Consider the following 54269-nt stretch of genomic DNA (forward strand, 5'->3'; position numbering starts at 1 on the left):
GTCGAGTCGATGGCGTTGATCCTTCAGGGGTCGCTGCTGGTGCGGCACGGGACGCCGGCGGTGGCCGACGCGTTCTGCGCCTCGCGGCTGGGCGGCGACTGGGGTGTCGCGTTCGGGACACTTCCGTCCGGAGTGGACACCAAGGCGATCATCGCCCGCGCCGAGGTCTGAGCGGCTGAGAGCGGAGAGGTCCGTGAGGGCCTCCTTCCCTACCCTGACGGTAGGGAAGGAGGCCCTCACGGACTGGGGAAGGGGCCCTTCACACGCCACTGATATGGCTGCTGGTGCCTGTGGGGCGAACGTGGCGGTCATCAAGTCCGTGAAGGCCTCCTTGAGGGACTCTGGGTCCCTCAAGGAGGCCTTCACGGACCGGGCTTGGCATCAACCCGCAGCCGGAGCCTTCACTACTCGCCGAGGTTCCGGACTCTCGGTGCCCGCATGACCACGTGCTGCACCGGTCCGGTCGGTTCGGCCGGTCGGACCGGCGCCGAGCACTGCGAACAGCCGCAGGATTGCGGAATTCGGGTGCATCCATACGCTCGCTCGTCGGCTACGTTCGCAGGTCATGGTCGATCGCCGAAGATGCCTGTTCCTGGTCCCCGTGGTGCTGCTCGCCTCCGGTTGCGCGACGGCCGAGCCGACGCCGATCTTCGCCGCGGCGAGTTCGAACCCTCCCGCCGGGAGCGGGCCGATGATGGAGGCGGCGGCTCCGTCCGGCACGCCGTTCGTCGCGGCGGACGGGCGGGAGCTGAAGGCCTGCTCCGACGGGGAGTGCGAGGTCCTGGTGAAGACCGGTGACCAGATCCCCAACGACGGCGGCGCCGGTCCGCTTTCGGTCGCGGTCCAGGCCGGAAAAGTGGGTCTGGCCCCCGCATCCGGCGGGATGGGCGGGGCGGTGTCCGGACCCGCGGGGATGGTCCATCAGATCAACCGTCAGGTGATCGCCGTCGTCGCGGTGCAGGGTGGCGAGGGGATCATCCGGCTCAGCAAGAGGTGACGGGCTCTTCGAGCGCGCGACGAAGGGCGGCCGCACGCTCGGCATCGTGATGCTCGACGACGGTCAGGTAGTGCCGAACCAGGGCCTGCCGAGACCGTTCGAGTTCCGTCAAGCCGACCGACGTCGCCCGGCCGGCACTCAACGCCGCCAGCGCATGGGCGGGCAAGCGGTCGACCTCACGGCCATGCCAGGGATTCAAGCCGTACCGCAGGCACAACAAGGTGATGATCTGGTCGCGAAGCTCGTCGAGCATCATGACGGCTTGCCACGATCGCCCGCGGGCGATCGCCGAGCGGGCGTGGATCGCATAGAGCCAGGCCATACCGATCGTCTGCGCACTGCTGGGACCTGGCGAACTCGTCGGCTCGTTGGCCCGGCCGAAGACGAGCCGGAAGCCGTCCTCGGTGGCGCGGAACTGATCGCGGGGCCAGAACGACAGGTCCACCTGCAGCGACGAGTCGAGCAGGAACACCCGATAGCGCACGCCCTCGCGCGAGATCACGTCGAGAGTGTCGGCGACCCCGAACCTGTCGTCGAGCAATCGAGTCCACCGCGCGACGACCGCGGGCTCGTCCACGTCGTCGGCGAGCTGGAGGACGAGATCGAGGTCCGACCAGCGATCCTCGACGCCGCGAGCGGTCGATCCGACAAGAGCGGCGCCGACGATGTCCACGTCACGGCGGGCCGCGGCGATGAGTTCGTCACGCACTCGGGCGCGTTCCTCGACGTCGAACACCAGTCCTCCTGTACCTACTAGTATGTACGGCATGCATGCGATGCAGTACGAAATCACCCTCCCAGCCGACTACGACATGGGCATCATCCGCGAGCGCGTCGCCACGCGCGGGCATTTGCTGGACGACTTCGACGGCCTCGGGCTGAAGGTCTACGGGATCCGTGAACGCGGCGTCGACGGCTCGACGCTGAACCAGTACTCGCCGTTCTACCTGTGGCACGACGAGGCCGGGATGAACGCGTTCTTGTTCGGCGGCCCGTTCAGCGGCATCGTCGAATCGTTCGGGCGTCCCGCCGTGCAGCACTGGACGGTGCTCGGCTTCGAGGAGGGGGCCGCGTTCGGCGATCCTCCGGTCGCGGCGGGAAAGCACGTCGTGACGATCCCCGCGGAGACCGACCCGGTCGCCTTCCTCGGCGAGGCTCTCGACGGGCTTCGCGAGCATCTACGCCAGGACGGCGCCCATTCGGGCGCGCTGGCCGTCGATCCGCGGACCTGGCAGGTGGTCCGCTACAGCCTGTGGGCCGGCGAGGCTCCGGAGTCGGACGAAGTCCGGTACCGGATCCTCCACCTGTCCTCGCCGCAGCTGGCCGAGCTGCGGCGAGGACGGCAGTGGGATCAGCCGAGCAGTGCGGCGAACAACGCGCCCGGATCGGCTTCGGGCGGACCGGCGGGCCACTGATCCCGGTACGGGTACCAGAGCCCGTCCTTGCCCAGCCGCACCTGCACCCCGGTCCCGTGGACGCTGCAGTGGTTGCGTTCGACGTCCAGGCTCTGGCCGGGATCGTCCACCACCTCGGTGAACGCGGCCCGCGCGCGGCCCATCGCCTGCGACGGCGGTGTCCACGCGGTCTCCAGCACCTCGAGCCCGGCCCGGCCGCCGTTCCGCCAGGCGAGCACGGCGCGGTCGAAGTCCTCACCGTTCTCGGCCGGACGCAGCCTGTCGGCGACCTCCGGACGAGTGGCGGCGAGGCGGACGGCGTCCTGTTTGCGGGTGAGCTTCGGCTGTGACGTCAGCAGCGCACCAGCCGCCTGTCCCGCGTTGGCGACCAGCAGGGCGAAGGTCTCCGACGGGATATCGGGCGCGCCGGGCACGGTCGGGCCACCAGCGGGAACGAACGCGCCGAGGTCCGGCAATGGTCCTGGCTCGTCGGCGTAGGCCCGCTCGGCCGGGACGCCGTCGTCTCCCGTGCGCACGAACCGGGGCGCGTTGCGGCGCTGGAGCTCGTCGAGCAGTTCCCGCTCCCCCTTGCCGCGCATCAGCAGCAGCACGAAGGGATCCGCGTCGAGCAGCCACGATGCCTGGAACGACAGCGCCGCGGCATGGCGGCACGGCAGCTCCCAGCCGGGGCAGTCGCAGTCCGGTTCCAGGTCGCCGATGCCGGGCAGCAGATGCACCCCGGCGTCGTCGGCGGCCTCGACGAGGTCGTGCGGCATGTCCCGGTCCAGCAGCGCGGCGAGATGCCCGGCACGGGAGGCGACCCGATCGAGGAACCGGTCCCATTCGTCCTCGGTCAGTTCCGCGAGGCGGACCTCGGTGCGGTACTGGCCTTCCTGGTCGTCGACCACGGCGGCGATCCGGCCGGGGCTGACCGTGATCGGGCCGACCCGGCCCCCCGCGGCGTACTTACGGCCCTGTTTGAGCTGCCGCAGGTCCAGCGCGGTGTCCTCCATCGCGTTGATCCACGCGCGGCCCCACCACGAGCGGGCGAACTGGCCGTGGCCGCCCTGCCGCCCGAAGGCGGGGAAGCCGCGGACGCGATCGTCGGGCGTACTCATCGGCGACTCCTCAGCTCGACCAGATCGGCCAGTTCCGCGTCGGTCAGTTCGGTCAGGGCGGCCTCGCCGCCGGCGAGCACCGCGTCGGCGAGCGCGCGTTTCTCCCGCAGCATCGCCGCGATCCGGTCCTCGACCGTGCCCTCGGCGATGAGCCGGTGCACCTGCACCGGCCTGGTCTGCCCGATCCGGTACGCGCGGTCGGTCGCCTGATCCTCCACCGCGGGATTCCACCAGCGGTCGTAGTGCACGACGTGATCGGCGCGGGTGAGGTTGAGCCCGGTCCCCGCCGCCTTGAGCGACAGCAGGAACACCGGCACCTCACCGGCCTGGAACCGGCGCACGAGATCCTCGCGTTTGGGCACCGGCGTGCCGCCGTGCAGCAGCTGCGTGCCGATCCCGCGCTGCGCGAGATGACGTTCCAGCAGCCGCGCCATCGCCACGTACTGCGTGAACACCAGCACCGCGCCGTCCTCGGCGAGGATCGTGCCCAGCAGCTCGTCGAGCAGTTCGAGCTTGCCCGACCGGCCGTCCAGCACCGCGTCCGACGGTTCCTTGAGGTACTGCGCGGGGTGGTTGCAGATCTGCTTGAGCCCGGTGAGCAGCTTGACGATCCGGCCGCGGCGCGCGATGCCCTCGCTGCCGGCGATGTCGGCCATCAGTTCGCGCACCGTGGCCTCGTACAGGGCCGCCTGCTCGGCCGTGAGCGTCACCGGCCGGTCGGTCTCGGTCTTGGCAGGCAGTTCCGGCGCGATCCCCGGATCCGATTTGCGGCGACGCAACAGGAACGGGCGGACGAGCCGGGACAGTCGTTCCGCGGCGTCGGGGTCCTTTCCGGACTCGACCGGTTTCGCCCACACACGACGGAAATCGGCCATGGTGCCGAGCAGCCCCGGCGTCGTCCAGTCCAGGATCGCCCACAGCTCGGAGAGGTTGTTCTCGACCGGTGTGCCCGTCAGCGCCACCCGCGCCGACGACGTCAGCGTCCGCAACGCCTTCGCCGTGCCGGAGCGGTGATTCTTGACGTGCTGGGCCTCGTCGGCGACCAGCAATCCCCACTGGACACCGCCAAGGGGTTCCGGGTCGACGCGCAGGGTGCCGTAGGTCGTGAGCACGAAGCCGTTCCCGAGTTCGTCGAGCGAGCGTTCGGTGCCGTGGAACCGGCGCACCGGGACGCCGGGGGCGAACCGGGTGATCTCGCGTTCCCAGTTCCCCAGCAGAGAGGCCGGGCAGACGACCAGGGTCGGGCCGTCCGCGCGATGCAGGTGGAGCGAGATCAGCGTGATCGTCTTGCCGAGCCCCATGTCGTCGGCGAGACAGCCGCCGAGCCCGATCGACGTCATCGCGGTGAGCCACTGCAGGCCGCGCATCTGGTAGTCCCGCAGGGTCGCGGCCAGGCCTCGCGGCGGTGCCTGCGGTTCGGGCGGGGCGAGCAGCCGCTCCCGCAACGCGGCGAGCCAGCCGTCGGTGAGGACGTCCACGCGTTCACCGTCGACCTCGGCCGTCCCGCTCAAGGCGGCGCCGAGCGCGTCGATCGGTGTCAGCGGTTTCAGGGCACGGTCCCGTGCCTTCGCCGCCAGCGCCGGATCGACCAGCACCCACTGATCACGCAGCCGCACGACGGGACGGTGCGCCTCGGCCAGCGCGTCCATCTCGGCCGCGGTGAGCGGCGCGCCACCGAGCGCGAGCTGCCAGTCGAACTGCAGCAGCGTGCCCCCGGCGAAGAAGGACGGCAGGTCGTCCGGCGGCGCCGCACCGCCGCCGACGACGGCCTTCGCGCTCAGATCGCGGACGAGACCGGCGGGCCAGTGCACCTCGATACCCGCCGTGGCCAGCAGGGGCGCGGCCGTGGTGAGCAGCTCGGTGATGTCGGTGTCGCCGAGCACGACCTCATCGGGCACCGCGGCGCCGAGCAGAGGTTCCAGCGGTGGCCACAGTTGTGCGGCGCGGCGCAGAGCCAACATGACGTCGATCCGCGCTCGCGGGCCGAACCGGTCGTCACCCGACCAGAGCGCGGCGGCATCGATCAGGACGCCGGGGTCGGCGAGGCTGTGCACCTGGACGACCCCGCTGAAGCGGCCGCTCGTGAAGTCGTCGCCCGGTGCCTCGATCCGCACCGAGACCCGGACCCCGGAGTCCAGCCCGGCCGCGACCTCGGCCGCCCAGTCCCGCAGCTGCGGAAGGCGGTGCGAGGGTGCGGCGGCGAACGCCTTGACGCCCGCCGCCTGCGCGGCCGCGGGCGTGCGGGGAAGGGTGTCGGCCACGGCGTCGAGGAACGCGCGCAGCAACGGATATCGCGCGGGGAGCAGGTTTCCCTCGCCCGGGATCGCTCGTGCCCGGGCCGGCATCGCTTCGGACAGCTCGCGCAGCCAGGCGGCGTCGGCGGGTTCCAGCGGGCCCGCGCGCCAGGCGTCCACATCGGACTCCGTGAGCCCGGGAAGCAGCCTGCCCGCCTCGGCGAGCTTCAACGCCGCCGTGGCCGCCGTGCTCCAAAAGCGCGCGGAGGGATCGTCGCTCTCACGAAGCCGCAGCAGCGCGGGGAGCGCCTCGGCCATCGGGAGCCGTACGCACGGCACCGTGACGATCTCGGGGAGGGCGACTGTCACCTCCCCGGCCCCCGGCGTGCTCCCGTCGGCGTTCCAGAAGACGAATCCGCTGGTCCGAGGGGGATTCTTCGGTTCGAAAACAACACTGCCGAAACCGTCGTGAGACGCCACTCAACCCCAATCTCTGTACGGTGTACAGTTCAGGATAACACAACTCTGTACACCGTAGAGAGAACGTGATGACAGACGCGGACCACACCGGCACGGGCGATCCACGGCGGACCATCGAACTGCTCTGGGGTGTGCGCGAGAAACCCCGTCGCGGCCCCAAACCGAAGCTCACCGTCGACGAGATCGTCACCACCGCGATCGAACTGGCCGACACCGAGGGCATCACCGCGCTGTCGGTGCGCCGGGGCGCGGAGAGGCTCGGCGTCTCCCCCATGACGATCTACACCTACATCCCCGGCCGCGCCGAACTGCTCGACCTGATGATCGACCGGGTCCACGGCGAACTGACCGATCCGCCGGAGAGCCACGACTGGCGGGTCACGATGACGATCCTCGCCGAAGACGCCTGGGAGCTGTACCACCGGCATCCGTGGATGCTCCAGCTCACCACCGGCCGTCTCCCCCTCGGCCCGCACACCTTCGCCAAACACGAACGCGAACTCAAGGCCGTCGACGCGATCGGGCTCACCGACCTGGAGATGGACGCCGTGGTGGCGATGGTCAACGGATTCGTCCAGGGCATCGCGCGCGGTTCGGTCGAATCGGCGAGTCTCGTGCGGCGATCCGGGCTGACCGACATGGAGTGGTGGACGGCCAGCGCGCCCGTACTGGCGGAGATCCCCGAAGCCGACGCCGGGCTTTTCCCGCTCGCGGCGCGAATCGGGCAGGCGGCTGGGGAGACGCACGGTGCGGCGAGCGCGCCGCTGCACACCTTCCGGTTCGGGCTGGCGCGGATCCTGGACGGGGTCGAGCAGCTGGTGAACGGCGGCTCCGGCACCTCGGGGTGAGGGTACCTACGGCGGGTGGGTCGGGATCGCAGGTCCGTGAGGGGCCCCTTCCCTACCCTGAGAGTAGGGAAGGAGGCCCTCACGGCATGCCCTGCTGAGCTCGACCCGGGCCGAGGCTGCGGGGCGGGAGCACCACCTTGAGCCTCGGCTCAGCCGAGGAAACTCGACCTTCACCCCTTCCCGAGTACATGAAGGACCCCATCCTTGCGCCCAGGTACAGGAAGGACCCCTTCATGTACCTCAAACCAGGCATCACGCAAGAAGCGCCGCAGGTACCTGACTGGCGACCCCGCACTCACGACCCTGAGCGCAAGAAGCTTACTTGCCGCGTCGTCGCAATGACCGGTACAGCAGCCACAGCCCCAGCGCGACCGGGGTCAGGACCGCGGTGAACAGGATTCCCGCGAACATCCCGTAGCCGTGCGGATCGGAGGACACGCCGGCGGCGCTGAGCACCGCGCGGCCGACGAGCAGCACGATCACCGCGGCGACGCAGGCGAACGCGCCGAGCACGAAGCGTCGGAGCACCGTCCGCGATGTACTTTCCTGAGTGCCCATGTTCACAACGTCACTTCGGGTCGGGAGTACAGACGGTCAGGAACGACTTTCCGTTCTCACGTTGGACGTCGGCCGCGTCCAACCAGCCGCTCCGGCCGAACAGATAGCTCCCGGATGGTTTCTGAGCCGACTCGCGCAGCACCTGGGCGACGTCGGCCTTGGCGCCGTTCGCTTTCGGGCCGTCGACGGCGACGCTGACCGAGCCCGCCTTGGTCCAGTCGTACCCCGCGGGCAGCGGCGTCCGCACCTGGAGCGGGCCACCGGTGTCCGGGACAGATTCCCCGGCGGTTTTCAGCAGGTCCAGGTGCTCGACCCGCACTCCCGGCCGCGGCGCGGCCCACACCTGTTCCGTGCTCGCCTGGGTGCCGGAGTCGAACGTCAGCCTCAGGCCGGTGACCCCCTCGCACGGGGTGCCCGTCCACAGTTTCAGGACGCCGTCCTCCACGCGGAACCCGGCCTCCGGCGGCAGTGACGGCGCGAACTGTGCCTTGGTGTCGCACGCCGCGGTCACCGCCAGCACGAGCATGGCGGCGCAGGCGACGCGCGAACCCCTAGTGATATCCGCCATCGGTGAGTCCCGCGTCTTCCTCGGTTTCATTGCCGCCGGTGACCTTCTCCCACGCGTAGGAGGCGAGGAAGCCGGCATAGCCTTCGCGCGCCCATTGCTGGGAGTGACGCTCCTCGTGGTGCAGCAACCGGTCCAAGTCGAGCGAACCCCGGGACGCGCCGTTGTCGCCCTCGTACCAGGCGTGACCCGACTTCGCGACCTCTCGGAGTTGCTGCGCCGGATCCTTCGGGTCGTCGATGTTCAGCATGAACGTGTCACCCCAGGCGGTTCCGCCTTGCTGACTGAACTGGTCCTGGATGAGGTTCCCGCCGAGGCCCATCATCATGCCGTTCGGAGTGGTCGCCAGCCGTCCGCCGTTGCCGTGCACGAAGCCCACGTCGTCGTCGTAGCTCCAGGAGTTCTCCCGTTGCCGATCGGTGATCCGCCGCAGTTCCTCGGATCCGTACGGGGTCGGCGCGAAGTCGGTCTTCTCGCCTTCGGTGCCGTAGTCGGTGCCCGCGTTCATGATGTAGGTCATCCGGACCGCCTTGGCGGCGTCGTCCCCGCTGATGTCGGTCGGCATCAGGAAGTACGACTTGAAGGTCCCGTCGCCGTCCTCGTCCTCGCGGATCTCTTCCATGCCGTCGAGGACCTTGAAGTCCTCGGGCGTGATGTCGTGTTCGTCGGCGATCTTCTTGATGGTGTCGATCGAGACGCCCCGGCGTACGGCGTTCTCGAGCCACTGCCGGTAGTGGCCGGACGCGGGCGGCCCGCTCAGCAGACCTGCTTCGCGCAGGGACTGCTCCATCTCGACCACTTTGGCGTCGATCTCCCCGCCCTTTTTGGCGCCGGCCAGGGTGGTCGCTCCGTGGTCACTGATCTCGCCGTCCTGCGCGAGCCGCATCACCCTGGCGAGGGCGGCGTCGATGTTGTTCGCCGCCGTGAGGATCGCCTTGGTTTCCTGCTCCAGCTGCTTCTTGATGGTTTCGCGGTGCCGTCGGGCTTCGGCGTACTCTTCGGCCTCGAACCGGGACTTCGGCGGCGGGTCGGCGGGTTTGTCGTCCACCATCGCGCCGTCGGCGGCGATCCGGAACTGGTAGGTGGCGGCGAGGGAGTCGTTGTTGGCGACCCTGGTCTTGAGCGCGGCCACCTCGTCCGACGCGTTCTGCAGGGCGTTTTCGACGGCGGAGAGTCCCGCGATCAGGATCTCGGCCTTGTTCCGCGTATCGCCCAGCGAACCGCATGCGCGCTCACCGGCGGGGCCGTGCCAATCGGGCAGTTTCCTGGCGTCGTCGAGTTCGTCCTGCAAGCCGATGAGTTTGTCCCGCCGCCCACTCAGGTTGGTGGCCGTCGCCTCGAGCGCATCTGCGTCCCATTTGCGGACGTCGTCGTAGCCGACCGTCATCTCCCGAAAGCCTCCTCCGCGGACTTCTCGTTCTCGGAGTACGTGTTCGCGGCCGTCGTGATCGATTCGCCCCAGCGGTCGATCTCGCCGGCCCATCCCTTCGCGCGCTCGGTGAACGTCGACGCCAGCGTGGGCGCGTTCTTCGCGGCCTCGCCGCCCGGCAATGCCGTCGCGATCGCGTCCAGGCCGCTGCCCGGTTCCACGGCTCTGGCCTGGTCCGCGGCGGATCCCGCCGCCTTGGCCGCGGTCCGCAGCTGACCGATCTCGACCTCGTATCCGCTCACAGCCCGTGGCCCCCAACCCTGGATAGGTAGTGGGACTCTACTTGAGCTCGGAAGCCTCCACAGGCAATTCGCGCGAAGGAGTAGCCGCTTCGTCGACGACCGGAGGCCGGGCGAGCTCGGCCAGCTGACGGACGACGTCGTCGTACCGCGTCTGATCCGCGGCGGCACGGGCCTGTGCGCGTTCCAGTTCCTCGGCCAGCGCCGTCGCCCGGGCTTCGGCGAGGCTGCGGGCCGTGTGCTCCTGAGCGAGCTCGGCGCGGACGCGGTCCAGATCTCCACGCAAAGCAGCGGATTCCTCGCGTGCGGCAGCACAGTCCTTTTCGGACACCGTCGCCCTGGCCTTCGCCTCGTCGAGCCGGTCCAGCAAGGATTCGAGTTCGGCCACCGCCCGCGCCAGCGCCGTGTCCCGCTCGCCGAGCTCGGCCGTCAGCCGGGTTTTCTCCGCCCGGACGGCCGCGAAGTCCTGGCGCAGCGTCCGGAGATCGGAGACCAGCGCGTCACGGGCGCGTTCGGCCGCCACGGTCGCGGCTTCCGCGGCGCCCCGGGCGCGTTCGTGGGCGGCGACCTCGGTCCACGAACGCTGGCGGGTCTCCTCCGCGTCCTTCAGTGCCTGTTCGGCGGCGCGTTCCGCTTTGGCCTTGGCCATCTTGTCGTCCCGGGACGCGGCCAGCGCGGTCGCGCGCGCCGTGTCGGCCTTCGCCGCCGCCTGCTGCGCGTCTTCGGCCTCGCGGCGGGCCGTGGCCGCGTCGGTTTCGGCTTCGGTGACCCGCCCCAGGGCTGCCTCAGCGGCGTTGTCGAACCGCGAGCGCATCGCGTCCAGCAGTTCCACGAGCGACGCCGCGGCAGGGGTGAACTCGTCGGCGATCCGGCGGACCTCGAGCAGCGGGTCGGCCACGCTCGCCACCGCGGCCGCCCGCCGGGCACGCGACGCGGCGTCGGCGTGCGTCTTACTGCAGTAGGCGGAGGGCCTGCCGCCCTTGCGTTTCCCTTCGGCGTCCACCGCGGGCGGGGGCAGAGGATTCTCGCAGCCTTCCAGCGCGCACAGCCGGACCTCGTCGGCGTCCGTATCGATCACCGCAGCAGGGTAGCGCTGCCCCGCCGGGCGGGAAGCGAGGCAACGCCGGGAAAACCGTTGGTCCCGCCGATTAGGGTCGACCACATGCGTGTCTTGTTCACCTTCGTCGGCGGCAACGGTCACTTTCGGCCGCTCCTGCCGATCGCCCGCGCGCTCGCCGACGCGGGCCACACGATCGCGTTCACCGGCGAGCCTTTGATGGTCCCGATCGTCGAGGCGGCCGGTTTCACCGCGTTCCCGTCGGGCCCGAACTTCGGCAGCGACGGCTCCCGCCGCCCGTTGCTCCCCGTCGACAGGGACCGTGAGGACGCCGACCTGCGCGACGGTTTCGTCCGCCGCGCCGCACCCCTGCGTGCAGCCGACGTCCTGGCGCTCAGCGCGGACTGGGCACCGGATCTGCTCGTCTGCGACGAAGCCGATCACGGTGCGATGATCGCCGCGGAGAAGCTCGGTCTCCCGCACGCGACCGTCCTGATCATGGCGGCGGGCGTCCTCATCCGCCCCGATCTGGTCGACGACGCGCTCAACGAGGTCCGGGCCGCCCACGGGCTTTCCCCGCAGCGGAACCTCGAAATGGCCTATCGCCATCTCGTGCTCTCACCGTTCCCCGCGAGCTTCCGCGATCCCCGGTTCCCGCTCCCCCCGACCGCACAGCCCTTCCACAGTCCCGTTCCCGGTCGTGGTCCGGCGCCGGACTGGCACGTCGAGGGCCGCCCGGCGCTCTACTTCACCCTCGGCACGATCTTCAACACCGAATCCGGTGACCTGTTCGCCCGGGCGCTGGCCGGGCTGCGGGAGGTCGAGGCGACGTGTGTGGTGACTGTCGGGAACCTCATCGATCCCGCCGAATTCGGCCGCCAGCCGGAGCACATCCACCTCGCGAAGTACCTGCCGCAGGACGACGTCCTCCCGTACTGCGACGCGGCGCTCACCCACGGCGGCTCGGGCAGCCTGCTGGGCGCGATCACCCACGGGCTCCCGATGGTGGTGCTGCCGATGGGCGCCGACCAGCCCCACAACGCCGACCGTGTCACCGAACTCGGGCTCGGCACGGTCCTCGACGTCATCGCCGCGACGCCGGCGGACATCCGAGACGCCGTGACCACGGTGCTGCGGGAACCGTCCTATCGGGACACGGCCACGCGGTTGCGGGACGAGGTCACCGCGTACCCGCCGCCGGAGAAGGTCGTTCCGCTGCTGGAAGGGCTGCTCCGGTGACCACCGACCTCGGCGCCGCGATCACCCGGGCGTTCCGTGATGAGTCGGGACAGGTGATCGCCACCCTGATCCGGGTCACCGGCGACTGGGATCTGGCCGAGGAATGTGTCCAGGAGGCGTTCGCGCTCGCGTTGCGCACCTGGCCCCGCGACGGTGTCCCGGCGAAACCCGGCGCCTGGCTGACCACGGCGGCGCGTAACCGGGCCACGGACCGGATCCGGCGAGAGGCGGTCGGCGCGGAGAAACTGCGGGAAGCCGCCGAACTGAACGAACCTTCGGAGCCGGAACGGGACGAGAGCGGTGTCCACGACGACAGACTCCGGCTGATCTTCACCTGCTGCCACCCCGCGCTGCCGATGGAGGGCCAGGTCGCGCTCGCGTTGCGGACCCTGGCCGGGCTCACCACCGCCGAGATCGCCCGCGCCTTCCTCGTCTCCGAGACGACGATGTCGCAGCGCCTGGTCCGGGTGAAACGGAAGATCCGCACCGCGGGCATCCCGTACCGGGTCCCGCCCGCGGAGCTGCTGCCCGAACGGACGGCCGCGGTGCTGGGGATGCTGTACCTGCTGTTCAACGAGGGCTACTCGGCCAGCGCCGGCACCGATCTGCTGCGGCCCGACCTGTCCGCGGAGGCGATCCGGCTCGCCCGGCTCCTCGCCGGTCTGATGCCCGGCGAGCCGGAAGTCCTCGGCCTGCTGGCCTTGCTGCTCCTGCACGATGCCCGCCGGGCCACGCGGGTCGACGATGACGGCACCCTCGTCTCGCTCGAAGACCAGGACCGCGGCCGCTGGAACTCGGCAGAGATCGCCGAGGGCACCGAATTGCTGGAAACCGCGCTCCGCCGCGGCATCCCGGGGCAGTATCAGATCCAGGCCGCCATCGCCGCCTGTCACGCGACGGCGGCTAGCGCTTCCGACACCGACTGGGCGCAGATCGCGGGCCTCTACCGGGAGCTGACGCGGTTCGTGCCCTCGCCGGTCGTCGAGCTGAACCGGGCGGTGGCCGTCGCGATGGCCGAAGGGCCGGAGGCCGGCCTCGAATTGGTCGAGAAGCTCACCGGCAGTCTCCCTGGTTACCACCTGCTTCCCGCGACCCGTGCGGATCTGCTCCGGCGTCTCGACCGGTTCGGGGAGGCCGCCGTCGCCTACCGCGAGGCGCTCGCGCTCGCCGCCACCGACGCCGAGCGCGCCTACCTCTCGGGGAAACTCGCCGAAATCTCCTGACTCCGGGTGTCTGTCCCCGTCGTCGCCGTTCGTCGGTGAGGTGACAAGTCCCGAAAGAGGAAGGGGCCACCTCATGGCCGTTCTCGACGTCCCCGGCGCCCGGCTCCACCACACCGTCACCGGCAGCGGCCCCGCGCTGCTGTGCATTCCCGGTGGCGCCGCGGATTCCGCCATGTTCGCGCCGATCGCCGTCCTGCTCGCGGAGCACTACACGGTGATCACCTACGACCCGCGGGGAATCTCCCGCAGCACCCTCGACGACCCCGGCGAGGAGCAGCGGATCGAGGTCCACACCGACGACGCGCTGCGCCTGCTCGACAGCGTGAGCGAGGAACCGGCGGTGATCTTCGCGTCCAGCGGCGGTTGCATGCAGGCGTTCGAGCTCGTCACCCGCCATCCCGGTCGGGTGCGGACGCTCGTGGCGCACGAACCGCCGCTGACGAGCCTGCTGGCCGAGCAGCCAGGCGTCACTCCCGACGAGCTGCTGCACATCCACCGCGAGCACGGCATCGAGGCGGCGATGGGGAAGTTCATGGCCGATGCCGGTTTCGAGGTGGGCGGAGAGGTTCTCCCGCCGGAGATGCGGAAGAACATGGAGTTCTTCGTCGTGCACCTGATGAAGATGGTCGGAGACTTCACCCCGGACTACGCGGCGCTGAAGGCGTCGGGGACCCGGATCGTCGTCGGTGTCGGCAAGGAATCGGCCGGGCAGCCCGCACACGAGGCCGCGGTGCTCGCCGCCGGCCGTCTCGGGGTGGAACCGGCCTACTTCCCCGGTGACCACGGTGGTTTCGCCGCCGAGGCCGCCGCGTTCGCTCCGCTGCTCCGGGAAGCTCTCGACGCCTGACCGGATGTCAGGAAAGGGTCGTTCAAGACGTTTTTCGTCCTGAACGACCCTTTCCTGACATGCCTCAGGCGCGGACGTGCACGATCAGCCCGCCGACCAGAGCACCGAAGCCACCGATCGCGGCCAAGGTCCGGACCAGGTTCCAGCGTTCCCAGACACCCTCGAATTTGGCCCGCAACGCCTCGAAGTCGGTGTTGTCGCCGTCGAAACCGGCTTCGAGCGCGTTGTTCAGCGGCACGTTGACCGCCATGGTGACGATCAGCATCACCAGCAGCAGGACGAATCCCGCGATGATCCATGGCAGCGCGGACCGCAGTTCCGACCGGAAGTGCAGCACCGCCGCCACCGCGGCGAGCAGCGGCGCACCGCCGAAACTCAACGCGAACCAGCCGTTGAGGATCGCGACGTTGATCTCCCGCATCCCGGTCACGTACGTCCGGGCGTCGGCCCGCGCCAGCCCCGGCATGACCGAGCACGTGTAGGCGTAGAACAAGCCCGCGATCAACCCCGCCGTGATGACGGCCGCGATCAGGACGATCTCGCTCAGCGTCGCCATTCCTGTCGCCTCCCTTCCGATTCCCGCTCGTCTCATCGATTCCAGATCCCGGTGGCCGCGGCTTTCGCTGCGTAGTCGGAGAAGTCCCTCGCGGGCCTGCCCAGCACCTTCTCGACATCACCGGTGAGTGACTCGTTGCGGCCGTCGAGGACTCGGGTGAACAGGTCGGTCAGGCCCTCGATCTCCTCCTCCGGCACGCCCTGTTCGGCCGCTCCCGCGGCGAACTCCGCGGCGGAAACCGGAATGTACTGGACCTCTCGCCCCGAAGCCTTGCCGATTTCCGCCGCCGCGTCCGCGAAACCCAGCAACCGGGGCCCGGTCAGCTCGTACACCTGGCCGCTGTGCCCGTCGTTGGTCAGCGCCGCCACGACGACGTCGACGATGTCCTCGACGTCGATGAACGGTTCGGTCACCTGGCCCGCCGGGAGCACGATCTCGCCGGCGAGCACCGGTTCCAGCAGGAAGTGCTCGCTGAAGTTCTGTGCGAACCAGCTGGACCGCACGACCGTCCACTCGGCACCGGAGTCGCGCACACCCTGTTCGCTGACCACGGCTTCCTCTTCGCCGCGGCCGGACAGCAGGACCAGCCGCCGGACGCCGTGGTCCACGGCCAGCTTCGAGAAGTCGCGAATCGCCTCGGCGGCACCTGGGAAGGCGAGGTCGGGGTAGTAGGTGAGGTACGCCGCGCCGATTCCGGTGACCGCGGCGGTCCAGGTCGATCGGTCGTCCCAGTCGAAGGTCGGCCGCGAGGCCTTCCGGACCTCGGTCCCCCGCTCGGTCAGCTGCTGCGCGACGCGGCTCCCGGTCTTGCCGGTAGCGCCGAGGACCAGGACCGTCTCGTTGTTCTTCGTCTCTGTCATGCCCTTAGTCAAGCGGCTCAGGATGAGACGGAACATAGTTCAAAGGCTCTATTCCATGTTTCATCGTCTACACTTCTCGGCATGGATCCCCTTGCCGGTCTGCTCGACGGTCCTCGTGCGCGCGGCGCTTTCCTGCTGAAGTCGGTCATGACCCCGCCGTGGTCGCTGCGCGTCGAGGACGAGGCGCCGCTGACGGTGATGGCGCAGGTTCGCGGCGAGTCCTGGGTCGTTCCCGATCACGGCGACGCCGTCCGCCTCGGCACCGGCGACATCGCCATCGCCCGTGGCCCGGACCCGTATCTCGTCGCGGACGACCCGGCGACGCCGCCGCAGGCGATGATCCTGCCGGGACAGGAATGCCTGACCCCGGGCGGACAGCACCTCACCGGGCTGTCCGATCTCGGCGTCCGCACCTGGGGCAGCGACCCGGACGGTCCTGTCGTGCTGCTCACCGGCACCTATCCGCTGGAAGGCGAGATCAGCAAACGGCTCCTCAACGCGCTGCCGTCCTTGCTGGTCGTGCGGGACGAGGAATGGGACAACCCGCTCGTGCCGCTGCTCGCCGGGGAGATCGTCAAGGACACGCCCGGTCAGGAAGCCGTCCTGGACCGGGTGCTCGATCTGCTCCTGGTCGCCGCGCTGCGGACCTGGTTCGACCGGCCCGGCGCCGAAGCGCCCGCCTGGTACCGCGCGCACAGCGATCCCGTCGTCGGGCGTGCGCTGAAACTGTTGCAGCACAAGCCTTCCGAACCGTGGACAGTGGCGAGTCTCGCCGCCGACACCGGGGTGTCGCGGGCCGCGTTCGCCCGCCGGTTCACCGCCGCCGTGGGCGAACCGCCGATGACCTACCTCGCGAGCTGGCGGATCGCGCTCGCCGCCGATCTCCTGCGCCAGCACCCCGACGTCACGATCGGCGCGGTCGCCCGGCAGGTCGGCTATGGCAGTTCGTTCGCGCTCAGCACCGCGTTCAAACGCGAACACGGGGTGAGCCCGCAGAGTTACCGCACCGGGGCCGCGTAGCGTTCGACCAGTTCCGCGCCGATCCGCGCGAGTTCCTCCTGGACCGACGGCGGGCCCAGCACTTCGATCATCGAGCCCCAGCCCGCGAGCTGCTGGGCGATCATCCACGCCACCGGCGCCGACACCGTCACCCGCACGCGCCCGTCGTCGAGCGTCTCCTCGACGCGGGCCTGCCGTCCGAAGTGGTCCTGGAGTATCGGCAGATGCCGCTCGGCGATGAGCACGATCGCGTCCAGCCCTGAACGCCGTTCCTCGACCCGGTCGACGATTTGCTCCCATGCCTGGGAAAGCTCGAAGTCGTCCGGCCGCGCGGCGGGCAGGTCGCTGACCTCGGCGTCGGAGATGCGGTCGACGCGGAAGGTGCGCTGGCCCTTCTCGGTGCCGGCGATGAGGTACCAGATGTCGTCCTTGTCCACGAGCCCCCACGGATCGACGACCCGCTCGACTGGCTCCGCACCTTTTTTCGCGTAGCCGAACCGGACTTTGCGGCGCCGGACGATCCCGGCCTGCAGCACGGTGAGCAGTTCGGGCCGTTCCTTCTCGCGCTCACCCCACCGAGACGGGTCGATGACGACCGCGTCCGCGGCCGCCTGCGCGTCGGCGCGGAAGGTGTCAGGCAGGGCCCGGACCAGCTTCCGCAGCGCGGATTTGACCTCGGGCGAGATCGACGCGGCCGGACCGGCGAGCAGGAACAACGCCTGCGCCTCCGACGCGGACAGTCCACTGAGGTCGGTCCGCGCGCCGCCGATCAGCGACCAGCCGCCGCCCCGGCCGGGTTGCGGATACACCGGCACGCCCGCCGCGGACAGCGCTTCGAGGTCACGCCGGGCGGTGGCGACCGAGATTTCGAGCTCGTCCGCCAGTTCGGAAGCCGTGACGCGGCCACGGGCCTGCATCAGCAGGAGGGTGGCCACCAGGCGATCGGCACGCATGGGCCCAGTCTCGCAGGCAAACCGCTCAACGGGTGAGCACTTTGGCTCGGGCGCTTGACCTTCACATTGATGTCAACCCCTACGGTCTTTCCACCGACCCGAAGGAGAAGACATGGCAGGCGCAGTGGTCATTGGCGCGGGACCGGGTATCGGCCGGTCTGTCGCCCTCCGATTCGCGAGGGAAGGGCTACCGGTCACCCTCATCGCCCGCACCACGGAGACCCTCACCGCACTGGCCGCCGAGATCGGCACCGCGCTGGCACTCACCGCCGACGTCACCAACGAGAAGGCCCTCAAGACTGCGCTCGACACCTCTGTGCGCGAGCACGGCGTGCCCGACGTCGTGGTCTACAACGCCGCGATCATCCAGGCCGACGCTCCCGGAGAGCTGTCCGTCGAACGGCACCTCGCGGCGTGGTCGGTCAACGTCGTCGGCGCGATCACCGCCGCCGCCCATATCGTGCCGGGGATGGCCGAGCGCGGTTCGGGCACGATCATCGTGACCGGTGGGATGCCCGAAGCCGTACCCGCCTACACGAGCCTCTCGCTGGGCAAAGCAGGCGTGAGGGCGCTGGTTTCCCTGCTGGACACGCAGTTCGGCCCGTCCGGGGTGCATGTCGCCACGGTCACCATCGCCGGCCCGGTCGCGAAAGGCACACCCTTCGACCCCGACGACATCGCCGAGCACTACTGGCGGCTGCACACCCAGCCCCGAGCGGAGTGGACGCGGGAGATCGTCCACAAAGGATAGAGAACTCACCAGTGCGCGGGGTGGGAGAGAGACGCCGGCAGCTTCGTCGTCGCGTCGCCCTTCGCCGCGTCCAGTTGGGACTGGATGAGGAAGAGGGTGTCGCGGAAGTCCGCGCCTCGGATGTCGGCGTCGCGAAGGTCCGCCCCGGTGACGTCGGCCTGCCGAAGATCGGCTTCCCGCAGGTCCGCGCCGATCAGGTACGCCCCGCGCAGCAGCGCGCCACGCAGGTTCGCGCCCTTGAGCTTCGCACCGATGAGGTCGGCACCGCGCCGGTCCTTCTTCTTGCCCGGAACCTCGGCGCGGGCCAGTTCGCTCGCGCGCACCAGCAGCCCGTTCACCGCGCCCCGATGCGTCTGGACGTCGAGCGTCCGCAGCACCCCGGGCGCCTCCAGCGTCATCCGCTCCGTCCGGTCGATCATCCCGGCCAGGTCGTCACGGATCGGCGCGGACGTCGGCAGGGAGGCCGCCTCGGTGAGGTAGTAGAGCAGTTCCTGCAGATCCCGCACGACCGGGAAGACCGCGAACATCGTCCTCGCCGTCTTCGGCGCTTTCCGCCAGTCCTCGCCGTCGAAGGTGACCTGGGAGACCTTCTGACCCGCGCCGAAGCAGTCGTAGACCGTGCAGCCGGTGAAGCCCTTCGTGCGGAGCTTGTCGTGGATGCCGCACCGGGAATCCTCACGCAGGTTCGGACACGCCTGCCCCGCCGGTTTGGTGATCGCGAAGTCGGCCGACGCCGCGAAGGCCGGGACGACACAGCACAGGCCGAAGCAGTTCTCGCAGTCGGCTCGCAGGCTGGAAAGGGCTGGCACGGTGGTTCGGACTCCAGATACTCGGCAGGGTGTTCCATCCAGGGTACGGCGGGGCCGAGATGCACTTTCCGTGCAGGGCACCCGCCGCAAATGGCCGCCAGACGAAGGTGGGGCACTGCCCCGTTCAGTCGATATCGGGGCTGTCAAACGCTCAATAACCTCGATCTTCGTGGGCTTCGGCAGGTGCCGTCCCATGCGGTCGAGCTGGACCGTTTCCGCCGCTGTGGTCTTGACCGGCCGGTCCCCTGCGAACGACAGGACGAACATGCGAGAGACGAGACAAGCGCGTTGGCTGTCCCGTGCCGGAATGGCGAGCGCGGTCGCGGTGGCGATCAGCGTGACCGCCGCGCCCGCGCAAGCCGCCGAAGGACAGATCCTCGCCGCCGGATCCGCCGAAGCGATCCCGAACAGCTACATCGTCACCCTCAAGGACACCGGCGTCGTGGGCGCGCTGGCGAACCGCTTCGGCGCGAAGGTGGAGCAGGTCTACAGCAGCTCGCTCAACGGTTTCTCCGCGACACTGTCGGAGCGGCAGGCCAAGCGGCTCGCCGCCGACCCCTCGGTCGCGTCCGTCGAGCAGAACCAGGTCGTCCGCGCGCACGCGACCCAGACCAACCCGCCGTCCTGGGGTCTCGACCGCGTCGACCAGCGCAACCTCCCGCTCGACAAGAAATACAGCTACACCAGCACCGGCGCGGGCGTGAACGTCTACGTCATCGACACCGGCGTGCGGATCAGCCACCAGACCTTCGGCGGCCGCGCCCGCAACGGCTACGACTTCGTCGACAACGACGCCGTCGCGCAGGACGGCAACGGTCACGGCACCCACGTCGCCGGCACCATCGCCGGTGCGCAGTACGGCATCGCCAAGGCCGCCAGGGTCTACGGCGTCCGCGTGCTCAACAACTCCGGCAGCGGCACCACCGCCGGCGTCATCGCGGGCATCGACTGGGTCACCAAGAACCACGTCAAACCCGCCGCGGCCAACATGAGCCTCGGTGGCGGCGCCTCCACCACCCTCGACGACGCCGTCCGCCGGTCGATCGCCGCGGGCGTCACCTACGGCGTGGCCGCCGGGAATTCGAACTCGGACGCCTCGGGCTTCTCCCCCGCCCGCGTGACCCAGGCCATCACCGTCGGCTCGGCCACCAACACCGACGCGCGCGCCAACTCCTCCAACTACGGCAGCCTGGTGGACATCTTCGCGCCGGGTACCGGCATCACGTCGTCGTGGCACACCAGCGACACCGCGACCAACACGATCAGCGGCACTTCGATGGCGACTCCGCACGTGGTCGGCGTCGCGGCCCGCTTCCTGCAGAACAACAAGACCGCCACTCCCGCGCAGGTGGCGACCGCGCTGATCAACGCGGCGACTCCCGGCAAGGTGACCAACCCGGGCTCCGGTTCGCCGAACCGGCTCCTGTACTGGGCGCCGACCGCCTGATCACACGGCGGGTGAGCCGGTATCGCGTGTCGTGAAGGGCCCCTTTGAGACGTTGAAGGTCTCAAAGGGGCCCTTCACGACATCAGAGCTCGACGCCGGCCCACCGAAAGCATCGGAGGTGCCTGCGGTTTCGCGTGCCGAGGTGTTTCGCTACAGCACCTTGCGGATACTGGGCACCACGGCCGCGAGACCGGCGGCGTTCGGGTGCAGCGGGGCGAAGCTGTTGTTCACCACCGAAGGGATGAGCCCTTCGATCCATTTGACGCCGATCGGCTGGCACGCGTCGTGACCGATGCTCGGCGTCCGGATGTCGACGTACTTGGCGCCGTGCGCGGCGGACTGCTCGGCCATCCGCGCGTTGAGCCGGTCGATGTTGGCCTGGATGTAGTCGGCGTCCTGCGGCAGCACCGGGACCAGCGGCCAGCAGCCACCGGATTTTATCCCGGTCGGGTAGCCGACCATGACGATCTCGGCCCGCGGCGCGCGCTGGCGGATCTGCTCGATGACCGTGCCGTAGGTCGCGGCGAAGGCGTCGATCTTGGTCGCGTACTTGTCCACCCCGCCCGTGGTGTTGGCGGCTTTGCACGAGGCGCCCACCGGGAGCAGGTTCACGCACGACGTCGCGAGCCCGACGAGCCCGATGTCGTTGCCGCCGATCCCGACGGTCACCAGTGTCGTGTCGGCCGAAAGCGCGTCGTACTGCGGCGGGTTGGTGCCGGAGATGATGCCCTTCTGCGGGTTGGTGAAATGGGAGGTGGTCGCGGCGCCGCAGGTGACGTCACGGAGTTCGTCGACGTCGATCTGTTTCGCCAGCAGACCGGCGTAGTTGATCGCGGACCGGGCGCAGGTGAGCAGATCGGACTGCGGCAGGACCACGGAGCCCGCCGAGAACGAGTCGCCCATCGCGACGTACACCTGGCGTTCCGCCGCGGCGAGTGCCGGTGTCCCGATTCCGACGAGGGTCAGTGCGGTGCCCGCCACCGCGGCGATCCGGGCGAGTCTTCCCCAGCGCGTACGTGTCACTGCCGCCTCCTGCATGCGTCGTCGAATGCTGCGGCTCAGCGTCCGCTGAACAGGGGAAGACCACTAGAACGGAGGCGCGCGTTCCTGATCGGAGTTTTGTAGGTTCCCTCTATGACGAAGGCGTCGGCACAGCCATGGCGCAGGCTCGACGCCTCGGTGCTGACCCGGCTGGAGCCGGACACCGCCGCGATCGCGTCCGCCGCGATGGATCAGGTCCGCGCCGGGCTGCGCACCCCACTGGACGACCGGACGGCGGCGAACCTCCAAGTCACCCTCGACGTCGCCCTGCACGCCTTCTTCAGCGAGATCGGCCATCCCGACATCACCACCGACCGCCAGGTCTACCGGGCGCAGGGCCGGGCCCAGCACACCGCCGGCCGCAGCCTCGAGGAGATGCTCGGTTTCTACCAGTCGGCGGCGCTGGGGGTCTGGCGGCAGCTCACCTCGGCGGCACCGGCCGTGGACCTGCCGACCCAGGCGATCGTCGAACTCGGCGAGGCGCTTTTCGCCTTCATCGCGGAACTCTCGGCCGCGGCCGCCGACGGGTACGCCGAAGCGCGGTCACAGGCGGCGCGGGCCGGGCAGGCGCGGCGGGACCGGCTTCTCGGCCTCCTCCTCGCCGAACCGGCCGCCGCCAGGGACGTGCTCGACGACGCCGCGAGCCAGGCCGCGTGGATACTGCCCAGCCGTCTCGTCGTCGCCGTCACCAGCGCCGATGCCGCCCCGCAGCTGCTGGACCGGATGCCGGGACGGGTGCTGATCGGCCGTCACCACGACCTGACCGCCGTGGTCATGCCCGCCGACCGGCTCGAGTGGTATCTCGGCCGGTTGCGGGACCTGCTCGGCGAAGACCAGGCCGGGGTGGGGCCGGTCGTGCCGCTTCACTCGGCCGCGCTCAGCGCCCGCCGGGCGAGCGCGCTGTGGCGGCTGACCCGCACCGCGGCCTTCGGCGGCGACCCCCTCGTCCACACCACCGATCACCGCATCGACCTGCTGCTGACCGCCGATCCCGAACTCGCCGCCGAGTTCTCGAAGGAGATCCTCGCCCCGCTGGCCGGTCTGCCCGAACCGGCGAGGCAACGGCTCACCGCGACTCTCGCGGCGTGGCTCGCGCGGCCGGATCAGCCCCAGGCGATCGGTGTCGAACTGCACGTCCACGTCCAGACCGTCCGATATCGCATCCGGCAGTTGCGGACGCTGTTCGGCGGCACGATCGACGATCCGGCGGGCCGGTTCGCGCTGGCGATCGCACTGAGGATCGATCCACTGGTATCGAGGGAACCTACAAAGCGCTCAGAGCGGGGCGTCCATCCGCTGCGTCCCGACGACCGATAGCAGCCGCAACGCGTTCTCCGACGGCGTGCCCGGATCGGCGGTGTAGATCAGGACCTGCTGATCGCGGTCGCTGATGTCGAGGACGTCGCAGTTCACGCTGACCGGGCCCACCACCGGATGCCGGAAGGTCTTGCACAGGGTCGGCACGGCACAGACGTCGTGCGCGGCCCACAACCGGGCGAATTCCTCGCTGCCGTCGAGGAGTTCCCGGATCAGCCCGGTGACCTCGGGATCGCCGGGGTAGCGGCCGGCGGTGGCCCGGAGATTCCGGACCGCGCTCGCCGAGAACTCGTCGGCGTCGGACACCCCGTACAGCCGTCTTCCCTCCGGGCGGGGCCCGAGGAACGCGCGGCGCAGAAGGTTGCGGTCACGCCGTGGCAGGGCGGAGAAGTCCTCCATCAGGGCCGCGGCGAGGTCGTTCCAGGCGAGTACGTCGTAGGTCGCCGAGAGCACGATCGCCGCCGCCTGCGGAAGACGGTGCAACAGCGCGAGAATGCTCGGCCGGACCTCCCGGGATGGGCCGGGCGGTGGCCCCGGCGGCGCGCCCGCCAGGTGGTGCAGGTGATCGCGTTCCGCGTCCGACAGCCGTAGCGCCCTGGTCAGCCCGGCCAGCACCTCACGAGACGGCCGGGGACCGCGGGCCTGCTCCAGCCGCGTGTAGTACTCGGTGGAGATGAACGCCAGCTGCGCCACCTCTTCGCGACGCAGGCCCGGCGTGCGGCGGCGCGGCCCGGCGGGAAGGCCGACGTCGGCGGGGGCGATCCGCTCGCGTCTGCTGCGCAGGAAGTCCGCCAGTTGTCCTCTGTCCACCACTCCAGTGTGGACGATGCCGGTACGCGAGCCAGGTACCGCCGATGCCTGGATAGCCGCCGAGAGCGGGTGAAGTCTCGATGCCATGACCACGACGACAACTTTTTCGGGCCTGCTGGACGGCAAGGTCGCCTTCGTCACCGGCGCCGGCCGCGGTATCGGTGCCGCCGCCGCGCGGCTGTTCGCCAGGGAAGGCGCACGGGTCGTGCTCGCCGCCCGCACCGAGTCCCAGCTCAAGGACGTAGCCGAGGAGATCCGCGCGGAAGGCGGCGTCGCGGACCACGTGGTGTGCGACCTCGGCGACGCCTCCAGCGTCCGCGCGGCCGTCGACCGCGCCGTGGAACTGCACGGCAGGCTCGACGTCGCCTTCAACAACGGCGCGACGAACGTGCCGCCCGGCCCGATGGACCAGGTCACCGAAGCCGACTTCGACCGCATCTACGCGGTCAACCTCAAGGGCCCGTGGCTGGCGATGGTCGCCGAGATCGAGGCGATCCGGGCCACCGCGAAGACCGGGGCCATCGTCAACAACACCAGTGTCGGCAGCCTGATGGCCAACCCGGAGCTCCCCGCGTACGGCGCGATGAAACGCGGCGTCAACAGCCTGACCGCCTCGGCTGCCGCCACCTACGGCCCGGAGGGGATCCGGATCAACGCCGTCGCACCCGGCACGACGATGACCGAGATGTTCAACGAGTGGGTCGAGAGCTCGCCGGGCATCCTCGACCGGCTCAACGCGAGCACTCCGCTGGGCCGGGTGGCCGAACCCGAGGAGATCGCCCAGGCCGCGGCGTGGCTGCTGAGTGACCGCGCCTCCTACGTGACCGGCACGGTCCTGCGGGTGGACGGCGGCATGCTGTCCTGAGCGGTGGCGGGGTGGGTGATGCGCGGGAACCGGTGTCCGCCTGGCGGCGTCTGAACGCGCACGACCCACCCTGACCAGGGGTTGCCCGAGGAGAAGCCGATGCCGTTCCTGGATCCCGAACCGCTCTACGCCAAGCTCACTTCGGGCGACGCGGCAGGCATCGCCGAGGTCGGCGCCACCATCGCCGACGCGAAGAAGTCGTTGCAGACCGTCGCGGACGGGATCTCCGACGGCGCTCTGCGAGCGGCGAGGTCCTGGCGCGGTACGGCGTCGGCGGAGTTCGTCGGCAAGGCGAAGGAGTCCTCGCGAAACCTCGCCGAGGTGTACGCCCAGCTCAGCACCGCGGAGGCGGCTGTCAAAGGCGCCGCGCAGGCGTACTCCGCGCTGCGAAACTCGGCGGAGACGGCCATCGCGCCGTGGCGGAAGCTCGGCCTGAGCGATCTCCTCGAAGCACCGGAGATCGCGATGAAAACCGTCCACGCTCTGACGGCCGCGCAGCAGACCTACGAAGGCAAGCTGAACGCGCTGGCGGCCACGACCGGCGACGGCTGGGACAGCGACGGCAACGCCGACATCAGCGGCGTCAATCCCGGGCAGCCGTGGACCTCCCAGGGATTGGCCTACGACGGCAAGAACCTGCTCGTCGGCTCGTACCACGACGGCGACGGGGATGGGTCCGGCGACACCCCGCTCGGTCCGCGGCTGACGCCGAGCAGGCTGACCTACGTCGACTACGAGACGGGCAAGGAAGCGGGGAACGTCTATCTCGACGGCAACGGCGAGGTAGACGCGCCCACGCATACCGGCGGCGTCGCGACGGACGGCGAACACGTCTGGGTGTCGTCCAACGAACACGTGTACGTCTACGACAAGGCCGAACTCGACGCCGCACAGGACAGCGGCAAACCGGTCAACGCCATCGACGTGGTTCCGACGCCCGCACACAGCTATGTCACCTACGCCCAAGGCAAGCTCTTCGTGGGCGACTACAAGAACAACAAGCTCTACGAAATCCCCGTCGGCAAGAACGGCTCACCCGAGCCGGACAAGGCCGGAGAGCCGATCGAGACACCGAACAACGTCCAGGGTGTCGTGGTGCGCGACGACGAGTTCATCTTCTCCTCCTCCGACGGGCACAGCGGCAAGTTCTACAAACAGGACCGGACGCCGGAGTGGTACGACTTCAACGATCGCGAAGAGATCGAACTGAAGGGCGGCGAGCCGGGCAACGACGACGGCTACGACTCGCACGGTGTCGAGGAAGCCGTCGAAATCGACGGTGAGATCGTGCTGGCACACGAATCCGGCGCCTACGGCTACCAGAAGAACCCGGGCGAGAAGTGGGACGAGCCCGAGCTGACGAGGATCTCCCTGGACGAGCTGGGCCTCGACCCGGACGGCGCCGTCTCCCCCGGCGAGGCCGGGTACGAAACCGACCCCGACTCGCTGGTCGGCGCCGCGGGAGTCCTGGACGGGGCGACGTCCACCTTGAGCGGCGCGGCCGGCGCCGTGTCGCGGCTGCAACTGGTGTCGCGTCTGCTCGGCGAGGTTCCCGCCGCAGCCACCTTCAGCGACACGATGACCAAGCACCTCACCACGGCCGGCGATCGGCTGACGGCGGGCGTGGAAACTGTCGGCGGTATCGCGGACAGCCTGGTCACCGGCGCCGACACGTACCGGCGCGTCGAAGACGGGATCACTGAGGGGCTGGACAAGCTCGGCAAAGTCCTTCCCTGACCCGGCCGAGATCAGGGGCGCTTCGCGAGCGCGTAGGCGAGTGCCGGGACGAACTCGCCGGCACGACTGGTGGAAGCCTCTCCGCACGGTCCGTCGAAGACGCCTGGAGTGGTTAGCCAGAGCAGGTGCAGCTTGTCTCGCTCGGGCCTCAGGACCTGGTTCTGTCCCACACGGGCGTCGGCCGGATTGCAGTCCCCGGCGGTCGGTGCTCCGCCGCGGCTGCTGTCGGCCACCATGAAGTAGTCGTTCCTGCCTGTGGCGGCCAGTAGGTGGTTCCGGATCGCGTTCGCGGCCGCGGTGGTCTCATCGGCGTAACCACGAACGTTGACCGCGAATCCGTCCACGTCCCGCCCCGCCGAGGCGATCTTCTCCGCGGCGGCCGCCGGTGAGGGCGAATCGGAGACATCGAGCAGGACGATGGTCCGAGCGAGCGCGCCGAGGATCTTCGCGACCGCGGTCGAACACCCCTCGGCCATTCGGATCACCACCAAGGCGGGCGCCTCCCCGATACCGGCCGCGATCCCGTCGAGCCACGCGCGGTGGCCCGTCCCGCACGCTTCCGCCTGCTTCGGGTCGACCAGGAGGATCGGCATCGTGCTGGTGGCGGCAGCCTGGGCGACGGTCTGTTTCACCTGGTCTGGTGCGCGAACGAGCTGTGCGGCCGGACGTGAGGCGATCCGGTCGCGAATGACGTCGGCCTCGGGCCCGGGCGGTGCCGAACGCGCCCAGACAGCGGGCGGGTCGATCGCATTCCCCTCCGGCCCCGCACGCCGAGACAAGGGCAAGCAGACAACGAGCGCCAACTGACGGCCGCGGCACCCGCCGACGTTGTCCTTCCCCATCGTCCTCATCTTTCACTCGTATTCACGGGATCGCTAGTCCGTTTTGCCCGTTTGCGCGATACGCGTATCTAGTTTCGCGCTTGCTCGGCGCGAAACCGAGATCAGGTAGAGGCACCGTGATAATGCCCCTTATGACTGAGTACCTGGAAAGTGGGATCGAATGACGGCTCGAACAGGCCGCGGGGAGGGCGACGGAGGCCGATCGGAAGACACCAGGAGGGACGAGTTGGGCGCTCTGCGGCCAACTGAGCGCGTTTTGCCTGGTCAGCGCCACCTTTTCGGCAGAGCGAAAAGGTCTGGAGCCGTGTTCCCCTGGCCCATACGTTCGGGCGGACGGATAACCGACCGTTTCGAGGGGACATCATGAGGAACTTGCTTCGGAAAACTTTGCTCGTACTGCCGGGCGTCGCCGCGGCGACACTGCTCGGCGCCGGCGGCGTGGCGGGGGCCGCGCCCGCGGGCGCGCAGACCGAGCCGGTCCAGACGATGAGCTGCAGCCATTCGCATTCGAACAAGGACAGCGGCGAGGGCAGGGCGAAGACGGACCTGCGCTACCGGACCGGTCCGCACACCAGCTGTGCCGCGCCGGGACAGGTCAGCAAGGGCACGTTGATCTACTACCACTGCTGGACGGCCGGCGGTGAGGCCGGTGGGAAACACACTTGGACGTGGGGGCGTATCGCGGGCACGCAGACCGCGGGCTGGTTCGCCGACGCGTATCTCAGCGACGGCGGCGCCACGAAACAGTGTTGAGCTGAGAAACACGACGTGGCCTGTCCGGTGAGCCGGACAGGCCACGTCCTGTCATACGGCTTCGAGAACGAAGAACAGGAAGCCTATGAACGCGGTCTTGCCCGCGAGTTCCTCGGGAAAACGCTCGTGAGCGCCGGGTGCCGGGTAGGGCTCGCTGACGACGGTCGTGCGGAATCCTGCCGCGGTGAAGGCGTCGGTCATCGCGTGCAGTGGCCGGTGCCAGAACGTCAGCACGGCTTTCTGACCGCTGAAGGTGTACTCCTCGGACCACTGGACGGTCTCGAAGTAGTCGGCTTCAGGGTGGACCAGTTTGAAGATGGTGGGGTGGTTGACGGCCATGATCAACCGGCCGCCGGGCTTCAGCACGCGCCGGATCTCGGCCAGCGGCGCGGCCCAGTCTTCCAGGTAATGCAGCACCAGAGCGGCGATGACGTCGTCGAACGCGGCGTCGGGATACGGAAGCGGGCTACCCGCGTCGGCGACCTGAAGAGCAGCGTCCGCGCCCAGCCGCTTTCGGGCCAGCTCGACCATTTTCGCGCTGGAGTCGAAGCCTGCCACGATCGCGCCCCGGTCGCGCAGTGCCTCGAACAGCGGGCCCGCTCCACAGCCCGCGTCGAGAATTCGCCTGCCTGCCACGTCTCCGGCCAGCTCCAGGATCGCCGGCCGCGTGTAGTAGGCGTTCATGAGACTGGTCTCGTTCTCGGCCGCATACGCTTCGGCGAAGGCGTCGTAGTCGGTTTCCGCGAGGCTTTCGGGACTGATCGGCATATGGCCCAATATGGCACAAGCGGGGTTATCGGAATTCGAAAAGGCGCAGCGCCGATCCGATGTCCCCAATGTCGCATTAGGGACGCTGAGCGTCTCCAATGCGACATTGGGAACCCGATGACTTCCAGCAGCACGTCAGATTCGCGTTACCAACGCAGGTGCCGGGCGCCGTCTAGGTCAGCGCGCTACCGAGAAGCGGCAGCAGGCGTTCCCAGTGGCGCTTCGATCCGGCCGGGTCATAAGCGTCGGTGTCGGACATGGTGAAGCCGTGGACGGTGCCGGGATAGATCTCGCAGCTGTAGCCGACACCGGCGGCGTCGAACGCGTGGCTGATCTCGGTGATGGCTTCGGGTGTCATGTCGTTCTCGGCGAGGCCGAGGTGGACTTGCGCGGTGAGATTCGGGATCTGCCGGTGCGCACTGTCGGGTTGGTCGGTGACCAGGGCGCCGGGATGGAATCCGGCGACGGCGGCGACCTTGTCCGGGTGGGCTGTCGCGGTGCGCATCGCGAGGACGGCACCCATGCAGTAGCCGATCGTGGCGACCGGTCCGGCGCTCACCTCGGACTGGGCGGTGAGGAAGCCGACGTAGGCGCCGGCGTCGCTCAGGGCGCGTTCGGCGGTGTGCGCCTCGATGAGGGGCATGATCTGCCCGAAGAGCGCCGGCCGGTCTTCGGCGGTGATCCGCTCGGGAAGGTCGAACACCGGCGCCGGGCGGTGCCGGTAGAAGACGTTGGGCACGAGCACGTAGTAGCCGTGCCCGGCCAATTCGCGGGCCATGTCCCAGAGGACTGGTCGTGGACCGAAGGCGTCCGGGTACAGGAGGACGCCCGGATGCGTTCCGCCTTCGTCCGGGAAGACGGCGAAAGCGTCGGAGTGACCGTCCGGGGTGGGGATGCTGAGTGTGGTGGCGGAAATGGCGATGCTCCCTTTTCTTGTCTGCATGCCCCTTCGAACGTAGCCACGTTTTCGATCACGCGCCGCCACACCGGCGATGGCTCACCGCAGCCGATCGGCCAGACCGGCGGAGGTGAACGCGGCCACCAGGTCTTCGCGGTCTTCGGTGAAGTGGCCCCAGCTGTCGATGTGCACGGGGACGACCGTGCGGGCACCGAGGATCCGCGTCGCCTCCGCGGCCAGTGCGCTGTCGAGGACGAGCAGGGCGCCGTCGAAGACCGGCTTCAGTCGCGGGGCACCGGCGAAGAGCACGGCGGTGTCGACCGGGCCGAACCGGTCGGCGACCTGCCGGACGACGTCGAGTGAGGCGTTGTCGCCGCTGACGTAGACCGTCGGCAGGCCTTGGCCGGTGAGCACGAAGCCGACGACGTCGCCGGTGATCTTTTCCGCGCCTTCCGGTCCGTGGAGCGCGGGCGCGGCGGTCACGGTCACGGATCCGAGTTCGACGGTCTCCCAGGTCTCCAGCCCTTTCGCGGTGCCGCCCAGCCTGCCCGCGCCGCTGGGCGTGGTGAGGGTCAGCGACACGTCGGCCAAGAACTCACGGCCGGAATTGTCGAGGTTGTCGGGATGTTCGTCGTGGGAGAGCAGGACGGCGTCGACGTGGCCGAGGTCCGCGGGTTTCACCGAGGCCGGGGCGGTCTTGGTGAGACCGGGCCTCCCGTCGGGCCTCGCGTAGTCGCCGGGCTCGTCGAAGGTCGGGTCGGTCAGGAACCGCAGGCCGCCGTACTCGATCAGCGCGGTCGGCCCGCCGATGACCTGGACGGAGAGCTGTTCGCTGATCTGGGTCATCTTCCACCTCACGGATAGGTATTGTTCTTTCCGTGAGTGACCTTAGCCAGCTCTCACGGAAGAGTGCAACTACTTCCGTGAGGATTCCTCATGGTTGAACCCAGCGCCTACCATGAGAACGTGGACGACACCGCTGCCCTTCCCCCTGCTCCGGGCGCCGAGCAGTACGTCGCGCTGGCACTCGCCAACACCACCATCGCGCGGCCCGGCGGCCAGTTCACCGACTACCTCGGCACTCCGGCCGCCGCGACGGACTGGCTGGCCGCGCACGGGCTCGCCCCGGTCGACGCCGGTCTGCGGGAGATGTGCGCGGGCCTGGTCCGGTCGTTGCGTGAACAGGTCCGGGTGCTGCTCGCGGCGAGGTCCTGCGCGGATCCGGCTCCGCAAAGCGCCCTCGACGCCGTCAACGACGCGCTGAGCAAGGCCCCGACCGCGGAACTTCTGCGCTGGGACCCCGTCCGGGGGTTGCACCGTACGGCGTCGCATCCGGTCACCCAGATCGTCGAGCACGCGTTGGCGACGCTCGCCGCCAACGCCGCGGACCTGCTGACCGGGCCGGACGCCGAGCGGATCGCCGCCTGCGGGTCGCCGCCGTGCACCCGGTTCTTCTTGCGCAATGGACGGCGTCAGTGGTGTTCCGTGCGCTGTGGCGACAGGGCCCGCGCCGCCCGCGCCTACGCCAGGCGCTCGCAGCCGACCGGGGTCGCGTAGTCACCGGGCGGCAACGCGGGACGGCTGCGATGCTGCCGGAAACCGAGCAACGTCGTCCCGATGCCGAGTACGGCGTAGGCGATCAGCCAGCCGGTGAACTCGGCGGGAGGTCCGTCGCCGAGAAGCGGGTCGTACAGGACGACCACCGCGTAGACGCCGGGTATCGCGTACTGGCTGTCCATGACACGCAGCTCGGTGTCGACGGCCATCGAAGCCCTGTCTTCGGCGTGGACGGGCCGCCGCAGTGTGCTGAGGAGGATCACCGAGCAGCACAGGGCGGCCCAGCCGAGCGCGAGGAGCCAGCCCGTCGCGTATGCCTTCGCCTTCGCCGGGGTGCTCAGGTAGACCGCGAGGGCGAGAGCGACGCCGCCGCCGAAAGTGATCACGAACGAGGACGCGTACCAGCCGCCGAGGATCCCGAGGACCGGCGGGCGTCGCCCGGACCGTCGATCCATCACCGGCAGCGGGCCCAGCTCCCGCTCACGGTGCACGTACGACCACCAGAAAGCGACCTGCAGGGCGCCACCGACGAAGCAGAGGTAGACACTGCTCGGCGCCTCACCGTCACGAAAGTCGACGAACCCGTAGACGATGCCGAGCAGGACACCCACCGCCACCGCGACGGCGAGCCAGCGGAACCGGCCGGGAACAGTCCGGCTCAGGCGGGGGCCGACCCGGGCGGCGAGCAGCCTCGACGGTGTCACCACCTCGACACCGCGTTTCGCCAGCCACCTCCTGGTCACCGCGATCTCTTCGAAGCTGAGTGCGCCCTTCGCCACTGTTCCCCCTAGCTCGTCTGCCGGGTTCACGCCCGGCGCCGCGCGATGGTTGCCTCAACGGTAGGACGCGAACCGTTCCAGCAAAGGCTTCGGGGAGTCTTCGGCGAAGCACAGGACAAGGCTTTCGGCGGATTCGGCCGCGGAGGCCTCGCTGCGCGGGAACAGCGCCGTCTCGTACGCGCTGAGAGCGGCTTCGGCGTCGCCGGGGTGAGCTGCGAGGGCCAGGCCGAGTTCGGCGCCGTCGAGCATCGCGAGGTTGGCGCCTTCGCCGGCGAACGGCGACATCAGGTGGGCGGCGTCCCCGAGAAGGGTGACGCCGGGGACGCGGTCCCAGCGGTGGCCGACGGGCAGCGCGTGGATCGGCCGTGGGGTCAGTGCGCCGTCCGCGTCGGTGATCAGCGCTCGCAGGCCCGCGTCCCAGCCGTCGAAGTGGTCCAGCACGGCGGCTTTCGCGGAGGCGGTGTCGCTGAAGTCGACAGTGGAGATCCAGTCCTCGTCGGTCTTCACCGCGACGTAGACGTGCAGGCTGCCGGTGGTGTCGTGATGCGCCAGGAATCCTTTGGCCTCGCCGAGTGCGAAGAACATGCCGCTTCCGACGAGCGCGGCGCTCGCGGGGTGGCGGTTCTCGGCGTCGTTCAGGTGCACTTCGACGAAGGAAACGCCCTCATAAGCCGGCTCGGCGGCCGAGACCAGGGGGCGGACCTTGGACCACGCGCCGTCGGCGCCGATCAGCAGATCCGTGGTGAACGTGGTGCCGTCGGCCAGGATGACCTCGTGTCCGCCGTTGTCGTGCGCGCGTGCGCCGGTGATCTTGGCGCCCCAGCGCACGGTGCCTTCGGGCAGGGATCCGAGGAGCAAGTCGCGCAGGTCGCCGCGGGCGACTTCGGGGCGTCCGCCGTCGCCGTCGTCGGTCTCCTCGCGGTGCACGACCGCGTGCCGGTCGAGGATGCGCAGGGCCTCGCCACCGGGATGCACGAGCGCGCGGAATTCGTCGTGGAGTCCGGCGGCCCGGAGCGCCGACTGCCCGGATTCGACGTGGATGTCGAGCATTCCGCCCTGTGCCCGTGCGGACGGCGACGCGTCCAGGTCGAAGACCGCGGACTCGATGCCGTTGACGTGCAGGACGCGGGCGAGGGTGAGGCCGCCGAGGCCGCCGAGGATGATCGCGATGGGGTGATGTGTGGTCATGTCGGGTTCCTTTCGGTTGGCAGGCCGGTGTGCGTGATTCCGGTGATCAGCACCCGCAATCCCCACGACATCCGCTGTCCGGGCCGCCCGGTGAGCAGGTCGGCCGCGTGCGCCGCGATCTGGGGATGGGTGGTCTCGTCGGCGTCCCGCACGGCACGGGCCAGCGCGTCCCAGTCGTCCGGTGAGTCCTCCTCGGCGTGCTCGGCCGCGGTCGCCGTCGCGTGCTGGAGGAGGATGTCGATCCCCCACGCGCGCCGCTCGGCCGGCACGTCGCCCTCGGCGAGGAGGGCGAGCAGGTTCTCGACCAGGCCGAGGTAGTTCTCGCCGCTCGGGCGGGCCACCAGTGCGGACAGGGCGAGGCCGGGGTACTCGAGCAGGGTCGAGATGTAGCCGGTGAGCAGCTGTTCGAGCCGGTCGCGCCAGTCGCCTTCGGGCGGCGGCGGGGCGATCGTGCCGAGGAGTTCGTCCAGGATCGCCGCGTGCAGCTCGGCGGTGTTGCGGACGTAGACGTAGAGCGAGGCCGCGCCGGTGTCGAGCTCCTGCGCCAGGCGGCGCATCGTGACCTTCCGCAGGCCTTCCTCCCGCAGGATCGCGACCGCGGCGGCGACGATGCCGTCACGGGTCAGCGCGGGTTTGGCCGGTCGTTCCCGGCGGCTCTTCTGGGGTGCCATGCGTCCACTATACCGAACATGTTCGTAACGAACATGTTCGGTCCGGGCCGCGGCGAACCTGACTGCTTCCAACGGGGGGGGTTTGTCCGTCCACTCCGGACTGAAATGACGAAAGCAGGGAGAACAACACTCCCTGCCACTTCTAACGTATAGCGCACCCGGGGGCTTGCGGCAAGACCCCTGTCGTGCCGCAGAATCTCCCGCCGGACACCACGAGCTCGACAATCGGGGGAACTCTTGATCGACGTGATCATCGCGGGCGGCGGACCGACCGGCATGATGCTGGGCGCCGAACTGCGACTGCACGGCGTCCATGTGGTCGTCGTGGAGAAGGACGCGGAGCAGACCAAGGTCGTGCGCTCCATGGGCCTGCACGCACGCAGCATCGAGGTGATGGACCAGCGGGGCCTGCTGGAGCGCTTCCTCGAACACGGCACGAAGTACCCGGTCGGCGGCTCCTTCGCGGGCATCCTGAAACCGGCGCCGCCGCTGGACAGCGCCCACGCCTACATCCTCGGCATTCCGCAGACCGTCACCGACCGCCTGCTGACCGAGCACGCCATCGAGGTGGGCGTCGACCTGCGGCGCGGCCGGGAACTGGTCGGCCTGAGCCAGGACGAGGACGGCGTCGACGTCGAGCTCTCCGACGGGACCACACTGCGCTCGCGCTACCTCGTCGGCTGCGACGGCGGCCGCAGCACGGTGCGCAAGCTGCTCGGCATCGACTTCCCCGGCGAGCCCGCCACCGCCGAGACGCTGCTGGGCGAGATGGAACTGACCGAGGACTGGGAAACGGTGCTCGCCGTGATGACCGAGGTCCGCAAGACCCAGTTGCGGTTCGGTCTCTCCCCCATCGGCGACGGGGTGTACCGGGTGGGAGTGCCCGCCGAAGGACTGGCCGAGGATCCCCGGATCCCACCGACCTTCGACGAGGTCAAACGACAGCTCAAAGCCGTCGCCGGCAGCGACTTCGGCGTGCACTCGCCGCGCTGGCTCTCCCGCTTCGGCGACGCCACCCGGCTGGCCGAACGCTACCGGGCAGGGCGGGCGTTCCTCGCGGGCGACGCGGCGCACATCCACCCGCCGGTCGGCGGGCAGGGGCTCAACCTCGGTGTCCAGGACGCCTTCAACCTCGGCTGGAAACTGGCCGCCGCGGTCAACGGCTGGGCCCCGGAAGACCTGCTGGACACCTATCACACCGAACGGCACCCGGTGGCCGCCGCGGTGCTGGACAACACCCGCGCACAGATGCAGCTGATGTCGCTCGATCCGGGTTCCCAGGCCGTCCGAAAGCTGCTGACGGAACTGATGGATTTCGAGGACGTGAGCCTGTTCCTGACCGAGAAGATCACCGCGACCGCGATCCGCTACGACTTCGGCGAAGGGCACGAGCTGCTCGGCCGCCGGATGCGGGATCTGGACCTCGAGCAGGGACATCTCTACGGGCTGACCCGCAGCGGTCGCGGCCTGCTGCTCGACCAGACCGGCGCGCTCTCGGTGCGGGACTGGACGGACCGGGTCGACCACGTCGTCGACGTCAGCGAGGAACTCGAGGTACCGGCGGTGCTGCTGCGGCCGGACGGGCACGTGGCGTGGGCGGGCGAAGACCAGGAAGAGCTGCTCACTGCCTTGCGCCGGTGGTTCGGCGAAGGGCTTTAGCGACGTCCGCGGGGCCCGTGCCCGGTCACGGGCCCTGCGGCCCCCGATAACGCAACGTCTGGTTGTAGACGATGTTGGTGTTCGTGCTCCCGAACAGCGCGAGCTCGTTGACGATCTCCTCCAGCCGTCCCATCGACGGCGCCGCGATCTTCAGCGAATAGCAGTCGTCACCGGTCGTGCGGAGGCATTCGAGGATCTCGGTCCGCTCCGCCAGGAGCTTGTGCAACGGCGCGTGCTTGCTGCCCGGATACTTCAGCCGCACCACCGCGAGCACCACATACCCGGCCTTCTCCAGGTCGACCTCGGCGCGATAGCCGGTGATCACCCCGGCCGACTCCAGCCGCTTCACCCGCTCCGTCGTCGCCGACGCGCTCAAGCTGACCCGCTTCCCCAGCTCGGTGAGCGGAAGCCGCCCGTCGTTCTGGAGCTCCACGAGGATCGCCCAGTCGGTCGCGTCGAGAGTCTCGGCCATCGGGGCAGAATACCGGCAGATCCACGGCGGAAGTGCCCGTACGCCGGGAAAGATCTCTTCCCGGGTTACTCGCCCCGCCGATAGCCTTGACCTGTGCGAATAGGTGTCAACGTCCCGAATTTCGGACCGGGGACCGACCCCGGGATCCTCCGCGGCTGGGCCACCACGGTCGAAGGCCTCGGCTACGACCTGCTCATGGTGTCCGATCACGTCGCCATCACCCCCGACGTCGCCGAGCAGTATCCGGCGCCGTTCTACGAACCGTTCACGACGCTGTCCTGGCTCGCCGGCGTGACGAACGAAATCCGGCTGGGCACCACCGTGCTCATCGTCCCGTACCGGCATCCGCTACTGATCGCCCGCATGGCCGCGAACCTGAACCAGCTCAGCGGCGGACGGCTCGTGCTCGGCGTCGCGTCCGGCTGGGCCCGTCAGGAGTTCGAAGCGCTCGACGTCCCGTTCGAGAAACGAGGACGGCTGACCGACGGCCATCTCGACGCCGTCCGGAAAGCCTGGGCCGACGACGCCGACTACCGCGCCGGCGACATCCCGATCTGGGTCGGCGGCAACAGCGACGCCGGGATCCGCCGCGCCGTCCGGGTCGGAGACGCCTGGCATCCGCTGCGGGCCACCCTCCCCTGGCTCACCGAAGCCCTCACCAGGGTCAAGACCATCGCCGACGCGCAGAACCGGCCCGTCCCCGCGTTCACCCCGCGGATCCTGCTGAACATCACCGGCCGTCCGGTCACCGGACCCGGCCGCCTCGCCGGGGAAGGCACGATCGAGCAGATCGTCGACGACCTCGACCGGCTACGCCACCTCGGCGCCGAGACGGTCGTCCTCGACCCGTTCTCCGGTGACCCCGAGGAGACACTCCGCCCGGAAGCCGCCTGGCAGGCGCTGGCGACCGTGGCCGCACACTGGGAACTGGGCCGCTACCGAACCGAACAGGACCGACCATGACCGAAGAAGACGAGAAGTTCCTCCGCCGCGCCATCGAACTGGCCGCGAAATCCCGCACGGACGGCGACCCGCCCTTCGGCTCGCTCCTCGTCGGCCCCGACGGCACGGTGCTCGCCGAGGACCACAACACCTCGGTGTCGCAATCGGACATCAGCCTGCACCCGGAGCTGAAACTCGCCGTCTGGGCCGCGCGCGAACTCGACCCCGTCGTCGCCGCGGAGACCACGATGTACACCAGTTGCCAGCCGTGCGGGATGTGCCAGGGCGCCATCGAACGCTCCGGCCTCGGCCGGGTCGTGTTCGCCCTTTCCGGCGACCAGGTCAACGCACTCAAGCCGCCGCACGCCGCGCCGCCCGTCCGGCTCGAAGGCCCGGCGTTGTACGACGAGGCCCGCGTCCCCGTGGCGGGCTACTACACCTGAGCGGCGGCAAATCGGAATTCCGGCGGGGCCAGAATCGGCCCCATCACCGGATTCCCTTTCCGCAGCTCGATTTTCGCGGCAGGCTCTTCTCCGAACCCGGGATCCAGTCCGCGACCGCACCCAGCGTGGCGGCACGGGCCTCGAAAGGCTCGGTCGTGCTCGCGAACATTCAGACTCAGTAATCCATGTAGTAGATCACCCAGCCCGACTCCTTACTGCGAATGCCGCGCAGCATCGAACGCGTGAAGAAACGAACGGCCTTCATTGGCGGAACGAGACGGGTCGCCGACGACGGCCTAGGATGATCACGATGTCCGCCGAACTCGTGCCCTCCGCGCCGGAAGCACCGACGGCCCGGCTGCCGGAGACCAGGGCCGAGAACCGGCGGCAAATCCTCGCCGAAGCCGTCGCGCTGCTTCCCGCGCTCCCGCCCGCCGACCCGCTCGACCGGTACGCGATCCGGCACATCACCACGCTCTGGCTCGAGACCGACAAGACCGACCACACCCGCCGCGCCTACTACGCCGACCTCTCCGCCTGGCTCGGCTGGTGCGCTCGCACCGGGCTCGACCCGCTGACGGCCCGCCGCGCCGACGTCGACGCCTGGAAGAACACCCTCACCGTCACCGGCAGGGACGGCCTGCCCCGGCCGGCCGCCGACTCCACCGTCGCGCGCACCCTCGCCGGCATCTCCAGCTGGTACCGGTACCTGCAGTCCAACGACATCGCCGACCGCAACCCGGTCTCCGCGGTCAACCGGCCCAAAACCGGCAAGACCCCGCCGCTACCGGCCCTCGGCGGCGAGTCGACGGCGAAACTGCTGAACCACATGGAGAACCGGGCTCGCACCAACGACACCGAAGCGTCCTGGCGCGACGCCGCCGTCGTCGCGATCCTGTTCTACACCGGCCTGCGTGTCTCCGGCCTGACCACCGCGACCGTGCGCGACCTGGACACCGACGCCGGGCACACGATCCTGCGCTACACCGCCAAGGGCGGCCACCGCGACTTCGTCCCGCTCGTCCCCGCCGCCCTGCATCCGCTGCACCGCTACCTCGACCTGCGCGCCGCCCGCGCCGGAGTCCGTCCCGACGAACTGACCGGGCCACTGCTCGCGACCATGCCCCACCTCTACGACAGCACCAAACCCGGCGGAAAACCGTTGGCGCAACGGGACGTCTGGTTCCTCCTGCGGGCACAGGCCCGTGCCGCCGGACTCGCCGAAGCGAACACCATCTCCCCGCACACCGCGCGGCGCACCACCGGCACCCTGCTGCTGGCCAACGACGTCCCGGTGCAGAAGGTCCAGGACCTGCTGGGCCACGCCGACATCCGCACCACCCGCGACCGCTACGACGCGCACCGGCACAAGCTGGAGACCTCCCCCGTGCACGCGCTCGCGCAGTTGCTCGCCGACGCGCGCCACCGTCAGAGCTGAGCCTGCCCCAGCTGGGACTTCGTCGCCCCGATCACGACACCGTCGACCCGCGTGAGCCAGCTCCCGCACAGACACCGGACGTACTCCAGCCTGCCCTGGGACACCCTCTGGGTGTTCCGCACGCTTCCCGGCAGTTCCGCCAGCGGCCACCCGCACCGCGGGCACATGTTCGCTTCCATACCCCGATCGTGCTGTAATGATTCAATGCACTTCAACCCTTACGGCGGAGCGGCGGCGCAGATCGCCGCCGAACTGGTCAATCTCGGCGACGCCGCCGGACCAGCCACCCTCACCGCGATCTTCAAAGACCGCATGACCGTCCCCGCCGTCCAGGAACACGAATCGACCGAGATCATCACCTGGACCCAGCGACTCCGGCACGTCTTCGAAGCCGACCCGGCCACACGCGTCGACCTGGTCAACGCACTGCTCCACGACTCCGCGTCCAAGCCCTACATCTCCACCCACGACGGCAAAGCCCCCCACCTGCACTACGTCGACGCGCACGCCGGCACCGTCTCCCGGGTCCGGGCCTACACCGCGGGCGGGCTCGCGCACCTCGTCTGCGACGCCCCGGATCGCTTCGGCGTCTGCTCACGCGAAGGCTGCGAAACCGTCTACGTCGACGTCTCCCGCAACGGCCGGCGCCGCTTCTGCTCGACCCGCTGCGGCACCAGGGTCCACGTCGCCGACCACCGCACCCGGCAGGCCGGCTAGACGCCCGGTGCGAGAGTTCGGTCTAGATCGCGTACCTCCAGGCCGTCAGGGCATGCGCCGAGAACCACGCGCCCAGGACCACCCACGACGCCGCGGCCGCCACCGCCGTCACCGTCCGCCGCTTCGACAACCCGATCGCGATCGGGATCAGCACCGGGAAAGCAGGCAGGATGAACCGGATCTTCGCGTCCGGCAGCCCCCGCGTCCCGATCGCCAGCAACAGCACCCCGACGCCGTACAGCGTCAACGGCCACGGCACCCGGATCAACGCCGCCACAACGGCCAACGCCACCGCACCCAGCAGCAACAACACCGTCAACGTGCTGAACACCGACTCGTCCCCGGTCAACCGCGCCAGCACCGAATCCGCCGTCTCCGCCCCGAAATCGAACTCGGTGTTCCAGCCCCGCAACTCGATGTCCTGCCAGCCGGTCCAACTACCCGTCCGGTACGCGACGAACCCCAGGTACCCCGCCACCCCCAACGGCGCGACCACCGCACCCGCCAACGCCCACCAGCGCTTCTCCGTGCGCCGGAAGACCGCGATCAACGCCGCCACGACGACCACCGCGACCAGCACCACCGCCGTCGACCGGGACAACCCGGCCCCGAAAGCGCACAACCCGGCCAGCATCCAGCGCCGCTCCAGCACCCCCACCAGCGCCCACACCGCGAACGCGCAGAAAACCGCCTCCGTGTAAGCCATCGAGAACACGATCGCCATCGGCGCCCCGGCCCACAACGCCACCAGCAGCAACCCGGTCCGGTCACCCCGATCCGGCGACACCGCCCGCCCGATCCGGATCAGCCCGCACGCCAGCACGAGACCAGCGATCACCGACACCGTCAGCGCCGCGGTCACAACGTCGGGCCCGAGCCACATCACCGCGCCGACGAGCTTCGGATACAGCGGGAAGAACGCCATCGGCGCGTCCGAATACGGCTGCCTCGCCGCGTCCAGGGTCCCCGGCAGATCCGCGTACCCGTGCACCGCCAGCCGCAGGTACCACTGACCGTCCCACGCGGTCAGCCGATCGGTCAGCGTCGCCCCGCGCCGGGAGGCCAGCAGATCCAGCAACTGGACACTCGCCGTGCGGATCACCAGATACAGCGCGATCGCCCTCGGGTAAGGCGACCAGGCCAGTCTGTCGAGGACTCTCTCGAACACACGCGCCGGACGCCCCTGCCGGGGCGCCGTCTCGGGAACGGCGGGTTGATCAAGGTCGTCGACTTCTCGAAGCACGATCAGAGTGTCCACAATGTGAGGTCATTTCGCCGTTCGATCCCGAAGATTCACAGCTCGAAAGCAGGTGGGGAAGGCCACAAACCAGGCTTGTGAGCCCACCTCGATCTTGTGTTTCCCAGCCCCCGCCCACGGCTCCTACGGTCGGAACCATGAGCGAACAGAACCTCAACGACACGGTCGCGATCATCGCCGGCGGCGCGAAGAACCTCGGTGGACTCCTCTCCACCACCCTCGCCGAGGCCGGCGCCAAGGTCGTCGTCCACTACCACGGCGACACCTCCGCGGCCGACGCCGAGAAGACCGTCGAAGCCGTCCGCGGCACCGGCTCCGAAGCCATCGCCGTCCAAGGCGACCTGACCAGGGTCGCCGACGTCCGCCGCCTCTTCGACACCGCGATCGACAACTTCGGCCGCGCCGACATCGCGGTCAACACCACCGGCATGGTCCTGCGCAAACCGATCCTCGAAACCACCGAGGAGGAGTACGACCGCATGTTCGCGGTCAACGCGAAAGCCGCCTACTTCTTCATCCAGGAAGCCGGACGGCGTCTTTCCGACAACGGCAAGATCATCAGCCTCGGCACCTCACTGCTGGCGGCCTTCACCGACGGCTACTCCACCTACGCCGGCGGCAAAGCCCCACTGGAGCACTTCACCAGGGCGGCCGCCAAAGAGTTCGCCGACCGCGGCATCTCGGTCAACGTCGTCGCCCCCGGCCCGATGGACACCCCGTTCTTCTACCCGCAGGAAACGCCCGAACGGGTCGAGTTCCACAAGTCTCAGGCCATGGGTGGACGCCTCACGAAGATCGAGGACATCGTGCCGATCATCCGGTTCCTTGCCACCGACGGCGGCTGGTTCACCGGCCAGACGATGTTCCCGAACGGCGGCTACACCACCCGCTGACCCCTACGCTGACCGAGACGCCGCAGACCGAACACGAAGGGGAACCCCGGGGTGGGCCTGGACCTGTACAAGCTGAACCACCTCATCGCCGTCGCGGAAGAAGGCAGCTTCACCCGCGCGGCGACCCGGCTGCACCTGAGCCAGCAGGCGCTGTCGACCTCGGTGCGCACGCTCGAGCGGGAAGTCGGCGTCCCCCTGCTCGAGCGGAGCGCCACCGGCGTCACCGTCCTCCCCGCCGGACAGGCACTCATCGCCGACGCCCACCTCCTGCACGGCATCGCCGACTCCGCCGTCCAGCGCGCCCGGCGCATCGGCAGGAGCGAACCGGAACGACTCCGCGTCGGCCACACCCCCGCGGTCACCGGCGACGAGGTCACCGCCCTGCTCCGGAAGCACCAGCCCGACCCCGGGCTGATCATCGACGTCAACCAGCGCTATCCCGACGAACTCGTCGCGCAACTACTCGGCGGACAACTCGATCTCGGCCTCGGCCGCGCCCTGACCCTCGCGCACGGCCTCGTCGGCACCACCCTGATCCGGCAGCCGCTCAACGTCGCCGTCGCGGCCGGCCACCGCCTCGCCGGACGCGACGACCTCCAGCTGAGCGACCTCGCCGACGAGGAGATCACCGTCTGGGGACATCCCGGCCGCTCCGGGTACACCGATCTGCTCGTCAATCTCTGCCGTGACGCGGGATTCGAGCCACGCGTGCGCCGCAACCCCATCCAGGGAACACCACCGGTCACCGCCGTACTCGACACCGACGGCGTCGCCTTCGTGACCGCGGCGCCCGGACCGGCGGCCGGCGGCGCGGTGTGTGTCCTGCGGCTGGAACCGGCGGTACACGTCCCGCTTCAGGCCCTTTGGCCCCAGCACGGCACTTCCGACGCTCGCCAAGCCTTTCTCGCGTCTGCCCAGGGTTTCTCCTGAGGCGCACGGGCCTCTGAAGGACTAGGTACCTACTGCGTGACCTGTGGCGCTTCTTGCGTGATGCCGGGTTGAAGTACATGAAGGCCCCCTTCCTGTACCTAGGCGCAAGGAAGGGGTCCTTCATGTACTTGGGGAAGGCCTTCACGGACCGCGGGCCCGCGATCAGCCGAAGCCAGCGGTCAGCAGGTACCGAGGGTCACCCTCAAGAGAGTCCGAATCGCCACTCACGAGGCCTCGCCGGTTCGCCGATCGTGGTGATCCAGCAGCTTCGACAGCAACTCGCTGAACTGCTTCCGCTCGCCGGGTGACAGCGGTTCCAGCAGTTCGTCCTGGCGCTCGGCCAGCTGTTTCTCCAGCCTCCGCAACTGCCGCTTCCCCGCGGTGGTCAGCGAGATGACGTTGCGCCGCCGATCGGCGGGGTCCGGGGCACGCTCGACCAGTTCGCGTTCGGCGAGTTCGTTGATCGTCGCGACCATCTCGCTGACGTGGATCCCACTGCGGCGACCCAGCGTCGCCTGACTGGCGGGCCCGTACTCCTCCAGCGTCGCCAGTACGCGGTAGTGGTAGCCACGGGCGTCGACGGCGGAGAACCCGTCGGTCACCAGGCGATGGGCGTGGTTCGCGGTCTGCGTGAGCAGCCAGCTGGGCAGACCGCGCCATCGGGCAGGCGGCTCTCCGGACGAGTTCTCCATGTGACGAGTCTAACCAATCGTTGGGAGCCCGAACGATTACGGTATCGTTCGGAGACCAAACGTTAGTCGCCTAAACGTTTAGGCAACCACTGGGAGCAAAAGACCATGATCAAACCCTTCCGCATCGACATCCCCCAGGCCGACCTCGACGATCTCCACGACCGCCTGTCCCGCACCCGCTGGCCCAACGAGATCACCGACGCCGGCTCGGACTACGGCTTTCCGCTGGCCCGCCTCAAGGAACTGGCCGAGCACTGGCGCACCGGTTACGACTGGCGCGCACACGAAGCCGCGCTCAACGAGCTTCCACACTTCACCACCGAGATCGAAGGCCAGAACATCCACTTCGTCCACGTCCGGTCCGCGAACCCGGACGCCCTCGCGCTGATCCTCACCCACGGCTGGCCCGGTTCGTTCCTGGAGTTCCTCGACGTGATCGAGCCGCTGTCACGCGACTTCCACCTGGTCATCCCGTCCATCCCCGGCTACGGATTCTCCGGCCCGACCCACGAACGCGGCTGGGACCTCACCCGGATCGCGCGAGCTTGGGCCGAGCTGATGCACAGGCTCGGATACGAGCACTACGGCGCACAGGGTGGCGACTTCGGCTCGGGCATCTCGATCGCACTCGGCACGGTGGCCCCCGAACAGGTCGTCGGCGTACACGTCAACTACCTGCCGACCCGGCCGGACGCCGGTGTCGAACTGTCCGAAAAGGACGAAGCCCGGCTGGACAAGGTCCGGCGGCTGATGGCGAACCGGCCGCCGTATCAGGCCCTGCAGGCCGCGACCCCGCAGACCATCGGCTACGCGCTGACGGATTCGCCGGTCGGCCAGCTGGCCTGGATCGCCGAGCGTTTCGCGCAGTGGACCGATCCCCGCTCGCCGGTCAGCGACGACCGGATGCTCACCGACATCTCCCTGTACTGGCTGACCGCGACCGCGGCCTCCTCCGCGCGACTGCACCACGAGGCCGCGCGCGGCACCGAGCCGTGCCCGGTCCCACTCGGCGTGGCGGTGTTCCCGCACGACATCACGCAGTCGGTGCGACCACTGGCCGAGCGGCTGTACGACATCAGGCACTGGTCGGAGTTCGAGCGCGGCGGGCACTTCGCCGCGATGGAGGCGCCGGACCTCCTGGCCGACGACATCCGGACTTTCTTCCTCGGGCTGTCCACGTCTTAGCAGTGTTTTCCGATAACACTGATGATTTTTTGAAGCCAGCCCCAGCGTATAGGGCGTTATACACTTGAAGAAAGGTCAGCGAACGGTCGGGAGTTCCGCCGCCTCGACCGACTTCCGGTCTTCCAGGACGCGCTGCTTGGCGTTCTCGATGTGCCGGCGCATCCGAGCGGCCGCCTCGTCGGGCTCCCCCGCCACCAAGGCGTCGTACACGGCGCGATGCTCCTCCGCCGCCAGCCCGGGCGCTCCCCTGGCGGACCCGAGCTTCGCGAAGAACCGGAACCGCTGCACCTGTCCCCCGAGTGACCGGTATGCCTTCTCCAGGAACGGATTGTCCGCCTGGGCGGCGATGAGCAGGTGGAATCGTTCGTCGATGGTCCAGTACGCGCTGAAGGCCGCGGTGTCCGGCGAGGTGGCCGCCCGCGCGAGGTCGTCGACGCTCTCCAGGACCTCTTCGAGGAACTCGGGCGTCGTCCGGCGGGCGGCCTCGTAGGCGAGCGCGGGTTCGAGGACCAGCCGCGCGTCCATCAGCTTCACCAGCTCGAACTCGGTGAGCAGCGGGGCGACCCGGTAGCCCTTGAGCGCCTCGCGGCGGACGAGCCCGGTGTGTTCCAGCCGCGCCAGCGCTTCCCGCAGCGGCGTCTGACTGACGTCGAGTTCCCGTGACAGCGCACCGATGTTGACCGGCTCGCCCGCGGACCATCGGCCGTCGGTGAACTGCCCCAGCAGTACCTCGTACATCCGGTCGGCGAGCGGCTGTCGTCCGGACCTCCGCGGGGAAGTCATAGGTCCCTCCTTAGTCGCATCACGATATCCCGCGCGCCGGATCGGTTCGATCTTGCCTAGCTATAGTATTGACACGAATCCTATAGTATTTCCATCAGGCAGCTTCGAACAGGAGAAACGAACCGGATGACCATGCGCGTACTCGTGACGACCTCGTATCTGAAGCCCGGCGGCGAGGTCGACAAGCTGCTCTCGGACGCGGGTTCCGACACCGTCTTCACCACCCCCGCGCAACGCGAAGCCACCGGCACTCCCCTGGCCGACCTCGTCCGTGAGGCCGACGGGATCGTCGCGGGCACCGACGCCTTCCCCGCCGCCGTCATCGAGGCCGCGCCCAGGCTCAAGGTGTTCGGCCGCTGCGGTGTCGGCTACGACAACATCGACCTCGACGCGGCGACCCGCCACGGCGTGGCCGTCACCTACACCCCGGGCGCGAACCGCCGCTCCGTCGCCGAACACGTCCTGGCCCTCATGCTCAACTGCGCACGGCTGATCCCGCAGAACATCGCGAGCGTCCGGGAAGGTCGCTGGGAGCAGCGCAGCGGACGGGAACTCGACGGCGCCGTGCTCGGCCTGATCGGGCTGGGTTCGATCGGCAAGACCGTGGCCCGGCTGGGGCTGGCGCTCGGGATGCGGGTCGTCGCCCACGATCCGTACCCGGACCGGGACTTCCTGGCGGAGACCGGCGTCGAAGCCCGCACCTTCGACGAAGTACTGGCGGAAGCCGACTTCCTCAGCCTGCACATCTTCCTCGACGACTCCACCCGTCACCTGATCGACGCGTCCGCGCTGCGAAAGGTGAAACCCGGGGCTTTCCTGATCAACACGGCACGCGGAGAAGTGGTGGACGAGGAAGCCCTCGCCGACGCGCTGGAGAACGGCGCGCTGGCGGGCGCGGCCCTGGACGTGCTCACGGAGGAGCCCTTGCCACTCGACAGCAGGCTGCGCAGGCTCGACAACGTCCTGGTCACCGCGCATATCGGCGCGGCGACGGAACAGGCAAGGTCCCGCTCCAGCCTGATGGCCGCCCAGCAGGTGATCGACGTCCTGCGGGGACGCACTCCCGGCAACCTCGTCAACCCCGGATACCGCCGATGATCCTCCACAATGGACTCCGGCTCGACGCCAACCTCAAGTGGCTGTTCACGGAACTCCCCTTCGAACAGCGCTTCGACGCGGCCGCGGCCGCCGGTTTCACCGCCGTCGAGTACGCCTCGCCGTACGCCTTCCCCGCCGCCACGCTCGCCCGCCGCCTCGCCGACGCGGGACTGACCCAGATCCTCATCAACTCCCCCACCGGCGAACCCGGCTCTCCCGAACGGCTCGGTTACGCGTGCCTGCCCGGCCGTGCGGCCGAATTCCGCGCAGGAGTGGAACTCGGCCTCGAGTACGCCGTGGCACTGGGCAGCACCTTCCTGCACCTGCCCGCCGGGATCCGGCCCGCCGGCGTCTCCCGTGACCGTGCCTTCGCGCAGTACGTCGCGAACATCGCCTGGGCGGCGGATCAGGCTCGCGGCAGCGGCGTCCGGCTACTGCTGGAGGCACAGAACAAACAGGACGCGCCGGGCTTCGCCCTCGACGACCAGGCACACGCGGCAGCGGTGACCGACGCGATCGACGAACCCCACGTGTCTCTGCTCTTCGACGTCTACCACGCCTCCATCGACGAGAAGGACGTCGTCACGGCGCTACGGGAATTCCTGCCCCGCGCCGCCCACCTGCAGATCGCCGACTCACCCGGCCGGGGCGAACCCGGTACCGGCGGCATTCCCTGGGCCGACGTCTTCGACACCCTGAACTCCGAGGGCTACGACGGCTGGATCGGCTGCGAGTACAAGCCCGCCACCAGCACCGAAGCAGGTCTGAGCTGGATCGAGGAGCACGTCCGATGAGCCCGCGTATCGCATTGATCAGCGCCACACCGGCCGCGATCCCGCCGGCGGTGAACGCGCTGGCGACCGGATTCCCGCGGGCCCAGCCTTGGAACATCCTCGACGACCGGCTGCTGGCCGACGTCGGGGAAGACGGCCGCACGTCCGCTTTGGACGGCCGGATGCGCCGCCTCATCGACTACGCGGTCGCCGGCGGCGCCGACGGCGTGCTGCTCACGTGCTCGCTCTACGGCGAGGTCACGAAGCAGGTCGACGCGCCGGTCCCGCTTCTCGCGCCCGACGAAGCGGCCTTCGACGACGCGCTTTCCAGCGGTCACACCCGGATCCTTGTGGTCGCCTCGCTGGCCTCGGCGCTGAGCGACTCCACGGCACGTTTCGAGCAGGCGGCACGCGACAAGGGGATCACCGTCGAGGTCGGCGGAGTGCTCGCGCCGGACAGGCTCGTCGAAACGTGCCGGGCGCGAGCCGTCGGATGGGATCTCGTCCTGCTCGCCCAGTACTCCCTCGCCCCCGCCGCGGATGAGCTGTCAGCCGCACTCGGCGTACCCGTCGTGTCCGGGCCTCGCAGCGCCGCGGCGAGGCTGAAGGCGGTGATCGGCGAATGACCGGCACGCTCGGCGCGATCGCCGACGACTTCACCGGCGCGACCGACGTCGCCGCGGCCTTCCGCCGGGGCGGACTACGCACCCTGCTGTTCTTCGGCGTACCACCCGAAGACGAGGCGACACCACCGCACGACGCGATCGTGATCGCCCTGAAGAGCCGCGCGATCCCGGCAGGCGAAGCGGTTGCGGCGTCCTTGGAAGCGGTGCGGTGGCTGCGAAACCGGCAGGCGGAGCAGATCTACTTCAAGTACTGCTCCACTTTCGACTCGACGCCGCGCGGCAACATCGGCCCGGTGCTCGACGCGCTGTCGCAGGCGTCGCCGCCCGGCGGCGTCGTGATGACGCCGAGTTCACCGGAGCACGGCCGCACGCAGTACCAGGGCCATCTCTTCGTCGGCGACACCCTGCTCGCGGAGTCGCCCATGCGCGACCATCCCGCGACCCCGATGACGGACTCGCATCTACCCCGGTTGCTGCGGGCGCAGACCGACACCCCGGTCGCCCTGATCACGCACGACGTCGTCCGGCGCGGGGAAACCGCCGTGCGCGCGGCGATCCAGAGCGAGACCGGCTACGTGCTCGTCGACGCGCTCACCGAAGACGATCTGCGGCTGCTGGGCCGGGTCGCGGTGAACTCACCCCTCGTCGCGGGAGCGGCAGGTCTCGCGGCCGGACTCGCGGCCGCACGGGCCTCCACCGCGCCTCCGGTCACCGAGGCGCCCACCCCGACCGGCCCGGCCGCCGTCCTGTCCGGAAGCTGCTCGGCACGAACGCTCGAACAGGTCGCCGTCATGACGAGTCTCGGCCGCCCCGCGTACCGGCTCGACCCGGTGACGACACCGGATCCGGACGCCCTCGCGGCCGAAGCACTCGCCTGGTACGACTCCCTGACCGCACCCGGACCGCTCGTCTACTCGTCGTCGAGTCCGGCGGATCTCAAGCGCACCCAACAGGAACTGGGCGTGGCGAGATCCGCTGAAATCCTGGAGAAGGCGACCGGGCTCATCGCCGTCGGGCTCGTCCAACGCGGGGTGCGCCGGCTCGTGGCGGCCGGCGGCGAGACCTCCGGCGCGATCGTCACCGCACTCGACGTCCACGGCGGCGTCATCGGGGCGGAAGCCGCGCCCGGCGTGCCGTGGATCCACCCCGTGGGCGACGACCGGCCCGCGCTGCTGCTCAAGTCCGGCAACTTCGGCGATCCGGACCTCCTCGCGACGGCGTCCGGCTCATGAGTGCCGACCGGCTCCACCGCGAACGCGTCATCGCCGCGGCGCGATCCCTCTACGACCGGGGCCTCACCCACGGCCGCACAGGCAACATCTCCGTGCGCCACGGCGAGCAGATCCTCGTCACGCCCACCGGGGCCTGCCTCGGCACGGTGCGACCGGGAGATCTGTCCGTCGTCGACGCCGACGGAAACCACCTCGCCGGACCGCCGCCGTCGAAGGAAGCCTTCTTCCACGCGACCGTGCTCCGGCAGCGTCCTTCCGACAACGCGGTCGTGCACACCCACTCGCCCCATTCCGCCGCCGTCTCGTGCCTGGACGGTCTCGACCCGGACGACGCCATCCCGCCGCTGACCGCGTACTTCGCGATGCGGGTCGGCCGCCTCCCGCTGCTCCCCTTCCACCCGCCGGGCGACCCCGGCGTCGCCGAGCCGATCGCTCGCGCCGCCGTCGACCATCCGGCTCTGCTGCTCGCCAACCACGGCCCGGTCGTCGCCGGGACGAACCTCGACACCGCCTTGGACACGCTCGAAGAACTCGAGCACACCGCGGAGATCTTCCTGCTCCTGCGAGGCCGTCCGGCCCGGCCGCTGACCGACCGTCAGCGCGACGCCCTCCACTCCCCACCCGCCCGAAGGGACACCCCGTGATCACCCTCTTCACCGCCCTCTCCGTCAAGAAGGCGCTCGACGACGTGTTGCTGCACGCGTTCACGAAGAAGCACGGCGTCGACGTCGACGTCACCTACGACCCCACCACCATCCTGGTCGAGAAGATCAAGGAGGGCGCCGAACCCGACGTCGTGATCGCCGTCTCCGGCGCCTTCGCCGAGCTGGAGGCGCTCGGCGCGGTCACCGCCGAATCCCGCGTCGTACTGGCGAAAAGCGGGATCGGCATCGCGACCGCGCCGGAACTCGACGACCCCGGCATCGGCACGGTGGACGCCCTTCGCACGGCCCTCACCTCCGCGCGATCCGTCGCGTACTCCCGCAGCGGCGCGAGCGGCATCTACTTCGCCCGGCTCCTCGAAGACCTGGGCATCGCCGAGGAAGTGAACGCTCGGGCCACCATCGTGGAGAAGGGATTCACCGCGCTCGCCGTGACCGACGGTCGCGCCGATCTCGCGGTCCAGCAGCTCAGTGAGCTGAAGTTCGTCCCGCAGGCCCGCATCGTCGGACCGCTTCCGGACGAGGCCCAGCACTACAGCGAACTCTCGGCCGCACTCGGCCCTGCGGCCTCTGCCGAAGCCGCGGACCTGCTGCGGTTCCTCGCGAGCCCCGAGGCGATGACCGCTTACCACGACGCAGGCCTCGTCACGGGTGACACATCCCGGGTCCGCGCGTGAACGCGATCCTGGCGCTGGTCGCGTTCATCGCCGCCATCGTCGTGTGGAACGCGATCTTCAAACGCAACATCGGCGAGGCGATGGTCGTCGGTTTCCTGGTCACCGCCGCCTTCGCGGGCACGGACTTCTTCGCCGTCGCCTGGGAAAGCCTCCTCGACGGCCTCAAGTCCGAGATCACCTTCGCCGCGCTGGCGTTCGTCTTCGTCAGCGAACTGCTCACCAGGACCGGCCTGGTGCAACGGATGGTCGACATCCTCAGCTCGTTCCTCGGCCGCCGCCGAGGTGGCTCGGCCTACGCGGCGACCGTCGCTTCCGGACTGTTCGGCGCGGTCGCCCACAACGGCGCCGCGATCGTCGCCACGGTCGGGTCGATCACGATCCCCTGGATGAAACGGTCCAAGGCCAGCGGCGAGACCGCCGCGCTGGTGCTGTCCGGAAACGCCGGTGTCGGCGCCACTTTCCCCTTCAGCGGCGCGTTCTTCATCCTCCTCGCCGCCCCGACCGTGCTGCCGGTGCTCAGCGCGGGCGACATCGTCCCGACGATCTTCGTCACCGGCGTGTGGATGGTGGGGATGCGGCTGATCATGGCCTACGTCATCGTGAAACGCCGTGGCGTGCAAGCGATGGAACCGCAGGACATCCATCCGCTGCGGGCGTCGTTCAAGGTCGGCTGGCCGTCACTGGTCGTCCTCGGCTCGATCGCCGTCCCGATCCTGCTCACCGCCCCGCCGACCGCGGACTTCGTCTCGGCTCGCATCGGCATCGACGCCCCGGACGCGATCCCGCTGCTCATCTGGCTGCCGATCGTCATGCTGCTGGTCGGCCTGCTCGTCGAACGGAAACTGCTGCCGAAGGGGCGGGCGCAGTGGTGGGATCTCTTCGGCGCCGTCGGACCCAAGCTCGGCCTGGTCGGCGTCACGATGATCTCGGCGTTCGCCGCGTCGAACGTGCTGAAGACACTCGGCCTGGACGATCAGCTCAAGCCCTACCTGGAAGGGCTCACCGGCGTCTCCCCGCTGGTGGCCGCCATCGTGGTCGGCGTCGTCATCGTGCTCGTCGCCGGACCGCTCAACACGACGTCCACGGTCGCCGCCGTGGGCCCGGTGGCGTTCGCCGCGCTGACCGCCGCCGGCATCCCGCCGCACGTCGCCTTCGCCGCGATCCTCGTGTGGGCCTCTTCGGAGGGATGCTCACCACCGGGCGCCGCCCCGCTGTACGTCGCGGCGGGTATCGCCGAGATCAACCCGGTCCGGATCTTCATCCCGGTCGTCCTCTACTACCTGTTGCCCACCCTGCTGTTCGGCGTCCTCATGGCCGTCGGGCTGCTGTGGCTCCCTGGAGCGTGATCACCGTGTATCGGATCCTGCTGGCCGCGACCCGCGTCTGTCTCTTCGCGTTCCTCGTCGGCGGCTTCGTGGTCGTCGCCGGGCAAACCCTCGGCATCGTCGTCGGTTCCGGCCCGATCGTGACGGCCTTCGGCACCGATGTCGCCGACAGTGTCTGCGTTGTCGCCGGCATCGCGGGCATCCTGGCGTTTCTTCTGTTCTATACGCGCGAAGGGCGCGAAAACGCTCCGAATACAGACGAATGATGCGCGTCACCCCGACGTATATAGCGTTATACGTCGGGGTAGGCGAGCGAGTCCCGCGAGGAGAAGGCAGATCAGGTAGGCGTTGCCGATCAAGGCCTCCGCGAGGTTCCAGTCGCGCTCCGCTCCCCCGCCGCCCGGGACCACGGCGACCGTCCATCCGGTGAACAGGACGGCGACCATCAGCGCCACCCCGCGGCGTCCCCTGGCGGCGAGGAGGCCGATCGCGGGCACCACCCACACCCAGTGGTGAGTCCACGAGATCGGGCTGATCAGCAGGGAGCATCCCGCCGTGACCAGCACCGCGGCTCGGTCGTCACCCGCTCGGTGGAGGCGGTGCACGAGCCACATCGACACCGCCGCGAACGCCACGCCGGACAGCACGATCAACAGCGTGGCCGTCCGTCCTTCCTGGCCGGTCCGCGCGACGAATCCCTGCCACGACTGGTTTCCCACCCAGCCCTTCATCTCGGTGAAATGGTCGTTGAAGATCGCCGAAGTCCAGAAGCGAACGGAGTCGGCAGGCAGGACGACCATCGCGAACGCCGTCGCGCCGACAAAGGCCGCCAGCGCGCGTGCCGCGTCGGCGGTACGCCGCACCACCAGGAGATGGACGATGAAGATCAGCGGGATCAGTTTGACGGCCGCGACGATCCCGATCGTGATCCCGCGCCAGCGTGAATCACGCAGGAGGAGCAGGTCCGTCACCACGGCGGCCATCAGGACGAGGTTGACCTGGCCGAGGCCAATGGTCTGCCACACCGGCTGAAGCGCGAAGGCGCCGAGCAGCAGAAGCGGCAGGTGGGCCCGGTCGGCGAACGGGCGGAGCGCGAAGTAGAGCGACGGCGCGGCCGCCAGTGCCAGCAGGCCCCAGCACAGCTGGGTGGGCAACGCGGTCAGCGAGGTGAACAGGAGCGCGGCGAACGGCGGATAGGTGAACGGCAGCTCCGGCGCCCATTCGGGGAGCGCCCGCAAGGGTGAATAGAGGCTTTCCCCTTCCACCACGGCGAACCCGCCTGCCCGGTACACCGCCGAATCGATGCCGAGCGGCAGCTCCGAGATCCACCAGCCGAGCGCCACCAGGGCGCATACGGTCATCGCTCCGCCGACGACGATCAGCGCCGGGGCGGCGCGTCGCCCTCTTGACCACTCCATGGGGAAACGATCTCCGGAACCACGCCGGGAAACATCGCCCCGGGGAACCGTCTTGGCGCCGCTACCCCGGTACTCGCTTTCGTGCCTACCCCTACCCCGGTATCAGGGCATGGCTCCCGGCACGACGAGCCCCGCCTCGTACGCGACCATGACCGCTTGCGCGCGATCACGCACTCCGAGTTTGGCGAAAACCCTGCTGACGTGGGACTTCGCCGTCTGTTCCGCGATCACCAGCGCTTCGGCGATCTCCGTGTTGGAGAGGCCGCGGGCGACCAGCCGGAGCACTTCAGTCTCACGTGCGGTCAGCTCGGCCACGAGGGTGTGACCCGCGTGCGCCGAGGCGTGGGTGCGGGTGAATTCGCCGATCAAGCGCCTGGTGATCGCCGGCGCGAACAGCGCGTTACCCGCGGACACCACCCTGACCGCGGTGACCAGGTCGTCCAGCGGGGAGTCCTTCAGCAGGAAGCCGCTGGCACCCGCCCGCAGCCCGCCGAACACGTATTCGTCGATGTCGAAGGTGGTGAGGATCAGCACGCGGACCTCTTGCCGCCCCGCCACGATCCGCCGGGTCGCCTCGATCCCGTCGAGTTCGGGCATGCGCACGTCCATCAGCACGACGTCCGGTTCGAGTTCGGCGCACAATGCGACGGCGGTGGTCCCGTCCGCGGCCTCCCCCACCACCCGCAGGTCGGGCTGCGCGTCGAGCACCGCGCGGAAACTCTGCCTGACCATGGTCTGGTCGTCGGCGATGACCACCGAGATCACGGTTGCGGATGCCCCTCACGATCGAGCGGAACGGTCAGCGCGACGAGGAAACCGCCGTCCGGCCGCTCCCCCGCCTCAAGATCAGCCGCGAGCATAGCGGCCCGCTCCCGCATGCCGACCAAACCGTGTCCGCTGCCGGTCTGATCCGTCCTCTTCGGACCGTCGCCGGGCCCGTTCTCGATGAGCAGCCGGACGGAACCCGGTCCGGCCGTGAGTTCGACCGAGATGGGCGCTCCGGGAGCGTGCTGGATCGCGTTGCTGAGGGCTTCCTGCACGATCCGGAACACCGACAACGCGACGCCGACCGGGACGGCGTCGAGATCACCCCGCAGGTGGAGCTCGCACGCGGTGCCGGCGGCCTTCACCCCTTCCACGAGTTCGACCACCTTGCCCAGCCCCGGCTGCGGCGAAGTCGGCAGAGCGTGATCCTCGGACCGGAGCACGCCGAGCAA

At 69.4% G+C, this 54269-nt stretch carries 61 protein-coding genes (2 of these 61 only partly in view); 31 read left to right on the forward strand and 30 right to left on the reverse strand.

Translation table 11 applies throughout. The features are described from left to right. Together DMH03_RS32870 and DMH03_RS32875 are read left to right on the forward strand one after the other, a co-directional pair. Positions 1–171 carry the 3' end of an acyl-CoA dehydrogenase family protein gene (locus DMH03_RS32870; protein ID WP_125795856.1) on the forward strand. Its footprint begins 1449 nt before the window's first position, so the window shows 171 of its 1620 coding nt (coding positions 1450–1620); its start codon lies beyond the left edge, outside the window; its stop codon occupies positions 169–171. Between the two features lie 394 nt (positions 172–565). Then, positions 566–997 (forward strand): hypothetical protein, encoded by a 432-nt coding sequence (locus DMH03_RS32875; protein WP_125795857.1) that lies wholly within the window; start codon positions 566–568, stop codon positions 995–997. Here DMH03_RS32875 and DMH03_RS32880 read toward each other — a convergent pair. Next, positions 984–1733, reverse strand: a complete 750-nt coding sequence (locus tag DMH03_RS32880) for a nucleotidyltransferase domain-containing protein (RefSeq protein WP_233611764.1) — start codon at positions 1731–1733, stop codon at positions 984–986. The two genes, DMH03_RS32875 and DMH03_RS32880, sit on opposite strands and share 14 nt — an antisense overlap. Positions 1734–1764: 31 nt before the next feature. Between DMH03_RS32880 and DMH03_RS32885 the strand changes: the two genes are divergently transcribed. Continuing rightward, positions 1765–2412 carry a DUF4865 family protein gene (locus DMH03_RS32885; RefSeq protein WP_125795859.1) on the forward strand — a complete coding sequence of 216 codons (648 nt, stop codon included), beginning with the start codon at positions 1765–1767 and terminating at the stop codon, positions 2410–2412. Here DMH03_RS32885 and DMH03_RS32890 read toward each other — a convergent pair. Together DMH03_RS32890 and DMH03_RS32895 are read right to left on the reverse strand one after the other, a co-directional pair. Continuing rightward, positions 2349–3509, reverse strand: coding sequence for an SWIM zinc finger family protein (locus DMH03_RS32890; protein ID WP_125795860.1), 1161 nt, complete (start codon positions 3507–3509; stop codon positions 2349–2351). The two genes, DMH03_RS32885 and DMH03_RS32890, sit on opposite strands and share 64 nt — an antisense overlap. Beyond that, on the reverse strand, positions 3506–6223 hold the full coding sequence (locus tag DMH03_RS32895; RefSeq protein WP_125795861.1) for a DEAD/DEAH box helicase: 2718 nt from the start codon (positions 6221–6223) through the stop codon (positions 3506–3508). Before DMH03_RS32895 ends, DMH03_RS32890 begins: the two co-directional genes overlap by 4 nt. 68 nt (positions 6224–6291) lie before the next feature. Between DMH03_RS32895 and DMH03_RS32900 the strand changes: the two genes are divergently transcribed. Then, entirely contained in the window at positions 6292–7071 is a 780-nt protein-coding gene (locus DMH03_RS32900) for a TetR/AcrR family transcriptional regulator (protein WP_125795862.1), read from the forward strand. 318 nt (positions 7072–7389) lie between these two features. On the opposite strand, the gene DMH03_RS32905 is transcribed toward DMH03_RS32900, so the two are convergent. From DMH03_RS32905 to DMH03_RS32925, 5 genes are read right to left on the reverse strand one after another with little or no spacing between them, the layout of a single operon-like run. Then, positions 7390–7629: a hypothetical protein gene (locus DMH03_RS32905; RefSeq protein ID WP_125795863.1), complete on the reverse strand. Its 240-nt coding sequence runs from the start codon at positions 7627–7629 to the stop codon at positions 7390–7392. 10 nt (positions 7630–7639) lie between these two features. Next, entirely contained in the window at positions 7640–8197 is a 558-nt protein-coding gene (locus tag DMH03_RS32910) for a hypothetical protein (RefSeq protein WP_125795864.1), read from the reverse strand. Then, positions 8181–9581, reverse strand: a complete 1401-nt coding sequence (locus tag DMH03_RS32915) for a WXG100 family type VII secretion target (protein ID WP_125795865.1) — start codon at positions 9579–9581, stop codon at positions 8181–8183. The genes DMH03_RS32910 and DMH03_RS32915 overlap by 17 nt, the downstream gene beginning before the upstream one ends. Continuing rightward, entirely contained in the window at positions 9578–9865 is a 288-nt protein-coding gene (locus tag DMH03_RS32920) for a hypothetical protein (protein WP_125795866.1), read from the reverse strand. The genes DMH03_RS32915 and DMH03_RS32920 overlap by 4 nt, the downstream gene beginning before the upstream one ends. Before the next feature lie 37 nt (positions 9866–9902). Next, positions 9903–10940: a hypothetical protein gene (locus tag DMH03_RS32925; RefSeq protein ID WP_125795867.1), complete on the reverse strand. Its 1038-nt coding sequence runs from the start codon at positions 10938–10940 to the stop codon at positions 9903–9905. Positions 10941–11024: 84 nt separating this feature from the next. Here DMH03_RS32925 and DMH03_RS32930 point away from each other — a divergent pair, with 84 nt between their 5' ends. The 3 genes from DMH03_RS32930 (at position 11025) to DMH03_RS32940 (ending at position 14228) form a co-directional block, all read left to right on the forward strand. Next, positions 11025–12158 (forward strand): glycosyltransferase, encoded by a 1134-nt coding sequence (locus tag DMH03_RS32930; protein ID WP_125795868.1) that lies wholly within the window; start codon positions 11025–11027, stop codon positions 12156–12158. After that, a complete protein-coding gene (locus tag DMH03_RS32935) occupies positions 12155–13381 on the forward strand; it encodes an RNA polymerase sigma factor (RefSeq protein ID WP_125795869.1) in 1227 nt (408 codons plus the stop codon). The genes DMH03_RS32930 and DMH03_RS32935 overlap by 4 nt, the downstream gene beginning before the upstream one ends. 73 nt (positions 13382–13454) lie before the next feature. Then, the gene (locus tag DMH03_RS32940; protein ID WP_125795870.1) at positions 13455–14228 is read left to right on the forward strand and encodes an alpha/beta fold hydrolase; all 774 of its coding nucleotides are present in this window, start codon (positions 13455–13457) and stop codon (positions 14226–14228) included. Between the two features lie 64 nt (positions 14229–14292). Here the strand turns inward: DMH03_RS32940 and DMH03_RS32945 are convergent, their stop codons facing one another. Both DMH03_RS32945 and DMH03_RS32950 read right to left on the reverse strand, forming a co-directional pair. Then, positions 14293–14784: a DUF1772 domain-containing protein gene (locus tag DMH03_RS32945; protein ID WP_125795871.1), complete on the reverse strand. Its 492-nt coding sequence runs from the start codon at positions 14782–14784 to the stop codon at positions 14293–14295. Between the two features lie 32 nt (positions 14785–14816). Further along, positions 14817–15644, reverse strand: coding sequence for an NmrA family transcriptional regulator (locus DMH03_RS32950; RefSeq protein ID WP_125795872.1), 828 nt, complete (start codon positions 15642–15644; stop codon positions 14817–14819). Positions 15645–15725: 81 nt separating this feature from the next. Between DMH03_RS32950 and DMH03_RS32955 the strand changes: the two genes are divergently transcribed. Beyond that, the gene (locus DMH03_RS32955) at positions 15726–16664 is read left to right on the forward strand and encodes an AraC family transcriptional regulator (RefSeq protein WP_125795873.1); all 939 of its coding nucleotides are present in this window, start codon (positions 15726–15728) and stop codon (positions 16662–16664) included. Here the strand turns inward: DMH03_RS32955 and DMH03_RS32960 are convergent. Next, a complete protein-coding gene (locus tag DMH03_RS32960) occupies positions 16643–17596 on the reverse strand; it encodes a YafY family protein (protein WP_125795874.1) in 954 nt (317 codons plus the stop codon). The genes DMH03_RS32955 and DMH03_RS32960 overlap by 22 nt on opposite strands. 112 nt (positions 17597–17708) lie before the next feature. Between DMH03_RS32960 and DMH03_RS32965 the strand changes: the two genes are divergently transcribed. Continuing rightward, positions 17709–18347, forward strand: coding sequence for an SDR family NAD(P)-dependent oxidoreductase (locus DMH03_RS32965; RefSeq protein WP_125795875.1), 639 nt, complete (start codon positions 17709–17711; stop codon positions 18345–18347). 5 nt (positions 18348–18352) lie between these two features. On the opposite strand, the gene DMH03_RS32970 is transcribed toward DMH03_RS32965, so the two are convergent. Next, a complete protein-coding gene (locus DMH03_RS32970) occupies positions 18353–19156 on the reverse strand; it encodes a pentapeptide repeat-containing protein (RefSeq protein ID WP_125795876.1) in 804 nt (267 codons plus the stop codon). A 265-nt stretch (positions 19157–19421) separates the two neighbouring features. Here DMH03_RS32970 and DMH03_RS32975 point away from each other — a divergent pair, with 265 nt between their 5' ends. Beyond that, positions 19422–20603, forward strand: a complete 1182-nt coding sequence (locus tag DMH03_RS32975) for a S8 family peptidase (protein WP_370311006.1) — start codon at positions 19422–19424, stop codon at positions 20601–20603. Positions 20604–20753: 150 nt separating this feature from the next. Here the strand turns inward: DMH03_RS32975 and DMH03_RS32980 are convergent, their stop codons facing one another. Then, positions 20754–21626, reverse strand: coding sequence for an SGNH/GDSL hydrolase family protein (locus DMH03_RS32980; RefSeq protein ID WP_233611765.1), 873 nt, complete (start codon positions 21624–21626; stop codon positions 20754–20756). A gap of 111 nt (positions 21627–21737) precedes the next feature. On the opposite strand from DMH03_RS32980, the gene DMH03_RS42990 reads away from it, so the two are divergent. After that, complete coding sequence (locus tag DMH03_RS42990) at positions 21738–22961, forward strand: helix-turn-helix domain-containing protein (protein ID WP_125795877.1); 1224 nt, start codon at positions 21738–21740, stop codon at positions 22959–22961. Here the strand turns inward: DMH03_RS42990 and DMH03_RS32990 are convergent. Further along, positions 22920–23771 (reverse strand): helix-turn-helix transcriptional regulator, encoded by an 852-nt coding sequence (locus tag DMH03_RS32990; RefSeq protein ID WP_125795878.1) that lies wholly within the window; start codon positions 23769–23771, stop codon positions 22920–22922. The two genes, DMH03_RS42990 and DMH03_RS32990, sit on opposite strands and share 42 nt — an antisense overlap. Before the next feature lie 85 nt (positions 23772–23856). Here DMH03_RS32990 and DMH03_RS32995 point away from each other — a divergent pair, with 85 nt between their 5' ends. Both DMH03_RS32995 and DMH03_RS33000 read left to right on the forward strand, forming a co-directional pair. Then, complete coding sequence (locus tag DMH03_RS32995; protein WP_125795879.1) at positions 23857–24636, forward strand: SDR family NAD(P)-dependent oxidoreductase; 780 nt, start codon at positions 23857–23859, stop codon at positions 24634–24636. A gap of 99 nt (positions 24637–24735) precedes the next feature. After that, positions 24736–26373 carry a WXG100 family type VII secretion target gene (locus DMH03_RS33000; protein ID WP_125795880.1) on the forward strand — a complete coding sequence of 546 codons (1638 nt, stop codon included), beginning with the start codon at positions 24736–24738 and terminating at the stop codon, positions 26371–26373. 11 nt (positions 26374–26384) lie between these two features. Here the strand turns inward: DMH03_RS33000 and DMH03_RS33005 are convergent, their stop codons facing one another. After that, positions 26385–27005, reverse strand: a complete 621-nt coding sequence (locus tag DMH03_RS33005) for a glycoside hydrolase family 6 protein (protein ID WP_158633143.1) — start codon at positions 27003–27005, stop codon at positions 26385–26387. A gap of 573 nt (positions 27006–27578) precedes the next feature. Between DMH03_RS33005 and DMH03_RS33010 the strand changes: the two genes are divergently transcribed. Beyond that, complete coding sequence (locus DMH03_RS33010) at positions 27579–27968, forward strand: SH3 domain-containing protein (RefSeq protein WP_125795882.1); 390 nt, start codon at positions 27579–27581, stop codon at positions 27966–27968. A 51-nt stretch (positions 27969–28019) separates the two neighbouring features. Here DMH03_RS33010 and DMH03_RS33015 read toward each other — a convergent pair whose 3' ends face one another. The 3 genes from DMH03_RS33015 to DMH03_RS33025 form a co-directional block, all read right to left on the reverse strand. Further along, entirely contained in the window at positions 28020–28736 is a 717-nt protein-coding gene (locus DMH03_RS33015) for a class I SAM-dependent methyltransferase (protein ID WP_125795883.1), read from the reverse strand. 172 nt (positions 28737–28908) lie between these two features. After that, positions 28909–29679, reverse strand: a complete 771-nt coding sequence (locus DMH03_RS33020; protein WP_199749114.1) for a dienelactone hydrolase family protein — start codon at positions 29677–29679, stop codon at positions 28909–28911. Positions 29680–29733: 54 nt separating this feature from the next. Further along, on the reverse strand, positions 29734–30480 hold the full coding sequence (locus DMH03_RS33025) for an MBL fold metallo-hydrolase (RefSeq protein ID WP_125795884.1): 747 nt from the start codon (positions 30478–30480) through the stop codon (positions 29734–29736). A 90-nt stretch (positions 30481–30570) separates the two neighbouring features. On the opposite strand from DMH03_RS33025, the gene DMH03_RS33030 reads away from it, so the two are divergent. Then, positions 30571–31191 (forward strand): ABATE domain-containing protein, encoded by a 621-nt coding sequence (locus DMH03_RS33030; protein ID WP_125795885.1) that lies wholly within the window; start codon positions 30571–30573, stop codon positions 31189–31191. Here the strand turns inward: DMH03_RS33030 and DMH03_RS33035 are convergent. From DMH03_RS33035 to DMH03_RS33045, 3 genes are read right to left on the reverse strand one after another with little or no spacing between them, the layout of a single operon-like run. Beyond that, positions 31155–31970, reverse strand: a complete 816-nt coding sequence (locus DMH03_RS33035; protein WP_125795886.1) for a hypothetical protein — start codon at positions 31968–31970, stop codon at positions 31155–31157. The two genes, DMH03_RS33030 and DMH03_RS33035, sit on opposite strands and share 37 nt — an antisense overlap. Positions 31971–32024: 54 nt before the next feature. Further along, the gene (locus DMH03_RS33040; RefSeq protein ID WP_125795887.1) at positions 32025–33158 is read right to left on the reverse strand and encodes an NAD(P)/FAD-dependent oxidoreductase; all 1134 of its coding nucleotides are present in this window, start codon (positions 33156–33158) and stop codon (positions 32025–32027) included. Next, the gene (locus tag DMH03_RS33045; protein WP_125795888.1) at positions 33155–33829 is read right to left on the reverse strand and encodes a TetR/AcrR family transcriptional regulator; all 675 of its coding nucleotides are present in this window, start codon (positions 33827–33829) and stop codon (positions 33155–33157) included. Before DMH03_RS33045 ends, DMH03_RS33040 begins: the two co-directional genes overlap by 4 nt. 237 nt (positions 33830–34066) lie before the next feature. On the opposite strand from DMH03_RS33045, the gene rox reads away from it, so the two are divergent. Beyond that, entirely contained in the window at positions 34067–35488 is a 1422-nt protein-coding gene (rox, locus tag DMH03_RS33050; protein ID WP_125795889.1) for a rifampin monooxygenase, read from the forward strand. A 25-nt stretch (positions 35489–35513) separates the two neighbouring features. On the opposite strand, the gene DMH03_RS33055 is transcribed toward rox, so the two are convergent. After that, on the reverse strand, positions 35514–35960 hold the full coding sequence (locus DMH03_RS33055; protein WP_125795890.1) for an Lrp/AsnC family transcriptional regulator: 447 nt from the start codon (positions 35958–35960) through the stop codon (positions 35514–35516). A gap of 93 nt (positions 35961–36053) precedes the next feature. On the opposite strand from DMH03_RS33055, the gene DMH03_RS33060 reads away from it, so the two are divergent. Together DMH03_RS33060 and DMH03_RS33065 are read left to right on the forward strand one after the other, a co-directional pair. Continuing rightward, entirely contained in the window at positions 36054–36923 is an 870-nt protein-coding gene (locus DMH03_RS33060) for an LLM class flavin-dependent oxidoreductase (protein WP_125795891.1), read from the forward strand. Next, the gene (locus DMH03_RS33065; protein WP_125795892.1) at positions 36920–37345 is read left to right on the forward strand and encodes a nucleoside deaminase; all 426 of its coding nucleotides are present in this window, start codon (positions 36920–36922) and stop codon (positions 37343–37345) included. The genes DMH03_RS33060 and DMH03_RS33065 overlap by 4 nt, the downstream gene beginning before the upstream one ends. A 43-nt stretch (positions 37346–37388) precedes the next feature. Here the strand turns inward: DMH03_RS33065 and DMH03_RS42945 are convergent, their stop codons facing one another. Continuing rightward, entirely contained in the window at positions 37389–37514 is a 126-nt protein-coding gene (locus DMH03_RS42945) for a hypothetical protein (RefSeq protein ID WP_255431266.1), read from the reverse strand. A gap of 141 nt (positions 37515–37655) precedes the next feature. Between DMH03_RS42945 and DMH03_RS33070 the strand changes: the two genes are divergently transcribed. Beyond that, complete coding sequence (locus DMH03_RS33070; RefSeq protein WP_158633144.1) at positions 37656–38783, forward strand: tyrosine-type recombinase/integrase; 1128 nt, start codon at positions 37656–37658, stop codon at positions 38781–38783. Here DMH03_RS33070 and DMH03_RS33075 read toward each other — a convergent pair. After that, positions 38774–38962: a hypothetical protein gene (locus DMH03_RS33075; protein ID WP_125795894.1), complete on the reverse strand. Its 189-nt coding sequence runs from the start codon at positions 38960–38962 to the stop codon at positions 38774–38776. The genes DMH03_RS33070 and DMH03_RS33075 overlap by 10 nt on opposite strands. 25 nt (positions 38963–38987) lie before the next feature. On the opposite strand from DMH03_RS33075, the gene DMH03_RS33080 reads away from it, so the two are divergent. Next, complete coding sequence (locus DMH03_RS33080) at positions 38988–39500, forward strand: CGNR zinc finger domain-containing protein (protein ID WP_125795895.1); 513 nt, start codon at positions 38988–38990, stop codon at positions 39498–39500. Between the two features lie 22 nt (positions 39501–39522). On the opposite strand, the gene DMH03_RS33085 is transcribed toward DMH03_RS33080, so the two are convergent. Continuing rightward, a complete protein-coding gene (locus DMH03_RS33085) occupies positions 39523–40743 on the reverse strand; it encodes a hypothetical protein (protein WP_233611766.1) in 1221 nt (406 codons plus the stop codon). Positions 40744–40895: 152 nt separating this feature from the next. Between DMH03_RS33085 and DMH03_RS33090 the strand changes: the two genes are divergently transcribed. Both DMH03_RS33090 and DMH03_RS33095 read left to right on the forward strand, forming a co-directional pair. Next, the gene (locus DMH03_RS33090) at positions 40896–41651 is read left to right on the forward strand and encodes an SDR family oxidoreductase (protein WP_125795897.1); all 756 of its coding nucleotides are present in this window, start codon (positions 40896–40898) and stop codon (positions 41649–41651) included. Between the two features lie 51 nt (positions 41652–41702). Continuing rightward, the gene (locus DMH03_RS33095; protein ID WP_125795898.1) at positions 41703–42581 is read left to right on the forward strand and encodes a LysR substrate-binding domain-containing protein; all 879 of its coding nucleotides are present in this window, start codon (positions 41703–41705) and stop codon (positions 42579–42581) included. Between the two features lie 224 nt (positions 42582–42805). On the opposite strand, the gene DMH03_RS33100 is transcribed toward DMH03_RS33095, so the two are convergent. Further along, positions 42806–43273, reverse strand: coding sequence for a MarR family winged helix-turn-helix transcriptional regulator (locus DMH03_RS33100; RefSeq protein ID WP_125795899.1), 468 nt, complete (start codon positions 43271–43273; stop codon positions 42806–42808). A 105-nt stretch (positions 43274–43378) separates the two neighbouring features. On the opposite strand from DMH03_RS33100, the gene DMH03_RS33105 reads away from it, so the two are divergent. Next, the gene (locus DMH03_RS33105) at positions 43379–44458 is read left to right on the forward strand and encodes an epoxide hydrolase family protein (RefSeq protein ID WP_125795900.1); all 1080 of its coding nucleotides are present in this window, start codon (positions 43379–43381) and stop codon (positions 44456–44458) included. 75 nt (positions 44459–44533) lie between these two features. Here the strand turns inward: DMH03_RS33105 and DMH03_RS33110 are convergent, their stop codons facing one another. Then, entirely contained in the window at positions 44534–45241 is a 708-nt protein-coding gene (locus tag DMH03_RS33110) for a GntR family transcriptional regulator (protein ID WP_125795901.1), read from the reverse strand. Between the two features lie 126 nt (positions 45242–45367). Between DMH03_RS33110 and DMH03_RS33115 the strand changes: the two genes are divergently transcribed. From DMH03_RS33115 to DMH03_RS33150, 8 genes are read left to right on the forward strand one after another with little or no spacing between them, the layout of a single operon-like run. After that, positions 45368–46339 (forward strand): phosphoglycerate dehydrogenase, encoded by a 972-nt coding sequence (locus DMH03_RS33115; protein WP_125795902.1) that lies wholly within the window; start codon positions 45368–45370, stop codon positions 46337–46339. Continuing rightward, the gene (locus DMH03_RS33120; protein ID WP_125795903.1) at positions 46336–47133 is read left to right on the forward strand and encodes a hydroxypyruvate isomerase family protein; all 798 of its coding nucleotides are present in this window, start codon (positions 46336–46338) and stop codon (positions 47131–47133) included. The genes DMH03_RS33115 and DMH03_RS33120 overlap by 4 nt, the downstream gene beginning before the upstream one ends. After that, positions 47130–47738 (forward strand): hypothetical protein, encoded by a 609-nt coding sequence (locus tag DMH03_RS33125; protein WP_125795904.1) that lies wholly within the window; start codon positions 47130–47132, stop codon positions 47736–47738. The genes DMH03_RS33120 and DMH03_RS33125 overlap by 4 nt, the downstream gene beginning before the upstream one ends. Further along, positions 47735–48970 carry a 3-oxo-tetronate kinase gene (gene otnK / locus DMH03_RS33130; protein ID WP_125795905.1) on the forward strand — a complete coding sequence of 412 codons (1236 nt, stop codon included), beginning with the start codon at positions 47735–47737 and terminating at the stop codon, positions 48968–48970. The genes DMH03_RS33125 and otnK overlap by 4 nt, the downstream gene beginning before the upstream one ends. Continuing rightward, positions 48967–49614: a 3-oxo-tetronate 4-phosphate decarboxylase gene (otnC, locus tag DMH03_RS33135; protein WP_125795906.1), complete on the forward strand. Its 648-nt coding sequence runs from the start codon at positions 48967–48969 to the stop codon at positions 49612–49614. The genes otnK and otnC overlap by 4 nt, the downstream gene beginning before the upstream one ends. Continuing rightward, the gene (locus tag DMH03_RS33140) at positions 49611–50309 is read left to right on the forward strand and encodes a substrate-binding domain-containing protein (RefSeq protein ID WP_125795907.1); all 699 of its coding nucleotides are present in this window, start codon (positions 49611–49613) and stop codon (positions 50307–50309) included. Before otnC ends, DMH03_RS33140 begins: the two co-directional genes overlap by 4 nt. After that, a complete protein-coding gene (locus tag DMH03_RS33145) occupies positions 50306–51655 on the forward strand; it encodes a TRAP transporter large permease subunit (protein WP_125795908.1) in 1350 nt (449 codons plus the stop codon). The genes DMH03_RS33140 and DMH03_RS33145 overlap by 4 nt, the downstream gene beginning before the upstream one ends. 5 nt (positions 51656–51660) lie before the next feature. Further along, complete coding sequence (locus DMH03_RS33150) at positions 51661–51900, forward strand: hypothetical protein (protein WP_125795909.1); 240 nt, start codon at positions 51661–51663, stop codon at positions 51898–51900. Positions 51901–51906: 6 nt separating this feature from the next. On the opposite strand, the gene DMH03_RS33155 is transcribed toward DMH03_RS33150, so the two are convergent. The 3 genes from DMH03_RS33155 to DMH03_RS33165 form a co-directional block, all read right to left on the reverse strand. After that, the gene (locus tag DMH03_RS33155) at positions 51907–53052 is read right to left on the reverse strand and encodes a glycosyltransferase 87 family protein (RefSeq protein WP_125795910.1); all 1146 of its coding nucleotides are present in this window, start codon (positions 53050–53052) and stop codon (positions 51907–51909) included. Positions 53053–53154: 102 nt separating this feature from the next. Beyond that, a complete protein-coding gene (locus DMH03_RS33160; protein WP_125795911.1) occupies positions 53155–53817 on the reverse strand; it encodes a response regulator transcription factor in 663 nt (220 codons plus the stop codon). Further along, positions 53814–54269, reverse strand: partial view of a sensor histidine kinase gene (locus tag DMH03_RS33165; RefSeq protein WP_125795912.1) — the final stretch only. The gene runs 786 nt beyond the window's last position; only the last 456 of its 1242 coding nucleotides appear in the window; its start codon lies off the right edge, out of view; its stop codon occupies positions 53814–53816. The genes DMH03_RS33160 and DMH03_RS33165 overlap by 4 nt, the downstream gene beginning before the upstream one ends.

The sequence above is a fragment of the Amycolatopsis sp. WAC 01376 genome (genome assembly GCF_003947415.1).
Taxonomy (GTDB): Bacteria; Actinomycetota; Actinomycetes; order Mycobacteriales; family Pseudonocardiaceae; genus Amycolatopsis.

Bases quoted from the DNA above. Each gene is read 5' to 3' on its own strand.
- DMH03_RS32905 (WP_125795863.1), bottom strand. From the start codon at position 7,629: ATGGGCACTCAGGAAAGTACATCGCGGACGGTGCTCCGACGCTTCGTG.
- DMH03_RS33000 (WP_125795880.1), top strand. From the start codon at position 24,736: ATGCCGTTCCTGGATCCCGAACCGCTCTACGCCAAGCTCACTTCGGGC.
- DMH03_RS32975 (WP_370311006.1), top strand. From the start codon at position 19,422: ATGCGAGAGACGAGACAAGCGCGTTGGCTGTCCCGTGCCGGAATGGCG.
- DMH03_RS33010 (WP_125795882.1), top strand. From the start codon at position 27,579: ATGAGGAACTTGCTTCGGAAAACTTTGCTCGTACTGCCGGGCGTCGCC.
- DMH03_RS33030 (WP_125795885.1), top strand. From the start codon at position 30,571: ATGGTTGAACCCAGCGCCTACCATGAGAACGTGGACGACACCGCTGCC.
- DMH03_RS33125 (WP_125795904.1), top strand. From the start codon at position 47,130: ATGAGCCCGCGTATCGCATTGATCAGCGCCACACCGGCCGCGATCCCG.
- DMH03_RS32885 (WP_125795859.1), top strand. From the start codon at position 1,765: ATGCATGCGATGCAGTACGAAATCACCCTCCCAGCCGACTACGACATG.
- otnC (WP_125795906.1), top strand. From the start codon at position 48,967: ATGAGTGCCGACCGGCTCCACCGCGAACGCGTCATCGCCGCGGCGCGA.
- DMH03_RS33090 (WP_125795897.1), top strand. From the start codon at position 40,896: ATGAGCGAACAGAACCTCAACGACACGGTCGCGATCATCGCCGGCGGC.
- DMH03_RS33100 (WP_125795899.1), bottom strand. From the start codon at position 43,273: ATGGAGAACTCGTCCGGAGAGCCGCCTGCCCGATGGCGCGGTCTGCCC.
- DMH03_RS32890 (WP_125795860.1), bottom strand. From the start codon at position 3,509: ATGAGTACGCCCGACGATCGCGTCCGCGGCTTCCCCGCCTTCGGGCGG.
- DMH03_RS32875 (WP_125795857.1), top strand. From the start codon at position 566: ATGGTCGATCGCCGAAGATGCCTGTTCCTGGTCCCCGTGGTGCTGCTC.
- DMH03_RS33120 (WP_125795903.1), top strand. From the start codon at position 46,336: ATGATCCTCCACAATGGACTCCGGCTCGACGCCAACCTCAAGTGGCTG.
- DMH03_RS32995 (WP_125795879.1), top strand. From the start codon at position 23,857: ATGACCACGACGACAACTTTTTCGGGCCTGCTGGACGGCAAGGTCGCC.
- DMH03_RS33040 (WP_125795887.1), bottom strand. From the start codon at position 33,158: ATGACCACACATCACCCCATCGCGATCATCCTCGGCGGCCTCGGCGGC.
- DMH03_RS33080 (WP_125795895.1), top strand. From the start codon at position 38,988: ATGCACTTCAACCCTTACGGCGGAGCGGCGGCGCAGATCGCCGCCGAA.
- DMH03_RS33075 (WP_125795894.1), bottom strand. From the start codon at position 38,962: ATGGAAGCGAACATGTGCCCGCGGTGCGGGTGGCCGCTGGCGGAACTG.
- DMH03_RS33070 (WP_158633144.1), top strand. From the start codon at position 37,656: ATGTCCGCCGAACTCGTGCCCTCCGCGCCGGAAGCACCGACGGCCCGG.
- DMH03_RS33020 (WP_199749114.1), bottom strand. From the start codon at position 29,679: ATGCAGACAAGAAAAGGGAGCATCGCCATTTCCGCCACCACACTCAGC.
- DMH03_RS33115 (WP_125795902.1), top strand. From the start codon at position 45,368: ATGACCATGCGCGTACTCGTGACGACCTCGTATCTGAAGCCCGGCGGC.
- DMH03_RS32930 (WP_125795868.1), top strand. From the start codon at position 11,025: ATGCGTGTCTTGTTCACCTTCGTCGGCGGCAACGGTCACTTTCGGCCG.
- DMH03_RS32915 (WP_125795865.1), bottom strand. From the start codon at position 9,581: ATGACGGTCGGCTACGACGACGTCCGCAAATGGGACGCAGATGCGCTC.
- DMH03_RS33110 (WP_125795901.1), bottom strand. From the start codon at position 45,241: ATGACTTCCCCGCGGAGGTCCGGACGACAGCCGCTCGCCGACCGGATG.
- DMH03_RS42990 (WP_125795877.1), top strand. From the start codon at position 21,738: ATGACGAAGGCGTCGGCACAGCCATGGCGCAGGCTCGACGCCTCGGTG.
- DMH03_RS32955 (WP_125795873.1), top strand. From the start codon at position 15,726: ATGGATCCCCTTGCCGGTCTGCTCGACGGTCCTCGTGCGCGCGGCGCT.
- DMH03_RS33155 (WP_125795910.1), bottom strand. From the start codon at position 53,052: ATGGAGTGGTCAAGAGGGCGACGCGCCGCCCCGGCGCTGATCGTCGTC.
- DMH03_RS32965 (WP_125795875.1), top strand. From the start codon at position 17,709: ATGGCAGGCGCAGTGGTCATTGGCGCGGGACCGGGTATCGGCCGGTCT.
- DMH03_RS42945 (WP_255431266.1), bottom strand. From the start codon at position 37,514: ATGTTCGCGAGCACGACCGAGCCTTTCGAGGCCCGTGCCGCCACGCTG.
- otnK (WP_125795905.1), top strand. From the start codon at position 47,735: ATGACCGGCACGCTCGGCGCGATCGCCGACGACTTCACCGGCGCGACC.
- DMH03_RS32910 (WP_125795864.1), bottom strand. From the start codon at position 8,197: ATGGCGGATATCACTAGGGGTTCGCGCGTCGCCTGCGCCGCCATGCTC.
- DMH03_RS33065 (WP_125795892.1), top strand. From the start codon at position 36,920: ATGACCGAAGAAGACGAGAAGTTCCTCCGCCGCGCCATCGAACTGGCC.
- DMH03_RS33045 (WP_125795888.1), bottom strand. From the start codon at position 33,829: ATGGCACCCCAGAAGAGCCGCCGGGAACGACCGGCCAAACCCGCGCTG.
- DMH03_RS33015 (WP_125795883.1), bottom strand. From the start codon at position 28,736: ATGCCGATCAGTCCCGAAAGCCTCGCGGAAACCGACTACGACGCCTTC.
- DMH03_RS32960 (WP_125795874.1), bottom strand. From the start codon at position 17,596: ATGCGTGCCGATCGCCTGGTGGCCACCCTCCTGCTGATGCAGGCCCGT.
- DMH03_RS32950 (WP_125795872.1), bottom strand. From the start codon at position 15,644: ATGACAGAGACGAAGAACAACGAGACGGTCCTGGTCCTCGGCGCTACC.
- DMH03_RS32900 (WP_125795862.1), top strand. From the start codon at position 6,292: ATGACAGACGCGGACCACACCGGCACGGGCGATCCACGGCGGACCATC.
- DMH03_RS33025 (WP_125795884.1), bottom strand. From the start codon at position 30,480: ATGACCCAGATCAGCGAACAGCTCTCCGTCCAGGTCATCGGCGGGCCG.
- DMH03_RS32945 (WP_125795871.1), bottom strand. From the start codon at position 14,784: ATGGCGACGCTGAGCGAGATCGTCCTGATCGCGGCCGTCATCACGGCG.
- DMH03_RS32940 (WP_125795870.1), top strand. From the start codon at position 13,455: ATGGCCGTTCTCGACGTCCCCGGCGCCCGGCTCCACCACACCGTCACC.
- DMH03_RS33105 (WP_125795900.1), top strand. From the start codon at position 43,379: ATGATCAAACCCTTCCGCATCGACATCCCCCAGGCCGACCTCGACGAT.
- DMH03_RS33055 (WP_125795890.1), bottom strand. From the start codon at position 35,960: ATGGCCGAGACTCTCGACGCGACCGACTGGGCGATCCTCGTGGAGCTC.